Genomic DNA, 56262 nt, shown 5'->3' with positions numbered 1-56262 from the left:
CGATGAACCCCTGTAGGAGTGAGCCTGCTCGCGATAGCGGTGAGTCAGTCGCCGCTATGTCGGATATGACAACGCTATCGCGAGCAGGCTCACTCCTACAGGGGAAACGCGGTGTGTCAGATCGGGTTGGGGCAATCGATGAAGATGTGTTCGAGGGCGAAACGTTTCGCCAGATAATCGCCCAGCGCCTGCACACCGTAACGTTCGGTGGCGTGGTGGCCGGCGGCGATGAAGCTGATGTCGTTTTCGCGGGCACTGTGAAAAGTCTGTTCGGAGGCCTCACCGCTGATGAACAGATCGACACCCGCGGCAACGCCCTGATCGATGTAACCCTGGCCGCCACCGGTGCACCAGCCGACCCGGCGAATCATCCCGCTGCCTTCGATCAACAGCGGCTCACGGCCCATCACCTCTTGAACCCTGCGGGCGAAATCCCGCGCCGTCATCGGTTCATTCAGCGAACCGACCAGACCGACGACTTTCGGATTGCTCGGGTCCAGCGGCCCCTCGACGGTGATGTCGAGCTGACGCGCCAATTGCACGTTGTTGCCGACGTCCGGGTGCAGATCCAGCGGCAAGTGATAGGCGAGCAAACTGATGTCGTGCTTGAGCAGGGTTTTCAATCGACGTTGTTTCATCCCGGTGACGCAGGGGTTTTCGCCCTTCCAGAAATAACCATGATGCACCAGGATCAGATCCGCCTCGGCCTCGACGGCGGCATCGAGCAACGCCTGGCTGGCGGTGACGCCGCTGACGATGCGCATCACTTGCGGACGACCTTCGACCTGCAAACCGTTAGGGCAATAATCGGCGATTTTCGCACTGGCCAGGTAACGGTCGGCTTCTTCGACGAGGGTGCTGAGGGCAACGGCCATGAAAGACTCCTAAATATCCCGTTCAGAGGCACGCGCGGCCTCGTATAATGCGCGACATTATGGGCGGTCTGACCCCGCCTGCAACTTTTCCAGGACGTGCTTAATGCTCAAGGCGCTGCGTTTTTTTGGCTGGCCGCTGCTGGCCGGTGTGCTTATCGCTCTGCTGATTATTCAGCGTTACCCCGAGTGGGTCGGGCTGCCGAGCCTCGACGTCAACCTGCAACAGGCGCCGCAGACCACCAGCGTGCAGCAGGGGCCGGTGTCCTACGCCAATGCGGTTTCCATTGCCGCACCGTCGGTGGTCAATCTGTACACCACCAAGGTCATCAACAAACCGGCGCATCCGCTGTTCGAGGATCCGCAGTTCCGGCGCTTCTTCGGTGACAACTCGCCGAAACAGAAACGCATGGAATCGAGCCTCGGTTCCGGGGTGATCATGAGCCCGGAAGGCTACATCCTGACCAACAACCACGTCACCAGCGGCGCCGACCAGATTGTCGTGGCGCTCAAGGACGGCCGCGAAACCCTCGCTCGCGTGATCGGCAGCGACCCGGAAACCGATCTCGCGGTATTGAAGATCGACCTGAAAAACCTGCCGGCGATCACCGTCGGCCGCTCCGACAACATCCGCATCGGTGACGTCGCGCTGGCCATCGGCAACCCGTTCGGCGTCGGCCAGACCGTGACCATGGGCATCATCAGCGCCACCGGGCGTAACCAGTTGGGCCTGAACAACTACGAAGACTTCATCCAGACCGATGCGGCGATCAATCCGGGCAATTCCGGCGGCGCACTGGTGGATGCCAACGGCAACCTCACTGGCATCAACACCGCGATCTTTTCCAAATCCGGCGGCTCGCAGGGCATCGGTTTTGCGATCCCGGTGAAGCTGGCGATGGAAGTGATGAAGTCGATCATCGAGCACGGCCAGGTCATTCGTGGCTGGCTGGGCATCGAAGTGCAGCCGCTGACTCAGGAACTGGCCGAATCGTTTGGTTTGTCCGGGCGCCCGGGCATTGTGGTAGCGGGGATTTTCCGTGACGGTCCAGCGCAGAAAGCAGGCCTGCAACTGGGCGATGTGATTCTGAGTATCGATGGCGAGCCGGCCGGTGATGGCCGCCGCTCGATGAATCAGGTGGCGCGGATCAAGCCGACTGACAAGGTCACGATTCAGGTGATGCGCAACGGCAAAGAGTTGAAGCTCACCGCTGAAATCGGCCTGCGTCCGCCACCGGCTCCGGTGAAAGAAAAAGAAGAATAGAACTTTATTCGCGCCAATGGCGCGAATAACAGACATTCTCAAAAGGCATGTTATATTGTTTCAATTCTAGCAATTGGAACAATATAACATGCCGTCTCGCAAAAAGGCCTCGCTGCTCGGCCTGACCCTTGGCTTGCTCTGCGATCCCGCTTTCGCCGATGAACCGCAGTCCCTTGAGCTGGAAGCGATCAGCGTCGTTTCCGACTTTGAATCGCCTACCGGCCCCGTCAAAGGCTACCGCGCTACCCGCTCCTCCAGCGCAACCAAAACCGACAGCGCGATCCGCGATATCCCGCAAGCCATCAGCGTCGTACCGGCCAGTGTGCTCAAGGATCTGGGCAGCAGCAGCGTCGAGCGGGCGCTGGATTTTGCCGGCGGCGTGTCGAAGCAGAACAACTTTGGCGGCCTGACGCTCTACGAATACAGCGTGCGCGGCTTCACCACGTCGGAGTTCTACAAGGACGGCTTCAGCGCCAATCGCGGCTACCCGAGCACACCGGACGCCGCCAATATCGAGCGTATCGAAGTGCTCAAAGGCCCCGCCGCCAGCCTGTATGGCCGGGGCGATCCGGGCGGCACGGTGAACATCGTTACGAAAAAGCCGCAGCCCGAAGCGTTTACCACCCTGCAGACCAGCGCCGGTAGCTGGGATCGCTATCGCACCGCGCTGGACGTCAACACCCCACTCGATGCGCAGGGCGATGTACTGTCGCGAATCAACCTCGCGGTCGAAGACAACCAAAGCTTCCGCGACCACGTCGACAGCAAGCGCGTGTTTGTTGCGCCCTCGATCAGTTGGCAATTGAGCCCGGACACCTCGCTGCTCGTAGAGAGCGAGATCGTCCGGCACAGCTCGACCTTCGATCGCGGCATCGTCGCGCCGAACAACAAATGGAGCGGTGTCTCGCGCTCGACTTTCCTCGGAGAACCTAACGACGGCAACATCGACAACCACAACAATCTGCTGCAGGCGACCCTTGAGCATCACCTGAACGACAACTGGAAACTGCGCCTGGCCAGTCATTACAAGGAAGGCGAACTCTGGGGCGACGCCTCGGAACAACGGGCGCTGAACGCCGACGGCCACACCGTCAACCGCCGCTATCGCGAGCGCGACACCCACTGGCACGACAGCATCACCCAACTGGAATTGCGCGGCCTGTTCGACCTCGGTCCCTGGCAACACGAATTGCTGATCGGTACCGAGTATGAAAACTTCCGCAAGAACGAACGCGTCACCACCCTCGCTGGCGGCCCCTACGCCATCGACATCTATAACCCGGTCTACGGCCAGCCAAAACCCAACGGCGCCCGCTCGGGCACTGACTTCTTCGAACACGTCGAAAGCCATGCACTGAATGTGCAGGACCAGATCATTTTCACCGACAAGCTGCGCGGAATGATCGGCGCGCGCTTCGAACATTTCGATCAGCACATCGACGACCACAGCCGCAACGCGACCAGCAGCCAGCGTCACGACGCCCTCACCCGACGCGCGGGCCTGCTCTATCAACTGACGCCGAACACCGGCCTGTTCGCCAACGCCTCGACCTCGTTCAAACCGAACAACGGCCTTGACGCCGCCGGCAAATCATTCGACACGGAAGAAGGCGTCGGCTACGAGATCGGTATCAAGAACGAATTGTTCGACGACCGCCTGAGCAGCACCCTCGCCTTCTTTCACATCGACAAGGAAAACGTTCTCGCGCTCGACCCGGCCACCGACACCAGTCGCGCCATGGGCAAAGCGCGCAGTCAGGGCTTCGACTGGCAGGTGACCGGGCAGGTGACCGATGCGGTGCGGGTCATCGGCGCGTTCGCCTACATCGATGCCGAAGTGACCAAGGGCGACGCGACGATTCCCACCGGTAGCCGCATCCTCGGCGTCGCCAAACGCAGTGGCAGCCTGCTCGGCGTGTATGAATTTCAGGATGGCCATCTGCGCGGCTCGGACCTTGGCGCAGCGTTCACGTATGTCGGCGACCGCTCGGGCGAATCCGGCAGCGACTTCGAATTGCCGGCCTATCACACCGTCGACCTGCTGGCCCATTACAAGGCCAGCGACAACGTCACGGTCGGCCTGAACCTGAACAACCTCTTCGACGAAAAGTATTACGAGCGCTCCTACAGCAACTACTGGGTCAACCCCGGCGAGCCGCGCAACTTCACCGTCAGCCTGACACTCAACCTGTAAAAGGACGTCACCATGCAACACGGCAAAACCCTCGTACTGATCGCAGCCCTGTTCGCCGGGCACGTTTCGGCCCATGGTCTGTGGACAGAAGAACGGCGCGGCAACATCGAAGTGGTCTACGGTCACGGCGCCGAAGACAATGCTTTCAAAGCGCAAAAGATCAGCGGTGCCTGGGCCTATGACGCGGGCGGCAAGATGATTCCGGTCAGCGTCGAGCGCCTGGCGGACCACGCCCGCTTGAAACCGTTGAAGTCGCCGGCGGTGATGGTCGTCGCCTTGAACAATGGCATGTGGTCGCAAACTGCGGACAAGAAGTGGGTCAACCAAGGACGCAGCAAAGTACCGGGCGCAATCGAAGCGACTGAGACGTTCAAGTACAGCCTGGCGATTTACCAGCCCGGCGCGAAGCTGCCGAAGCTCGACCAGATCAAACTGTTGATCCTGCCGGAAGTGGATCCGCTGACCGTCGGGCCGGGTAATTCACTGCCGGTGCGGGTATTGCTCGATGGCAAACCGGCGGCCGGGGTCAAGTTGGTTGGCGACTATCGCAGCGCGCCGAACACGCTGAGCACCGAGACCGACAAGGACGGCCGCGCGCAGGTGCTGGTGAGGAATGAAGGGTTGAATGTGATTGCGGCGCAGGTTGAGGTGCCGGTGACGGACAGCGCGGATGTGAACAGCCGCGGGTTATTCAGTTCGCTGACATTTCTTGGCGAACCGCATCACGAATAACACCACACCCTCACCCCAGCCCTCTCCCCGAGGGAGAGGGAGCCGACCGAGGTGTCTGGCGTCATACATCGACCTGAAAAACCGAGTCGATTATGGATTCGGTAAAGCCAGATCAGGCACGGTGCAATTCAACAGCATCCCCCAATCAGTCCCCTCTCCCACTGGGAGAGGGCTAGGGTGAGGGGCTCTTGCTTTTAGAGGTCGCCGAGGCCTTCGATCAACGCCTGATTCTGCTCCGGCGTCCCAATCGAGATCCGCAGGAACTGCGCAATCCGCTCCTGCTTGAAGTGCCGCACGATCACGCCCTGCTCACGCAGCTTGGCCGCCAGCCCCGCCGCGTCGTGCTGCGGGTGCCGGGCGAAGATGAAGTTTGCCGCTGATGGCAGCACTTCAAAGCCCTTGGCCTGCAACTGCGCAACCACCCAGTCGCGGTGCTCGATGACCAGCCGACAGGTCTTGTCGAAATACTCGCGATCTTCAAACGCCGCCGCCGCGCCGACATTCGCCAGACGATCCAGCGGATAGGAGTTGAAGCTGTTCTTGATCCGCTCCAGCGCCTCGATCAGATCGGGATGCCCGACCGCCAGCCCGACGCGCAGACCGGCCAGCGAACGCGACTTGGACAGGGTTTGCGTGACGAGCAGGTTTGGATAGCGATCCACCAGACTGATCGCTGTCTCACCGCCGAAGTCGATGTACGCCTCATCAACCACCACCACCGAATCCGGGCTGGCCTTGAGGATTTGCTCGACCGCCTCCAGTGCCAGCAGGCAACCAGTCGGCGCGTTCGGGTTGGGGAAAATGATCCCGCCGTTCGGCCTGGCGTAGTCGCCCGGGTTGATCTGGAACTGCGCGTCCAGCGGCACTGCGTCGAACTGGATGCCGTACAGACCGCAATAGACCGGATAGAAGCTGTAGCTGATGTCCGGAAACAACAACGGTTGCTCATGCTGGAACAGACCGTGGAAGATGTGCGCCAGCACTTCGTCCGAACCGTTGCCGAGGAACACCTGATTGCTTTGTACGCCGTAGTAACCGGCCACGGCATTTTTCAGCAGATCGCTGTTCGGGTCCGGGTACAGGCGCAGGTTGTCATTGAGTTCAGCCTGCATCGCCGCCAGGGCTTTTGGCGACGGGCCGTACGGGTTTTCGTTGGTGTTGAGCTTGACCAGTCGGGTCAGCTTCGGCTGTTCGCCCGGCACATACGGCACCAGGTCCTTGACGAACGGGCTCCAGAATCTACTCATGCTCATTCCCCCTGCCCTTTCAGAAAGTCCTGGTCTTTGATGCGGTATTCGGCGCTGCGCGCGTGGGCGCTGAGCGATTCGCCACGGGCCAGCACCGAGGCGGTTTTGCCCAGCTCAGAGGCGCCGGCTTCGGAGCAGAAGATGATCGATGAGCGCTTCTGGAAGTCATACACGCCCAGCGGCGACGAGAACCGCGCGGTGCCGGAGGTCGGCAACACGTGGTTCGGACCGGCGCAGTAGTCACCCAGCGCTTCGGAGGTGTGACGGCCCATGAAAATCGCGCCGGCGTGGCGGATCTGCGGCAGCCAGGCTTGCGGGTCAGCAACCGACAACTCCAGGTGTTCCGGGGCGATGCGGTTGGCGACTTCGATGGCCTGGGCCATGTCGTTGACCTGAATCAGCGCCCCGCGGCCATTGATCGAGGTCTCGATGATGGTCGCGCGGTCCATGGTCGGCAGCAGTTTATCGATGCTGGCGGCGACCTTGTCGAGGAACTCGGCGTCCGGGCTGACCAGGATCGCTTGCGCGTCTTCGTCGTGCTCGGCCTGGGAGAACAGGTCCATGGCGATCCAGTCCGGGTCGGTCTGGCCGTCGCAGACCACGAGGATTTCCGAAGGCCCGGCGATCATGTCGATGCCGACCTGACCAAATACGTGGCGTTTGGCGGTGGCGACATAAATGTTGCCCGGCCCCACCACCTTGTCGACTTGCGGCACGCTTTCGGTGCCATACGCCAGAGCGGCAACGGCTTGTGCGCCGCCGATGGTGAACACACGGTCGACGCCGGCGATGCACGCGGCGGCCAGCACCAGTTCATTGATTTCACCGCGCGGCGTCGGCACGACCATCACCACTTCGGTGACGCCAGCGACTTTCGCCGGAATCGCGTTCATCAGCACCGACGACGGGTACGAGGCCTTGCCGCCCGGCACATAAAGGCCGGCGCGATCCAGCGGCGTAACCTTCTGGCCCAGCACAGTGCCGTCGGCCTCGGTGTAGCTCCAGGAATCCTGCTTCTGTTTTTCGTGGTAGCTGCGCACCCGTGCAGCGGCCTTTTCCAACGCTTCGCGCTGCGCCACGGTGATGCGGGTCAGGGCCAGTTCCAGGCGCTCGCGCGGCAGGATCAGGTCAGCCATCGAAGCGACCTCAAGGCCATCGAACTTCTGGGTGAACTCGACCAGCGCTGCGTCACCGCGCTCGCGCACGGCCTTGATGATGTCCAGCACGCGCTGATTGACCGAGTCGTCAGACACACTTTCCCAGCTCAGCAGATGATCCAGATGGCGCGCGAAATCCGGGTCAGCAGCGTTGAGTCGGCGAATTGCAGTCGGTGCGGTCATAGCGAGAGCCTCATAGGAATTGGCAAAAACTCAGGCGCCCGAAACTATCATTCGATCCGCTTGGGCACCTGAGAATTCTGGCTATGAGGCGGATAGACGGCGCGGCCTCGGGCCGCGCAGGTAGATCAGCCGCGGTGTCGCGATTCCACTGCGTTGCGCAGGGTGTCGATCAACGCCTGGATTCGGGCGTGTTGCATTTTCATCGAAGCCTTGTTGACGACCAGACGCGAGCTGATCGTGGCGATCAGTTCCTGGGGTTCCAGGCCATTGGCGCGCAAGGTGTTGCCGGTATCGACCACGTCGATGATCTTGTCGGCAAGACCGATCAGCGGCGCCAGCTCCATCGAGCCGTACAGCTTGATGATGTCGACCTGACGGCCCTGCTCGGCGTAATAACGCTTGGCGACATTGACGAACTTGGTCGCCACGCGCAGACGGCCCTTGGGCTCGGCGGCGCCGATCTTGCCGGCGGTCATCAGTTTGCATTGGGCAATCTGCAGATCCAGCGGTTCGTACAGGCCCTGGCCGGTGTATTCCATCAACACGTCTTTACCTGCGACGCCGAGGTCGGCCGCGCCATGCTCGACATAGGTCGGCACGTCGGTGGCCCGCACGATCAGCAGACGCACGTCGTCCTGGGTCGTGGGGATAATCAGCTTGCGGCTCTTGTCCGGATTCTCGGTCGGCACGATGCCCGCTTCAGCGAGAAGCGGCAGGGTGTCGTCAAGGATGCGGCCCTTGGACAGTGCGATGGTCAACATGGGAAACGTCAGTCCTTATCAAGGTACTCATGCCCGGTCGCAATCGGCGCCGGACACACATCGAGGGTGCGCACACCCTCGACTCGAAACGAATTCAGTGGACACGTCCGTGTGTCCCGATGCGGCAATCAGCCCGGAACGCGACGGATCTTGGCGCCCAGCATCTGCAGTTTTTCTTCGATGCACTCGTAACCACGGTCGATGTGGTAGATGCGGTCGATCAGTGTGTCGCCTTCGGCAACCAGCGCCGAGATCACCAGACTGGCCGAAGCACGCAGGTCGGTCGCCATCACTGGCGCGCCCTTGAGTTTTTCGGTACCGGTCACGATGGCGGTGTTGCCTTCAACCTGGATTTTGGCGCCCATGCGGTGCAATTCGTACACATGCATGAAACGGTTTTCGAAGATCGTCTCGATCACCGCACCGGTGCCTTCGGCAATGGCGTTGAGCGAGATGAACTGTGCCTGCATGTCGGTCGGGAAAGCCGGGTACGGCGCGGTGCGCACGTTGACCGCTTTCGGACGCTTGCCGTGCATGTTCAGCTCGATCCAGTCTTCACCGCAGGTGATTTCTGCGCCGGCTTCACGGAGTTTTTCCAGCACCGCTTCAAGAATGGTCGGATCGGTGTCCTTGACCTTGACGCGGCCACCGGTGACGGCAGCGGCGACCAGGTAGGTGCCGGTTTCGATACGGTCAGGCATGACCTTGTAGAAAGCCGAACCCAGACGCTCGACGCCATCGATGGTGATGGTGTCGGTGCCGGCACCGGAGACCTTCGCGCCCATGGCGTTGAGGAAGTTCGCCAGGTCGACCACTTCAGGTTCGCGGGCGGCGTTCTGCAGCACGCTACGGCCCTTGGCCAGAGCAGCGGCCATCATGATGTTCTCGGTACCGGTCACGCTGACGGTGTCGAAGAAGAAGTGCGCACCGCGCAGGCCACCTTCAGGCGCCTTGGCCTTGATGTAGCCGCCTTCGACGTCGATCACCGCGCCCATGGCTTCGAGGCCACGGATGTGCAGGTCGACCGGACGCGAACCGATGGCGCAACCGCCAGGCAGGGCAACTTCGGCCTCACCAAAACGGGCAACCATCGGGCCCAGTACCAGAATCGACGCACGCATGGTTTTCACCAGCTCGTACGGGGCGATCAGGGTCTTGATGGTGCGCGGGTCGATTTCGACGCTGAGTTTTTCGTCGATCACAGGCTCGATGCCCATGCGACCGAACAGCTCGATCATGGTGGTGATGTCGTGCAGGTGCGGCAGGTTGCCAACGGTCACCGGGCCATCGCACAGCAGGGTGGCGGCCAGGATTGGCAGAGCGGAGTTCTTCGCGCCGGAAATGCGGATCTCGCCATCAAGACGCGCGCCACCGGTAATAATCAATTTATCCATTAGTATCTCGACGCCCTAGGGCTCAGGTGCGCTCGGCCCAGGCCGCGCGGCTGAAAAATTTCATGGTGACCGCGTGGATGCTGCCATCGGCGATCCATGGGTTCAAATGGGCATAGATGCTTTGCTGACGCTTGACCGGGCTCAACGCCGCCAGTTCATCGCTAATCACGTTCAGCTGGAAGTTGCAGCCTTCGCCTTCAACTTCTACCTGAATTCCTGGCAGCTTCCCTTCAAGGAAGTTTTTCACTTCTACGGCCTGCATGCTCAACCTCAATCGGCGCCCTGTGCGCACGGGTCGGACATCATACAAAAAAGCCCCGCGACTGCGAACCCCGCAATGCAGGACTCTGACGGGGGGCTTTTGTTGCCGATGCGGAATCAGTGTGCCGCGAACAGCTCGGTCAATTCGCTGACCTCGGCAATTTCGCGCATGTCTTCCGGCATGGCGCGGATGCTGACGGCCTTGCCGGCCGCCTGCGCATCGCGCATGAAGCACAGCAGCAACGACAGACCGACGCTGCTGGACTTCTTCACCGCCGAGCAATCGATGACCAACGAGCTTGCCTTGCTCGACTTGATCAGCGCCTGGCCTTCCCTTCTCAGGTCCGGCCCGGTGCGATAGTCCAGCACGCCACTGAGCAGAAGCTCATCGACATCACTCATACGCACTGCCGCCTCACTCATTGCGCTGGCTTCGCAGCAGCTTTGTCGGTTTCCTGCTTGGCCTTGGCCACTTCACCGGCCCAACCATCGATGGTCTTGTCCAGATCGTTGCCATTGCGCTGCATCGCGTCAGCGAACTGATCACGGAACAGCTTGCCGATGTTGATGCCGTTGATGATCACGTTGCGCAGTTTCCACTCGCCGCCGATCTTCTCAAGCGTGTACTGCACTGGATAGATCGCGCCATTGCTGCCCTTGACGGTCATGTTGACGCTGGTGCGGTCGCCCGATTCGTCTTTGGCCGGGTCAACAGTGATGCCCTGGTTGTTGTATTCCAGCAGAGCGTTGCCATAGAACTGGAACAGGCCGCGCTTGAAGTTTTCCTGAAAGCGCTGCATCTGCGCAGGCGTAGCCTTGCGCGAATACTTGACGGTCATGATGCTCTTGGAGATGCCCTCGGCATCCACCACCGGGCCGACAATGTTGTTCAGCGCCGCATAGAAATCCTGCGGATCCTGCTTGTACTTCTCTTTGTTGGCCTGCAGGTCGGCAAGCATCCGGTTGGTGGTGTCCTGAATCAGATCGTGTGCGGACTGCCCAGGTGCCGCGTTAGCCAGCAGTGGCAGTGCCGCGAGCAACACCAACAGGCCACGTCGCAAGGTAGAGATCATTCAAAAGCTCCTCATTTGGCGTCTTTGCTAACGGTATTGAGCAGGAATTTACCGATCAGGTCTTCCAGTACCAGAGACGACTGCGTGTCGTGGATGGTTCCGCCATCCTTCAACTGGGTGTCTTCGCCGCCGACGCTGATACCGATGTATTTCTCGCCCAGCAGACCCGCGGTAAGGATAGACGCTGTGGAATCGACAGGCAGGTTGTCGACCTTCTTGTCCACTTGCAGCGTGACCCGACCGGTGAAGCTGTCGCGATCCAGATCGATGGCCGTGACCTTGCCGATGGTCACACCGGCCATGGTCACTTTGGCTCTGACCGTCAAACCGGCGATATTGTCGAAATACGCATAAAGTTTGTAAGTGTCGGTGGACGAAGTCGGAGACAGGCCACTGACCCGCAAGGCGAGCAGCAGCAAAGCCAGGATCCCTGCCAGCAGGAACAGGCCGACACCGATTTCCAGGGTGCGGTTTTGCATCAGAAATCTCCAAACATCAAAGCGGTCAGAATAAAGTCCAGACCCAGCACTGCCAGCGAGGCAAACACTACGGTCTTGGTGGTGGCACGACTGATCCCCTCGGAAGTGGGCTCACAGTCATAGCCTTGGAATACGGCGATCCAGGTGACGACAAAGGCGAAAACGATGCTTTTGATGATGCCGTTGAGCACATCACTGGTGAAGGTCACGCTGTTCTGCATGTTCGCCCAATACGAGCCTTCATACACACCCAGCCAGTCGACGGCCACCCACGAACCGCCCCAGATGCCCACCACGCTGAAAATCATCGCCAGCACCGGCAGGGAAATGAAACCGGCCCACAGCCGCGGGGCAATGATGTACTTGAGCGGGTCGACGCCGATCATTTCCAGGCTCGACAGTTGCTCGGTCGACTTCATGTTGCCGATCTCGGCGGTCAATGCCGAACCGGCACGCCCGGCGAACAACAGTGCAGTCACCACCGGGCCCAGTTCACGCAACAGGGTCAAGGCAACCATCTGCCCGACTGCCTGCTCCGAACCGTAGCTCGACAGGATGCTGAAGCCCTGCAACGCCAGGACCATGCCGATGAAAATCCCCGAAACGACGATGATCACCAGCGACATGACGCCGACTGAATGCAGTTGTTTGACCAGCAGGCTGAAACCGCCGCTGATGCCGCCGCGTCCCAGCAGGGCATGAAACAGGAAAAGCGTGGCGCGCCCGAACACCGCAACGGCGTCGATCGCCGTTTCGCCGAATCGGCGCACGCGCTCTATCAATGAAATTCTGCGCATCAGCGCTTCCCCAGAAGATCTGCGCGGTAATCCGTCGCTGGAAAATGGTACGGCACCGGGCCATCGGGATCGCCGGTCATGAACTGCCGGATCCGTGGTTCGTCCGTGTTCATCAACTCGTCCGGAGTCCCCTGCCCCAAGACCTGGCCGTCACCGACTATATAAAGGTAGTCGGCGATGCTCGCGGTCTCGGCCAGATCGTGCGACACCACGATACTGGTGATGCCCAGCGCATCGTTGAGCAGACGGATCAGGCGGACCAGCACGCCCATGGCAATCGGGTCCTGGCCGACGAACGGTTCGTCGTACATGAGGATCTGCGGATCCAGGGCAATCGCCCGGGCCAGCGCGACGCGACGCTTCATGCCGCCCGACAGCTCGTCCGGCATCAGCTCGATGGCTCCGCGCAGACCGACCGCCTGCAATTTCAGCAGGACGATGTCGCGGATCATCTCTTCCGGCAATTCGGTATGCACGCGCAGGGGGAAAGCCACGTTCTCGAACACATCGAGATCGGTGAACAGCGCGCCGCTCTGAAACAGCACGCCCATGTGCTTTCGCGCATCGAACAGATCACTGCGCGACAGCGTCGGCAGGTTCTGGCCGTTGACCCAGACTTCGCCGCTGGCGGGGCGCAACTGGGCGCCCATCAACCGCAGCAGCGTGGTCTTGCCACACCCGGAAGGCCCCATGATGCCGGTGACCTTGCCGCGCGGGATGCGGATATCGACGTTATTGAAAATGCTGCGCGCACCGCGCTTGAAGGAGACTCCCTTCAGCTCGACCGCGTAGGCGTTATCGGCACTCATCTAAACTCCTTGCGATGCAGCCTCTCACTCGGACGCCTGTCTTTGGTTAAAAAGTACATACATCCCGGGCAGGCCGAACTGGCGGCGAACTATATCACTGCAACGGCCGCGCGCCCAAGGCTTGTGCCAGCCCGTATTCAGCGATGTGACAGGTCTGCAGCGGCTTTTTCCGGCTTTTGGTAACGAGGAATGACAAAGCACGACGAACTTGCGTGAGGCTTTGCAACATAACCGCTATAATCGCCGCCTTTTCATCGGGCTATACGATTTCTGACATGAGCCAATCCAGCGACCTGATTCAATCGGCACAACGCACCATCCGCCTCGAAATGGAAGCCGTACAAGGCTTGCTGCCCCATATCGACGCCGATTTCGTACGCGCTTGCGAGATGATTCTGGCCAGTAAAGGCCGTGTAGTCGTGGTCGGCATGGGCAAGTCCGGGCACGTTGGCAACAAGATCGCCGCGACCCTGGCCAGCACCGGCACCCCGGCTTTTTTTGTCCACCCGGCCGAAGCCAGTCACGGCGACATGGGCATGATCACCCGCGATGACGTGATTCTGGCCCTTTCGAACTCCGGATCGACCAACGAAATCGTCACCCTGCTGCCGTTGATCAAACGCCTGGGCATCCAGCTGATCAGCGTCACCGGCAACCCGCAATCGCCATTGGCCAAGGCAGCCGAGGTCAATCTCAACGTGCACGTCGAGCATGAAGCTTGCCCGCTGAACCTGGCACCGACCTCTTCGACCACCGCGGCACTGGTCATGGGCGATGCCCTCGCCGTGGCGCTGCTGGAAGCCCGCGGCTTCACCGCCGAAGATTTCGCCTTTTCTCATCCGGGCGGCGCCCTCGGCCGTCGCTTGCTGCTGAAAGTCGAAAACGTCATGCACGCCGGCCAGGAGCTGCCTCAGGTGCAACGCGGCACGCTGCTCAAGGACGCGCTGATGGAAATGACCCGCAAGGGTCTGGGCATGACCGTCATTCTGGAAGCCGACGGCAAACTCGCCGGCATCTTTACTGACGGCGATTTGCGCCGCACCCTGGATCGCGCCATCGACATTCGCAGCGCCACCATCGACCAGGTCATGACCGCGCACGGCAAAACCGCGCGCCCGGAAATGCTGGCTGCCGAAGCCCTGAAAATCATGGAAGACCATCGAATCAACGCACTGGTGGTCGTCGATGAGGAGGACCGCCCGGTCGGCGCCTTCAACCTCTCCGATCTGCTGCGCGCAGGAGTCATGTAATGAGCAACGAACTGCTGCAACGCGGCAAAGCAATCAAACTGGCGGTTTTCGATGTCGACGGCGTCCTCACCGACGGGCGCCTGTACTTCCTGGAAGACGGCAGCGAATTCAAGACTTTCAACACCCTCGACGGCCAGGGCATCAAGATGCTGATGAACGCCGGCGTAGAAACTGCCATCATCAGCGGTCGCAAGACTCCGGTGGTTGAGCGTCGAGCGAAAAACCTCGGCATCCCGCACCTGTTTCAGGGCCGCGAAGACAAACTGGTGGTGCTCGACGGTCTGCTTGAGCAACTGGGCCTAAGCTATGAACAGGTTGCCTACCTCGGTGACGACCTGCCTGACCTGCCGGTGATCCGCCGCGTCGGTCTGGGCATGGCCGTGGCCAACGCCGCTGACTTCGTCCGCGAACACGCCCACGGCGTGACCCGCGCCCGTGGCGGCGAAGGTGCCGCCCGCGAATTCTGCGAATTGATCCTGCGCGCCCAGGGCCGCCTCGATGCGGCCAATGCCGCGTACCTGTGAGCCAAGCCATGTTCAGTAAAAAATTTCGCACCCTCCTGCTGTTCGGCTGCATCGCGGCGATTTTCGCCGCGGTCGGCTACTGGAACATCAGCCCGGAACGCTTTCTCGACAAGCCGCCGGTCTCGACCGCCGAGAATCCGATCGACTGGTACGCGACCAATACGCATACCATTCAGTACCTGCCCGACGGCAAGGTGCAATACGAGATGACCTCGGACAAGGCCGAACACGTCAAGGCCACCGACATCACGCTGGTGACCAAACCCGACCTGAACATGTATCGCGGCACGGACTTTCCGTGGCACGTGACCAGTGAGCGCGGCGAAGTGAATTCCGGCGGCACCGAAGTGGAACTGATCGACTCTGTGCGCGTGAAGCGCACCGACGAAAAGAAACGCGACACCCTGATCACCAGCACCCGCATGACCGTGTTCCCGCAGCAGGAATATGCGCAGACCGCGCAACCCGTTAGAATCGAGGGCGCTGGCGGTGTGTCGACTGGCGTCGGAATGAAAGCGTACCTGAAGGACAGCAGGATACACCTGCAATCGAACGTAAGAGGACAGTATGAGGCTCGTTAAAACCCTCCCTATTTTGCTCAGTCTGGGCGCAGCACTGGGAAGCGTGAGCGCCTGGGCTCTGCCGAACGATCAGCAGCAACCTATCCGCATTCAGGCCGACGACGCCCAACTGGACGACAAGAACGGCATCGCGACCTACAAAGGTGATGTGATCATCACTCAGGGCTCGATGATCGTTAAAGGCAACACGGTGACCATCACCCGCACTCAGGCCGGTGACATCGATGTGGTGACTTCGGTCGGCAACCTGGCCTACTTCGAACAGCTGCAGACCGCCGGCGACACCAAGCCTGTACAAGGCTGGGGCGTGACGATCCAGTACCACGCCGCGCAGAATCGCGTCGTCCTGATCGACAAAGCCAAAGTGGTCGACAAGGACAACAACACGACGCAAGGCGAGAAAATCGTCTATGACACCGTGAAGAAACTCGCCAGCGCCGGTCGCGCTACCGGCAGCAAGGTCACCGAGGCGCGTCCGCGCATCGACATGGTGATCCAGCCGAAGAAGAAAACCGACGAGAAAACCCAGTAATGGCAACTCTGAAAGCTCAGCACCTGGCCAAGGCCTACAAAAGCCGCCAGGTCGTGCGGGACGTCAGTCTGTCGATCGACAGCGGCCAGATCGTCGGCCTGCTCGGCCCGAACGGCGCCGGCAAGACGACCTGCTTCTACATGATCGTCGGTCTGGTGCAGGCCGATCAGGGTCGCGTGCTGATCGACGATCTGGACGTCAGCCACCAGCCAATGCACGGCCGCGCCAAAGCCGGCATCGGCTATCTGCCGCAAGAAGCGTCGATCTTCCGCAAACTGTCGGTGGCCGACAACATCATGGCCATCCTCGAGACCCGTCAGGAACTCGACAAGGCCGGTCGCCGCAAAGAGCTGGAGAGCCTGCTGCAGGAATTCCACATCAGCCACATTCGCGACAACCTCGGCATGAGCCTGTCGGGTGGTGAGCGCCGCCGGGTGGAAATCGCCCGCGCCCTGGCCACCGCACCGAAATTCATCCTGCTCGACGAGCCGTTCGCCGGTGTCGACCCGATCTCGGTTGGCGACATCAAGCAGATCATTCACCATCTCAAAGCCAAAGGCATCGGTGTGCTGATCACCGACCACAACGTGCGCGAGACGCTGGATATCTGCGAAACCGCATACATTGTCAACGACGGTCAATTGATCGCCGAAGGTGACGCCGAGACTATCCTGGCCAACGATCTGGTGAAGGAAGTGTATCTGGGTCACGAGTTCCGCCTGTAAGCGCGAGCTGTTCGACAAGCTGCGCGGGTGCTGTATCGATCAAGCCGTTTTTTATAGCGCTTAATTGTTACAGCGCTCTAGGCAAACACTTCAGTTTCAGGCATATAATTTGCTTAAGTTTGGCGCTTCGGCGCCCTGTAGTGGATGGCGCATAGCGCCGGCGAATAAGGTGTTAAGCCCCTGCCATGAAACCATCGCTAGTCTTGAGAATGGGCCAGCAGCTGACGATGACACCGCAGCTGCAACAGGCCATCCGCCTGCTCCAATTGTCGACCCTGGATCTGCAACAGGAAATCCAGGAGGCTCTGGAATCCAACCCGATGCTCGAACGCCAGGAAGAAGGCGACGACTTCGACAATTCCGATCCGCTGGCCGACAACGTCGAGCAAAAGCCCAACACCGACATTCAGGAACCTTCTTACCAGGAAGCCGCGCCGACGGTAGACAATCTCGACGATGGCGAATGGAGCGAGCGCATCCCCAACGAGCTTCCGGTAGACACGGCCTGGGAGGATGTTTACCAGACCAGCGCCAGCAGTCTGCCGAGCAGCGATGATGACGAGTGGGATTTCACCACCCGCACTTCCGTCGGCGAAAGCCTGCAGAGCCATTTGCTCTGGCAGTTGAACCTCGCACCGATGTCCGACACCGATCGCCTGATCGCCGTGACCCTGATCGATTGCATCAACAATCAGGGCTACCTGGACGAAACCCTCGAAGAAATCCTCGACGCCTTCGACCCGGAACTGGACATTGAACTGGACGAAATCGAAGCCGTCCTGCACCGCATCCAGCAGTTCGAGCCCGCGGGCATCGGCGCACGCAACCTCAGCGAATGCCTGCTGTTGCAACTGCGCCAGTTGTCGGCAAAAACGCCATGGCTGGCAGAGGCCAAACGCCTGGTCAGCGACTATATCGACCTGCTTGGCGGCCGCGACTACAGTCAGCTGATGCGGCGCATGAAACTCAAGGAAGACGAGCTGCGCCAGGTCATCGAACTGGTGCAGAGCCTCAATCCGCGACCGGGTTCGCAGATCGAGTCCACCGAAGCCGAATACGTCATACCTGACGTCATCGTGCGCAAGGACAACGAGCGCTGGCTGGTCGAGCTGAACCAGGAATCGGTACCGCGTCTACGCGTCAACGCTCAGTACGCCGGTTTCGTAAAACGCGCCGACACCAGCGCCGACAACACCTTCATGCGCAATCAGCTTCAGGAAGCTCGCTGGTTCATCAAAAGCCTGCAGAGCCGCAACGAAACGCTGATGAAAGTCGCCACGCAGATCGTCGAGCATCAGCGCGGCTTCCTGGAGTACGGCGACGAAGCCATGAAACCGCTGGTCCTGCATGACATCGCCGAGGCGGTGGGCATGCACGAATCGACGATTTCCCGAGTGACCACACAAAAATTCATGCATACCCCGCGCGGTATTTATGAGCTGAAATACTTTTTCTCCAGCCACGTGAGTACCTCCGAAGGCGGCGAATGCTCGTCCACGGCGATCCGCGCGATCATCAAGAAACTGGTTGCCGCGGAAAATCAGAAAAAGCCGTTGAGTGACAGCAAGATCGCTGGTTTACTGGAGGCACAAGGCATTCAGGTGGCTCGCCGCACCGTCGCCAAGTACCGCGAATCCCTCGGAATCGCGCCTTCGAGCGAACGCAAGCGGTTGATGTAAGCCACGTTACAGCGTTCCAGTGGCAGGCTTTTCGGCCTGCCGCTTTATGCACTGGCAACGAAGGAGAAGCTGTATGCAAGTCAACATCAGTGGACACCAACTGGAAGTGACCGAACCTCTGCGCACCTACATCGGCGAGAAACTCGACCGGCTGGAGCGGCATTTCGACAAGATCACCAACGTGCAAGTCATATTGAATGTCGAGAAGCTCAAGCAGAAAATCGAAGCCACGTTGCATATTCCCGGCGGAGAAGTAGTCGCCAATGCCGAGCACGACGACATGTATGCCGCCATTGACCTGCTGACCGACAAGCTGGATCGCCAACTCAAAAAGCATAAGGAAAAGACCCAGAGCCTCCTCCAGGGCGCGACCGGTCGTTAACACCCTCATCCATGATCCGACTTGAAACCATCCTGACCCCCGGCCGTTCCCAAGTGAACGCGCCGGGCGGCAGCAAGAAAAAAGCCCTCGAACAGATTGCCAACCTGATCCACCGCGAAGTGCCGGATCTGGCGATGCAGGATGTCTTCGAGGCGTTGGTCGCCCGTGAAAAACTCGGTTCCACCGGTTTTGGCAACGGCATCGCCATCCCCCACTGCCGCCTCAAGGGTTGCGACGCCCCGATCAGTGCGCTGATGCACCTTGAAGCCCCGATCGATTTCGACGCGATCGATGGCGCCCCGGTAGACCTGCTGTTCGTGCTGCTGGTCCCGGAAGCTGCTACCGATGCACACCTGGAACTGCTGCGCCAGATCGCCAGCATGCTCGATCGCAAGGAAGTGCGTGAAAGACTGCGCAGCGCACCGAGCAACGAAGCCTTGTACCAGGTTGTACTGGACGAGCAGAACGGGCATTAATCATGCGCTTGATCATCGTCAGTGGCCGCTCGGGCTCGGGCAAGAGTACCGCGCTGAATGTCCTTGAGGACAACGGCTACTACTGCATCGACAACCTCCCGGCCGGTTTGCTGCCGGAACTGGCCGAACGTGCGCTGATCCACACCGAACTGGCGCAGCCGCTCGTCGCGGTGTCGATCGATGCACGCAATCTGCCGAGTCATCTGTCGCGTTTCCCCGAATTGCTCGAAGTGGTGCGTGCCAAGCATATCCAGTGCGATGTGCTGTACCTGGACGCCGACGAAGAGACCCTGCTCAAGCGTTTTTCCGAGACGCGCCGTCGCCATCCGTTGAGCAACGCCAATCGTTCACTGGCCGAGGCGATTCACGATGAAACCGCCCTGCTCGGCCCGATCGCCGACCTGGCTGACTTGAAGATCAACACCACCCATCTCAACCTGTACCAGCTGCGCGACACTTTGAAGTTGCGCCTGCTGAATCAGCCTGAGCCGGGTACGGCGTTTCTGGTCGAATCATTCGGTTTCAAGCGCGGCATGCCGGTGGATGCGGATCTGGTCTTCGACGTTCGCTGCCTGCCCAATCCGTACTGGAAGCCGGAGTTGCGCGAGCAGTCCGGTCTCGACGCACCGGTTGCCGAGTATCTGGCGCAACAGCCGGATGTCGAGGAAATGTACCAGGACATCTACGCCTACCTGCACAAGTGGCTGCCGCGCTTTGCTGCCAGTAATCGCGCCTATGTGACCGTTGCCATTGGCTGTACCGGCGGGCATCACCGCTCCGTCTACCTGACCGAACGTCTGGGTCAGGCCCTGCAGAAAACCTTGAAAAACGTCCAGGTCCGCCACCGCGACCTCACCTAAAGGATCCACACCGCGATGCCTGCTCGTGAAATCGAAATCATCAACAAACTCGGTTTGCATGCCCGAGCGTCTGCCAAGTTTGTCGGCGTGGCGGGCAAGTTTCCGGAGACTACGATCAGAGTAGGCCGTACACCCGAGACCACGGTCGATGGTAAAAGCATCATGGCGATGATGATGCTCGCGGCAGGCAAGGGCACCAAAATTCATTTGAGCACCGAAGGCGAACAAGCCGAGGAAGCCATGGACGCCTTGGTGGCGCTGATCAACAACTACTTCGATGAGGGTGAATAAGCCTTTTGCGACGGAGCATTCCTCGTCGCGACAACTCAACCCAACGCGGTATCCATCACCATCATCAGACAAAACCCGATCAGCAAACCCAGACTCGCGAGTTTGTCATGACCATGGCGTCGCGACTCCGGGATCACTTCGTGGGTCACCACCAGCAACATCGCCCCGGCCGCCAGCGCCAGCCCCAATGGCAGCAACATCTGCGCGAGGCTGACCAGCCACGCGCAAAGCAGTGCAAACACCGGTTCGACGAGACCTGACGCCGCGCCGATCAGAAACGCCCTCACCCGTGACATCCCCGCCCCGACCAATACCAGTGCGATCACCAGACCTTCCGGCACATCCTGCAAAGCGATGCCCATGGCCAGGCTGTCGGCATCCGGCATGCCGCCGCCGGCGGACACGCCGACGGCCATGCCTTCCGGAATGTTGTGAGCAATGATGGCAAAAACGAACAGCCAGATCCGCGGCGGGATCACCGGGCGCTCGAGGGTGCCAACGAGCATTTCAGGAGAAGCGCCGGAAACCTTGCGATCGACCAGATACAGGCCAAACGCGCCGAGCAGGATGCCGAAGCAGATCAGGCCACTGGCGCCCCAAGGGGTCAGACCGAGACCTTCGGCGGCCGCGATGCCCGGCACGATCAGCGAAAACGCGGTTGCCGCCAGCATCACCCCGGAGCCAAACCCCAGCAAGGTGTCGCTGAGCGCCTGCGGCATCCGCCGGATGACCAGCACCGGCACCGCGCCAAGCGCCGTGCCGAGCGCGCACAGAGCACCGCCCTGCAATGCACGCAGCAGGCGCGGTTCCAGATTCAGCCATTGCAGCCCGTGAGCGACCAGCAAGGTCATGCCCGCCAACAGCAACAGCGATCCCACTGCGTAACGAAACATTCGCCCACTGCCAGTCGCCAGTGTCTCCGTGCCCATAATCTGCCCTGGATGTTTTTTATAGAAGGCTTAAACCAGTGCGGCCTGATAGCGCGCCGCGACTTCGGGCCAATTGATCACGTTGTAAAATGCATTGATGTATTCCGGGCGGCGGTTCTGGTAGCGCAGGTAGTAGGCGTGCTCCCAGACATCGAGACCGAGAATCGGCGTGTTGCCGTTCATCAGCGGGCTGTCCTGATTGCCGCTGCTTTCGACGATCAGTTTCTTCTCCGGGGTGACGCTGAGCCAGGCCCAGCCACTCCCGAAACGGGTCAGCGCCGCTTTGGTGAACGCTTCCTTGAAACTGTCGAGCCCACCCAATTGCTCATCGATAGCCTTGGCCAGCGCGCCATCCGGTTTGCCGCCACCGCCTGGCACCATGACTTCCCAGAACAGCGAGTGGTTGGCGTGACCGCCGCCCTGGTTGATCACCGCCGCCCGCAGTTTTTCCGGGAGTTGCTGGACGCTGGCGACCAGTTTCTCCACCGGCCACTCGGCATATTCCGTACCTTCTACGGCAGCGTTGAGGTTGTTGATGTACGTCTGGTGATGCTTGGTGTAGTGGATTTCCATGGTCTGCGCATCGATATGCGGTTCCAGGGCATCGTAGGCATAAGGCAAGACAGGCAAGGTAAAAGCCATTTCAGTGGACTCCATAGTGGTGTGAAGCAGGCGCGCGGCGTGCATTGCCGGTATCCGGGTGCAGCAGGCGTTGGGTGCGCGGGTATTCGCCGTGCTCGCTGATGAAATTCAGCAGCTCGACGTAGGTCTTGCTGCTTTGACGCAATGCTGCTTCCCGCAGGGCCGGGCGCAGCCGTTCGTCCTGCATGGTCTGCAGCAGCCGCTGATGGATGGCGCACATATATTCGGCGCTCTCCTCGGGCTGATTCAGACGCAGGTGCAGATCCGCGAGGTTGTGGTGGGAGATGACGCAAGCCGCCACCGCTTCGTCGGCGTCCGCCCAGCGCTCGAACAACACTTGCGCCAGGGCCAGCGCTTGCAGGTAAGCCTCACGGGCGTCGATCAATTCGCCGAGCATGAAGCAGCGATTGGCCCGTTCGATCGTGCGTTTCCAGTGCTCCATGGTGAGCCTCCAAAGCGGTTGCGGGGTTTACACGCCGCCGGCGGTGAGCTTGCAAGGGTTGAGTAGCTCTTCCAACGACCAGATGGGATTGATTATTAAATGATAATAAGACGCAACACAAGCGTGTCAGCTATGGAGATGCTCGCTCCCACAACGGGTCTGTGGCGAGAGCAATAAAAAAGGCGCGTCATCCAGTGCGGATGACGCGCCTTTTCGCTTAGCGGACCGGGGTTTAGCTACCCGCGACGGTCATCCGTTCGATCAACACCGAACCGGTGCGGATGTTGCTGCGCAGCTCCAGATCATTACCGACGGCAACGATCTGCTTGAACATGTCGCGCATGTTGCCGGCGATGGTCACTTCCTGCACGGCGAACTGAATCTCGCCGTTCTCGACCCAGAAACCTGCCGCACCGCGCGAATAGTCGCCGGTGACCATGTTCAGACCATGGCCCATCAGCTCGGTGACCAGTAGTCCACGGCCCATGCGCTTCAACAGCGCCGCCTGGTTTTCATCGCCATGGGTGACGAACAGGTTGTGCACGCCACCCGCGTTGGCGGTGCTCGGCATACCGAGTTTACGGCCGGAATAAGTACCGAGAATGTAGGAGACCAATTCGCCGTTCTCGACGAACGGTTTGGCGTACGTCGCCAGACCGTCACCGTCATACGAAGCGCTGCCCATGGCGCGCATCAGATGCGGACGCTCATCGATGGTCATCCACTCCGGGAACAGCTTCTGGCCCAGCGTGCCTTCGAGGAACGAAGATTTGCGATACAGACTGCCGCCTGACACCGCCGAGAGAAAGCTGCCGAACAGACCACCCGCCAGCTCGGCGGAAAACAGCACCGGAACCTCGCAAGTCGGCACCGGACGCGCGCCAAGACGGCTCGCCGCCCGTTGTGCGGCTTTTTGGCCGATGCTCACCGGATCGGCCAGCAGCGTGCCCTGACGATTGACGTCATACCAGTAATCACGCTGCATCTGCCCGTCAGCCTCGGCAATCATCACGCAACTCAGGCTATGCCGGGTCGAAGCGTAACCGCCGATGAAGCCGTGGCTGTTGCCGTACACGCGGCAGCCCTGATGGGTGCTGAGGGTGGTGCCGTCGGCGTTCTTGATGCGCGCGTCGGCATCGAATGCTGCCGCTTCACACAGCAAGGCCTTCTCGATCGCCTGCTCCGGAGTGATATCCCACTCATGGAACAGATCGAAATCGTGCTGCTCCCTGGCCATCAGCGCCGCATCGGCAAGGCCCGAGGCTTCGTCTTCGGAGGTGTGTCTGGCGATGGCCAGCGCGGCGGCGACAGTCTCGCGAATGGCGTCCGGGCCGGTCGCCGAGGTGCTGGCCGAGCCCTTGCGCTGGCCGACGTACAAGGTGATGCCAAAGCCCTGATCACGGTTGAACTCGACCGTTTCGACTTCGCGCTGGCGCACCGACGTCGACAAACCCTGTTCCAGCGACACCGCCACTTCGCAGGCACTGGCGCCCTGACGCTTGGCTTCGGCGATGATCTGCTCGACCTGTTCCTGCAGTGCCGGCAATGCCTGCGGGCCGACGCTTTGAACTGCACTCATGCTCATCTCCACTCAAATTCTGCTTTCGGCTGGGGCCATCGAGCGACCGGGCCGGACAAGCGGCCCCCGACTGGTTATCATGGCGGCGTTTCTTTGCGGACTGCCACCATGGTTGATTCTTACGACGACTCCCTCGATACGGGAGAAAAAAGCAAATCTCAGGTCAAACGCGAGCTGCATGCTCTGGTTGACCTCGGCGAGCGCCTGACCACACTCAAGCCTGACTTGATCGCAAAACTGCCATTGACCGACGCCCTGCGCCGGGCGCTGGCCGATGCGCCCAAGCACACCGCGAACATCGCGCGTAAACGGCACCTGCAGTTCATCGGCAAGCTGATGCGCGATCAGGACACTGACGCGATTCTGACCTTGCTCGATCAACTCGATGCCTCGACCCGCCAGTACAACGAGCGTTTCCACAATCTCGAACGCTGGCGCGACCGCCTGATCGGCGGCGATGACGCCGTGCTGGAGAAATTCGTCGTCGAGTACCCGGACGCCGATCGCCAGCAATTGCGTTCCCTGATCCGTCAGGCTCAGCACGAGGTTGCGCAAAACAAACCTCCTGCTTCCAGCCGCAAGATCTTCAAGTACATCCGTGAGCTGGACGAAACTCAACGCGGCCTGCGCTGATCTTCGCCACCGGGTGGCCGCCCTGCGCGCCACCCGAGGCTCCATCACTTCTTATGCGCCCGTGCCACCCACGGTGATCGCATCGATTTTCAGCGTCGGCTGGCCAACACCTACCGGCACCGATTGCCCATCCTTGCCGCACGTGCCGACACCGCTGTCCAGCGCCAGATCATTACCGACCATCGACACCCGGCTCATCGCCTCGGGACCGTTGCCGATCAACGTCGCGCCTTTGACCGGCGCAGTGATCTTGCCGTCCTCGATCAGGTACGCCTCGCTGGTGGAGAACACGAACTTGCCGCTGGTGATGTCAACCTGACCGCCACCGAGATTGGCGCAATAGATGCCTTTTTTCACCGAGGCAATGATTTCCGCCGGATCGCTTTCGCCGCCGAGCATGTAAGTGTTGGTCATGCGTGGCATCGGCAGATGCGCGTAGGACTCGCGACGACCGTTACCGGTGCGGGCCACGCCCATCAGACGCGCGTTGAGCTTGTCCTGCATGTAACCCTTGAGCACGCCGTTCTCGATCAGCGTGGTGCACTCGGTCGGTGTGCCTTCGTCGTCGACACTCAGCGATCCGCGGCGGCCACTCAAAGTACCGTCGTCGACGATGGTGCACAGCTTCGACGCAACCATTTCGCCCATGCGCCCACTGTAGGCCGAACTGCCCTTGCGGTTGAAATCGCCTTCCAGGCCATGACCGACCGCCTCGTGCAGCAGCACGCCGGACCAGCCTGAACCCAGCACCACCGGCAGGGTGCCGGCCGGTGCCGGAATCGCTTCCAGATTGACCAGCGCCTGACGCAGCGCCTCACGGGCGTAGCCCATGGCGCGGTCTTCGGCGAGGAAATAGCGGTAGTCGGTACGCCCGCCACCACCATGCCCGCCGCGCTCGCGACGGCCATTCTGCTCAACGATGACGCTGACGTTGAAGCGCACCAGCGGCCGCACATCAGCGGCCAGGCCACCGTCAGTGGACGCCACCAGAATCCGCTCCCAGACCCCCGCCATGCTCACGCTGACCTGCTGGATACGCGGATCGAGCGCGCGCGTAGCCACGTCGATACGCTTGAGCAGCTCGACCTTCTCGGCGCGACTGAGCACTTCCAGCGGATTGTCCGGAGCGTACAGTTGCGCGACATCCTGAGTGCTGAACGCCTGCACCGTGCCGTTCTGCCCGGCGCGGGAGATCGAGCGCGCCGCACGGGCAGCGGCGCCAAGGGCTTCGAGGGTGATCGCGTTGCTGTAGGCGAAACCGGTTTTCTCACCGGACTGCGCACGTACGCCGACCCCCTGGTCGAGGTTGAAGCTGCCTTCCTTGACGATGCCGTCTTCCAGCGCCCAGGACTCGGAAATCTGGCCCTGGAAATACAGATCGGCGGCATCGATGCCGGGGCCGGCCAGATCGCCAAGCACGCCTTGCAGGCTCTCGATCGTCACGCCGCCGGGCGCCAACAGGTGATCACTGACTGAGGACAACAACTCGCTCATGGGTTTACGCCTTAAATTCGTGTTCTGAAGCAGGCCGCTGAGCGCCCTGCGAGAAAAACCGCCGATGATTCGTCACCGGCATGCGCGCCCGGATGGACGCTTGTTCATTAATGTCGCGTTCGGCCAACAACACCGCTTCGCCTTGATCCTGGCTGGCCAGCACACGTCCCCATGGGTCAACGATCGCTGCATGGCCGAAGGTTTCTCGCGGCCCCGGGTGAGTCCCACCCTGCGCCGCAGCCAACAGATAACACTGCGTCTCGATGGCCCGCGCGCGAATCAACACTTCCCAATGCGCCGCACCGGTCACCGCAGTGAACGCCGACGGTGCGCTGATCAGTTCGGCACCGGCCGCACGCAATTCGCTGTACAGCTCGGGGAAACGCAAGTCGTAACATACCGTCAGACCAAGCCGTCCTACCGGCGTGTCGGCCACCACTATATTGCCGCCATAAGCATAGTCATCGGATTCGCGGTAACGTCCGCGATTGTCGGCGACATCCACATCAAACAGGTGCAGCTTGTCGTAGCGGGCAACGATTTCGCCCTGATCATTGATCAGCAGCGAGCAGGCATGCGCCCTGGCCGTCGGCTGATTCGCCGGCGGCAACGGCAACGTGCCGGCCACTATCCATAAGGTGAGGTCGCGGGCGGTCTGTTTCAACCATGGCAGGATCGGCCCTTCGCCCAGCGCTTCGGCGCGACCGATATCAGCGACATCGCGACGGCCCATCGCCGCGAAGTTCTCCGGCAGCACCGCCAGCTTCGCGCCGCCGGCCGCGGCCTGTTCGAGCAGGCGCCGGGCCTGAGCCAGATTGGCCAGCACGTCACTCTGGCTGACCATTTGAATCACCGCTAAAGACATGGCGAACTCCCAACGAGGTATTTGGCCATGCTACTCCATCGCTTCAAGGCCGGGCCGTTCAAAAAGGCTTGTCGAAAGTGATTTTCGGCTCTTTCCATGGGCCTTTGACCGTGTATTTGACACTGGCGAAGCGCGCTACACGGTCGCCGATCAGTTTGTCGATCAGGAACAAAGCACCGCCGACTGCCGGTGCGCCGACGATCAACGCGGCAATTGGCAGGTTGTTGGTCACCGGCAAGGTCACCAGCAATTTCGCATCGACCTTGTCGTCAACCAGATCGAGGGTACCGTCCAGTTCGAGGTTGCTCGACGGGCCGGTCAGGCGAATCGGCTCACGCGTCACATATACGCCATTGTTTGCCACCAGCAGGCCTTTGACCCGGTCATAACTCAAGCCTTTGCCGAACAGGTCGGAAAAGTCCAGGCGCAGACGGCGGCCGATCGAATTGAAGTTGAGCAGACCGAACACCCGCAGGGCCTGTGCGCCGCCTTCGACTTCGACAAACTGGCCCTTGTTCAGCGAGGCATCCAGCGTCCCGGAGAAACGCTTGGTCGCCAGCCAGGCCGGCGAACCCGGCCAGCGGCCGTCGACGTCCATGTGGAACTCTTCGCTGGTCACGCTCGGCGCAAAACCCCAGCCCTTTAGCACGTCGGCGAGATTCTTGCCGCCGATACGCCCCTTGTACCAACTGCTGGTCGAACCCGGCGCGCCTTCCCAGCCACCGTTGCCTTGCAACAGAATGCCCTTGAGGCCCATGTCGAGATTGTTCAGGGCGATGCCCTTGGCGGTCGGGCGAATTTTCAGCGACCAGCCACCGACCAGATCGGGGCCGAGGAACAGCTGGTTGAGAGTGATATCCAGCGCCGGAATTTTCGTCGGATCGACCGAAGCCAGTGGATCAGGCGCATTTTCGTCAGCCTGTACCGCCGGGTCCGGCGCCGGCAGTTTCACGTATTGCAGATTGACCGCGATCGGCACGCCTTTGGCGTCCGGCAGGCTCGCCGTGCCTTTGGCCTGCTGACTGTCGAGGGCCAGATTCCATGCCGCAGACTTGCGATTGAGCTGAACCGATGCCTGATCCAGAGTTGTGCCCATTGCCGTGAGCTTGCCGACCTTGAAGTCAGCGCTGTTGAGCAATTGCTTGGCGCTGCCGCCCGGATCCTGCCCGGCGTACCGGTTGACCAGATCCTGCCAGGGCGCGACGTCGAGTTCCGACAGCACGCCACGAACGCGCAAGCCTTTGGCGCCCGGCAGCACGGCTTCGCCGGCACCGAGGAACAACTCGCCACGGCCCTCGGCAAAATTGCTCGGCGGCGCTGCAAAGGTGAAGTTGGCCAGTTGATCGTAATTGACCCAATAACGACGCTCCTGCCCCTGCAAGGTCATGCGAAATACAGTGTCGCGCCCGACATCCGCCGCCATGCCGAACGGCGCCGGCAGATCCACCGCCACGCCTTTGAGATTCGAGCTGACCATCAACTGACTGTCGACGCCGTCCAGATTCAACTGCAACTGATAGGGAATCGTCCCGGACACTGGCAACGGCTGGGTCACGCCCAGCCAGTCAGTGAGTTTCCTGACTTCGACCTGCCCCGTCGCAGCGACCCGGGTCTTGAGCTTGCCGGGGCTGCCATCGGCGAATATCTGCGCGGTGACGGGTTTGTCGAACGCCCGCGCAGCGATGTTCTGCCCGCTCAGGCCTTTGGCGCTGTCGAAGCGGAAATCGCCTTTGAGTTGCGTCAGCTCCAGTTTCGGCTCGGCCAGTTTCAGGCGGGCGTTGGCGGTCTTGAAGTCGACAAGGATCTTCGGTTGCTCGCCCTTGGCCAGCGGCACGTCGAGTTTGAGCTTGCCGGTAAGGTTACCCGCGCCTTCCCAACCGGCAAACGTGTCGGCCGTGCCGATCGGCGCTTCCTGCAGGATTTTCAGCCCGTCGCCCAGACCACCGGCAAATGCGCCATCGAGCAACAGGTGGGTGTTTTGCCCCGCCGGCACATGGGGAATATTGACGAAGACATCGCTGACCTGAGTGTCCAGCAACTGGCCTTTGTCGGCCCAGATCCGCACGCCGCTGTCCTCGATGAACACATCGCCACTGACCTTGCTCACATGTGGCCAGCCCGGCTGAAAGGCCAGTTCGGCATCGTGCACCTTGAAAAACAGACTGATGCTGCGATCGGCTTCCCCGGCATTCTTGCTCAGCGAGCCCTGATACTGGAAAAAGCCCTGATCGACCGCGCCTTTGAGAATCGCCGTGCGCAACCATTCGTCGAGCGCCGGGCTGAGCACTGCCGGCAGATATTTAGCGGTGTAACGACCGTCGCCCTCGACCAGGCCGACACGCAGGTCCATGTAGTCTTCCTGGCTGTGGTCGAAGTGCAGGCGAATCAGGAAGTCACCGGCGATCTTGCCCTCCTCGCCCAGCACCTTCAGGTACGGCGCAATCAGGGTGAAACCGTCCTTGTCGAGTTTCCAGGTCAACCGCGCGTTGGCTTGCAGGTATTGCCAGGGCTTGGTGAAGATCGGGTCCAGATGCAGGACAAAGTCCTTGCTGTCCAGACGCAACTCGCCGCCGTCGAGATTGCCGCTCAGGCTGCCGCTGACATTTCGCGCCGCCGGTGCGCCGTGATAGGCATCGAAACCGACGTTATCCAGATTGGCAGCAAAGCCGAATTTGGTGCCGTCGGTGGCGTTCGGGCGGAAGTCCAGCAGAACATTGCGCAAGCCGCCAGTCACCTTGAGCCGCTCGACGACCGTGGCGAAACCCTGCGGCAACGGCCCCAGCGCGTTCAGCAACGGGGTGAGCGGCGTCAGGTCGAGGCGATCGGCCTGCAAATGCCAGAGCTCTTCGACCTTGTCGGTCGCGCGGGTCTGCTGCACCTGCACGCGCGATTCCCAACGGGTTTCGCCGAAGCTCATCGCCAGCGAATCGAGGATCACGCTCGCGCCCTCGGCGCTGTTGCGGTAGTAGGCGTTGAGCGCCAGATTGTTGATCTGGATCGGCTTGCGCTCGGCGTAGGCGCCGGTGATTTGCGGGGCATTCAGGCGCAACGCCGCGCTTTGCAGGGTGCCCTCGGCCCAGTTCACCCAGAGCTCGCCTCCGGCCTTGATCTCGGAAAAATTCCATTGTTGGGTCAGGCGCTCGGGCAGCCACTTCGACCAGTCACTCTGCGGCAGACTGGCGTAACCGTCGACCGTGCTGTTCTGCCATTGATCGGGCCGCAGCCGCGCACGCAGGTTCAGCGCCACAGGCTGGCCGTCCGGCAAGGTCAGGCGCGCATCGAGACGCTGGCGACTGGCGCCGGTCTTCAGATTGAACCCGACATAGGTCAGGGTCATCGGCGGGTGATCGAGCGGTTGCAGGGTGACTTGACTGTCGAGTATCGACAGCTGCTGAATCATCTGCGAACGCTGGAACAGTTGCGCGGCATCGAACGGCTGATCGTTGTGCACCGGCAGGCCTTCCAGCGACCACTGGCCGTCTTCGCCTTCCTTGAGGCTGATCTTCAGGCCATTGAATTCAAGATGCGCGATGCGTACTTCGCGGGCGAGCAGACTGGCCCACAGATCCGGCACCGCGCGGACCCGGTCCAGACGCAGCGCATTGGCGCCGCTGCCGACCATCACGTCATGCGCCAGCAGGATCGGCGCAAAACCGCTCCAGTTGCCCTCCAGCTCACCGATCTGCAACGGCATGCCGAGGGCAGCGCTGGCCTTGTCTTCGATATCGGTACGGTATTCGGCCACAAGGGGGGTCAGTTCGCGGCCGAGACTGACATACAACGCCATCAACACCAGAACCAACGCGCACAGGCCCAGCCCCCAACGGGTGAGTGCGGCCAGAATGCGTGTCAGACGCTCCATGTCAGGTGGCTCCCATGGCAAAAATACTGCGAAAAGCTGAGGCCAGCCGCGTTGGATTAAGGGTGATGCAGGGGTTCAGAGCAGCACCACGTCATATTGTTCCTGGGAATACATGGTTTCCACCTGGAAGCGTATGGTGCGGCCAATGAACCCTTCAAGCTCGGCGACGTTACCGGATTCTTCGTCGAGCAGGCGATCAACCACTTTCTGGTTGGCCAGCACCCGATAGCCCTCGGCCTGATAGGCACGCGCTTCGCGCAGGATCTCGCGGAAGATCTCGTAACAGATGGTTTCCGCGGTTTTCAGTTTGCCCCGGCCCTGACAACTGCTGCACGGCTCGCAGAGCACTTGCTCGAGGCTTTCGCGGGTGCGCTTGCGAGTCATCTGCACAAGGCCCAGCTCGGTGATGCCGATGATGTTGGTCTTGGCGTGGTCGCGCTCCAGCTGCTTTTCCAGCGTACGCAATACCTGACGCTGGTGCTCTTCATCTTCCATGTCGATGAAATCGATGATGATGATCCCGCCCAGATTGCGCAGGCGCAGTTGCCGGGCAATCGCGGTCGCCGCTTCGAGGTTGGTCTTGAAAATGGTTTCTTCGAGATTACGATGGCCGACGAACGCCCCGGTATTGACGTCGATGGTGGTCATGGCTTCCGCCGGATCGACCACCAGATAGCCGCCGGATTTCAGCGGCACCTTGCGCTCGAGGGCTTTCTGGATTTCGTCTTCAACGCCGTACAGATCGAAAATCGGCCGCTCGCCCGGATAGTGCTCCAGGCGATCGGCGATTTCCGGCATGAGTTCAGCGACGAACTGTGTGGTTTTCTGGAAGGTTTCCCGGGAATCGATGCGGATCTTTTCTATCTTCGGATTGACCAGATCGCGCAGGGTCCGTAACGCGAGGCCGAGGTCTTCGTAGATCACGCTCGGCGCGGAGATGGTTTTGATCTGTTCGTTGATCTGGTCCCACAGGCGTCGCAGGTAGCGGATGTCCATAAGGATTTCATCAGCGCCGGCACCTTCGGCCGCGGTACGCAGAATGAAGCCGCCTGCTTCCTTGATGCCTTCTTTGGCCACGCAGTCGCTGACCACCTGCTTGAGGCGTTCGCGCTCGGCTTCGTCTTCGATTTTCAGCGAGATGCCCACATGGGCCGTGCGTGGCATGTACACCAGATAGCGCGACGGGATCGACAGTTGCGTGGTCAGGCGCGCACCTTTGGAACCGATCGGGTCTTTGGTCACCTGCACCACCAGGCTCTGGCCTTCGTGCACCAGCGAACTGATGCTCTCGACCGCCGGGCCTTCGCGCAGGGAAATTTCCGCAGCGTGAATGAATGCCGCACGGTCCAGCCCGATATCGACGAATGCGGCCTGCATGCCCGGCAGTACGCGCACGATCTTGCCTTTATAGATGTTGCCGACGATCCCGCGTTTTTGCGTGCGCTCAACGTGGACTTCTTGCAGCACACCGTTTTCGACCACCGCCACGCGCGATTCCATCGGCGTGATGTTGATCAGAATCTCTTCACTCATGGCAGGATCTCGTTCAGGCATGTTCACGATAATGGCCGCATCTGGATGGGTACGACGCTTATGACGCGCTCAGGTTTTGCCAACAGGGTATGCCGAAATGGCCCAACACCTCGCAGGTTTCGCAAACGGGCAGACCGACCACGGCCGAGTAGCTGCCATTGAGGCCGGCGACGAACACCCCGCCGAGGCCTTGAATGCCATAACCGCCGGCCTTGTCTCGCGGTTCGCCGCTGGCCCAGTAGGCGGCGGCTTCCTCGCGGCTGATCGGGCGAAAGCGCACCAGACTGCGCACCACCCGCGACTCGCAGCGTTCGCCTTCGAGCACGGCGATGGCGGTCAGCACTTCATGCTCTCTGCCGGACAACATCATCAGCATGGCGCATGCGTCGGCTTCGTCCACCGGTTTGCCAAGAATTTTGCCGTCGAGCACCACAGCGGTGTCGGCACCCAACACGCAAAAGCTCTGAGCGGACACGACGCTGCGGCGCCCGGCTTCAGCCTTGCCGCGTGCGAGGCGTTCGACATAGGCCGAGGGCGATTCTTCGGCTAAAGGGGTTTCGTCGATGTCCGCGCTGATGGCGGTGAACGCCACGCCGATCTGCGTGAGCAATTCACGCCGGCGCGGCGATCCGGAGGCGAGGTAAAGCGGCTTCATCAAAACATCTCCCTGTTCAGTGCCCTGCTTCACCGGCTCAGTAAATTCTGTAGCGTCGGCACAATCCGCGTAGGGCGAAACTGACCCACGGCCAGAGCAAGGCACTGACCAACGCCGGCAAGACCAGGGCGAGGGTTGGCTGGCGGTTGCCGGTCAGGGCGCTGAGCCACAATTGGGCCAATTGCGCGAGACCGAAAATCACCAGGATCACCAGGCACTGCTGCCACATCGGAAACATGCGCAGACGCTGCTGCAACGACAGCACCAGGAAAGTAATGAGTGTGAGGATCAACGCGTTCTGCCCGAGCAGATCGCCTTGCAGCACGTCTTCGGCCAGACCCAGACAGAACGCCGTGACCATGCCGACCGTGTGCGGCATGTACAACGCCCAGAACGTCACCAGCAAGGCCAGCCAGAGCGGGCGCAGGATTTCCATGAAAATCGGCAACGGCGACACACTGAGCAGGATGCCGATGACGAACGTCAGCCAGATCATCCAGCCATTCCCCGAAGCTTTGGCCCCGACCATTATTCTCGTCCCCCGGTGGTGGCTGGCGGTTTCGCCGGTGGCTTTGTCGCGGCCGGTGGTTTGGCGGCGGCGGGCGGTTTGCTCGCCGCAGGCTTGGCAGGTGTGGCGGCAGGCGCGGCTGCGGGCGCCGCCGCTTCGCTGGCTGGCGCAGCAGCCGGGGCCGCCGGTGTGGCCATGATCAAGGGCTTGGGTATGTTGACCGGCAACATCGGACCGCCACCGTGGGCATCGAGCTGTTCCTGAGCCTGGGCGGCTTCGTTGGCGCGCTCTTCGGCGGTGCGGCTGTCGCTGAACACCAGCAGCAGGTAGCGGCTGCGATTCAACGCGGCGGTCGGCACGGCACGGACAATCGCGAACGGTTGGCCGGAATCGTGGATGACTTCCTTCACCGTGGCCACTGGGTAACCGGCCGGGAATCGCTGACCGAGGCCAGAGCTGACCAGCAAATCGCCTTCCTTGATATCCGCAGTGTCGGCGACATGGCGCAACTCCAGACGTTCCGGGTTGCCGGTGCCGCTGGCAATCGCTCGCAGACCGTTGCGGTTGACCTGTACGGGAATACTGTGGGTGGTGTCGGTCAACAGCAATACACGCGAGGTGTAGGGCATCAACTCAACCACCTGGCCCATCAGCCCGCGCGCATCGAGCACCGGCTGACCGAGGACCACGCCATCGCGCTCACCTTTATTGATGATGATGCGATGGGTGAAGGGGTTGGGGTCCATGCCGATCAGCTCGGCCACTTCGACCTTTTCATTGACCAGCGCAGAGGAATTGAGCAACTCGCGCAGCCGAACGTTCTGCTCGGTCAGGGCGGCAAGCTTTTGCATGCGCCCCTGCAGCAGCAGGTTTTCGGTCTTGAGTTTTTCGTTTTCGGCGACGAGCTCGGTGCGGCTGCCGAACTGACTGGCGACCCCTTCCCACAATCTGCCGGGCAGATCGGTGATCCAGTAGGCATCCATGAGCACCAGCGACGCTTGTTTACGCGCGGGCTTGAGCAGGTCGAAACGTGCATCGACCACCATCAGCGCGACCGACAGCACGGCCAGCACCAACAGGCGCACGCCCAACGAAGGGCCTTTGGTGAAAAGCGGTTTAATAAGCCGCTCCTCCCAGGCAAATGTTCTGTTTATTCATACGGCATCAAACCGGCCTGGATGAAGACTGACAGAAGATAAACGCCAACAGGCAGCACTGCAAAGTGCTGCCTGTGCGTTCACCCACGTATTGCGATCGGCAACTTACTCGCTCGAAAGCAGATCCATGGTGTGCTTATCCATCATTTCCAGCGCACGGCCACCGCCGCGAGCAACGCAAGTCAGCGGATCTTCGGCAACGATCACCGGCAGACCCGTCTCCTGCGCCAGCAGCTTGTCGAGGTCACGCAGCAGCGCGCCACCACCGGTCAGCACCAGGCCACGCTCGGCGATGTCGGACGCGAGTTCCGGCGGCGACTGCTCCAGCGCGCTTTTCACGGCCTGAACGATGGTTGCCAGCGACTCTTGCAGAGCTTCCAGCACTTCATTGGAGTTCAGGGTGAATGCGCGAGGAACGCCTTCGGCCAGGTTGCGACCGCGAACGTCGACTTCGCGAACTTCGCCGCCCGGGTAGGCCGTGCCGATTTCCTGCTTGATGCGCTCAGCGGTGGATTCACCGATCAGGCTGCCGTAGTTGCGACGCACGTAGGTGATGATCGCTTCGTCGAAACGGTCGCCGCCCACACGTACGGATTCGGCATAAACCACGCCGTTCAGGGAGATCAATGCGATTTCAGTGGTACCGCCACCGATATCGACCACCATCGAACCGCGTGCTTCTTCCACCGGCAGGCCGGCACCGATGGCAGCGGCCATCGGCTCTTCGATCAGGAATACTTCCCGGGCACCGGCACCGAGGGCCGATTCACGGATGGCGCGACGCTCAACCTGAGTGGATTTGCATGGAACGCAGATCAGCACACGAGGGCTGGGCTGCAGAAAACTGTTTTCGTGAACCTTGTTGATAAAGTATTGCAGCATCTTTTCGCAGACGCTGAAGTCGGCGATCACGCCGTCCTTCATCGGACGAATGGCAGCAATGTTGCCCGGCGTACGGCCGAGCATGCGCTTGGCTTCGGTGCCGACAGCGACGACACTTTTCTGGTTACCGTGTGTCCGAATGGCCACAACCGATGGCTCATTCAGGACGATACCGCGCTCGCGCACGTAAATAAGGGTGTTGGCAGTGCCCAGGTCAATGGAAAGATCGCTGGAAAACATGCCACGCAGTTTCTTGAACATGGGAAAGGGACCCTAGGCAACGCGTGGGTAAAAAAGTGCGGCAAACTCTAACAACGACAGGGATTTTGGGCAAGGCGCCAATATGTTAAATTGGCCGCTTTTCTGTGCACCAAGCCCCACAATCGCGGCCTTATGACCGTAGAAGTGCGGTAGTGTTCCGACAATCTAACACACGGACGCCGTCCGTTCTGTTTTCCACAGGAGAATCCCGATGGCGCTAGAACGCTCCGACGTGGAAAAAATCGCTCATCTGGCCTGCCTTGGCCTCAATGATGCCGATCTTCCACACATTACTTCCGCCCTCAACAGCATTCTCGGTCTGGTCGACGAAATGCAGGCTGTTAATACCGACGGAATCGAGCCTCTGGCCCACCCGCTGGAAGCCAGTCAGCGCCTGCGCGCCGACGTTGTGACCGAGACCAATAACCGCGAGGCCTACCAGTCCATCGCACCAGCGGTCGAAAACGGCCTGTATCTGGTTCCGAAAGTCATCGACTAAAGGGAAAGAGCCTGCAATGCATCAAATGACTCTGGCCGAGATCGCCCGCGGTCTCGCCGATAAAAAGTTTTCCTCCGAAGAGCTGACCAAGGTCCTGCTGGCGCGTATCACCCAGCTCGATCCACAGCTCAACAGTTTCATCAGCCTCACCGAAGAGCTGGCCCTGGAGCAGGCGAAAGCTGCCGACGCACGCCGCGCCAACGGTGAGAGCGGCGCCCTGCTCGGCGCGCCGATCGCCCACAAAGACCTGTTCTGCACCCAGGGCATTCGCACCAGCTGCGGCTCGAAGATGCTCGACAACTTCAAGGCGCCGTACGACGCCACCGTGGTGGCGAAGCTGGCTGCTGCCGGCGCTGTCACCCTGGGCAAGACCAACATGGACGAATTCGCCATGGGTTCGGCCAACGAGTCGAGCTGGTACGGCGCAGTGAAAAACCCGTGGAATCTGGAACACGTACCGGGCGGTTCGTCCGGTGGTTCGGCCGCCGCTGTCGCTGCTCGCCTGTTGCCTGCCGCGACTGCTACCGATACTGGCGGCTCGATCCGTCAGCCGGCGGCATTCACCAACCTGACCGGCCTGAAACCGACCTACGGTCGCGTTTCGCGCTGGGGCATGATCGCCTACGCGTCCAGCCTCGATCAGGGTGGCCCGCTCGCGCGTACCGCTGAAGACTGCGCGATCCTGCTGCAAGGCATGGCCGGTTTCGATCAAAACGACTCGACCAGCATCGATGAGCCGGTGCCGGACTACTCCGCCAGCCTCGGCGATTCCCTGCAAGGCCTGCGCATCGGCGTGCCGAAGGAATACTTCAGCGCCGGTCTCGACCCGCGCATCGCCGAACTGATCCAGAACAGCATCCAGCAGTTGCAGAAGCTCGGCGCGGTGATCAAGGAAATCAGCCTGCCGAACATGCAGCACGCGATTCCGGCTTACTACGTGATCGCGCCGGCGGAGGCCTCTTCGAACCTGTCGCGTTTCGACGGCGTGCGTTTCGGCCATCGCTGCGAGAACCCGGAAAACCTGATCGACCTGTACAAGCGCTCCCGTGGCGAAGGTTTCGGGCCTGAAGTGCAGCGCCGGATCATGGTCGGTGCCTACGCGCTGTCCGCCGGTTACTACGACGCCTACTACCTGAAAGCGCAGAAGATCCGTCGTCTGGTGAAAAACGATTTCATGACGGCGTTCAATGAAGTCGACATCATCCTCGGCCCGACCACGCCGAACCCGGCCTGGAAGCTCGGCGCGAAGAACAGCGACCCGGTCGCGGCCTATCTGGAAGACGTCTACACCATCACCGCCAACCTCGCCGGCCTGCCGGGCCTGTCGATGCCGGCCGGTTTTGTCGACGGTCTGCCGGTGGGCGTGCAACTGCTTGCGCCGTATTTCCAGGAAGGTCGCCTGCTTAATGTGGCGCACCAGTACCAGCTCAACACCGACTGGCACACCCGCACCCCAACCGGCTTCTGAGGAGACACACATGCAATGGGAAGTCGTGATCGGGCTGGAGATTCACACTCAGCTCACCACCCGGTCGAAAATCTTTTCCGGTAGTTCCACCACATTCGGCTCCGAACCGAATACCCAGGCCAGCCTCGTAGACCTGGGCATGCCCGGCGTGCTGCCGGTGCTCAACCAGGAAGCGGTGCGCATGGCAGTGATGTTCGGTCTGGCGATTGACGCCGAGATCGGTCAGCACAACGTCTTCGCGCGCAAGAACTACTTCTACCCGGACCTGCCGAAGGGCTACCAGATCAGCCAGATGGAATTGCCGATCGTCGGTAAAGGCCACCTGGACATCGCACTGGAAGACGGCACGGTCAAACGCGTCGGCATCACCCGCGCGCACCTGGAAGAAGACGCCGGCAAGAGCCTGCACGAAGAATTCAACGGCGCCACCGGCATCGACCTGAACCGTGCCGGCACGCCGCTGCTGGAAATCGTTTCCGAGCCGGACATGCGCAGCGCCAAGGAAGCCGTGGCTTACGTCAAGGCGATCCATGCGCTGGTGCGTTATCTGGGCATCTGCGACGGCAACATGGCCGAAGGCTCGCTGCGTTGCGACTGCAACGTGTCGGTCCGTCCGAAAGGCCAGGTCGAGTTCGGTACGCGCTGCGAGATCAAGAACGTCAACTCGTTCCGCTTCATCGAGAAGGCGATCAACTCCGAGATCCAGCGTCAGATCGAGCTGATCGAAGACGGCGGCAAAGTGATCCAGCAGACCCGCCTGTACGATCCAAACAAGGACGAGACCCGTCCGATGCGTTCGAAAGAGGAAGCCAACGACTACCGTTACTTCCCCGATCCAGACCTGCTGCCCGTGGTCATCGAAGAGTCGTTCCTCGGCGAGGTGCGCGCCACCCTGCCGGAATTGCCACCGCAGAAACGCGAGCGCTTCCAGAGCCAGTTCGGTCTGTCGGCCTACGACGCCAACGTGCTGGCCACCAGCCGTGAGCAAGCGGATTACTTCGAGAAAGTCGCCGCTATCGGCGGCGACGCGAAACTGGCGGCGAACTGGGTGATGGTCGAGTTGGGCAGCCTGCTCAACAAGCAAGGCGTGGACATCGACGAATCGCCGGTTTCCGCCGAACAATTGGGCGGCATGCTGCAGCGCATCAAGGACAACACCATCTCCGGCAAGATCGCCAAAGTGGTGTTCGAAGCAATGGCCAACGGCGAAGGCAGCGCGGACGAGATCATCGAAAAGCGTGGCCTGAAGCAAGTCACCGACACCGGCGCGATTTCGGCCGTGCTCGATGAAATGCTCGCGGCCAACGCGGAGCAGGTCGAACAGTATCGTGCGGCGGATGAAGCCAAACGCGGCAAGATGTTCGGCTTCTTCGTCGGCCAGGCCATGAAAGCCTCCAAAGGCAAGGCCAACCCGCAGCAAGTGAACGAACTGCTGAAAAGCAAGCTCGAAGGCTGACCACAAATGGAGCCAGATCCAAAGCCTGGCTCCATCCCCTGTAGGAGTGAGCCTGCTCGCGATCGCGAAATGTCAGACACTGAAAAGTTGACTGTCGGACCGCTATCGCGAGCAGGCTCACTCCTGCATTTGATTCGGGATACCTTTGAATGAAGCGTCTGTTCCTGAGCAGCGCCCTGCTCTCCTTGTTGGCCGGTTGCGCCAGCACCGACACCATCGACCCGCACGGTTACGACCAAAGCGGCGTCGCCTCCTATTACGGAGCCAGACACCACGGTAAACGCACCGCCAGCGGCGAAGCGTTCAACCAGCATTCCCTGACTGCCGCCCACCGCCAATTGCCCTTCGGCACGCGGGTGAAAGTCACCAATTTGAAAAACGATGAATCGGTGGTGGTCCGCATCAATGACCGCGGCCCGCACACCCGTGGCCGGCTGATCGATCTGTCGCGCGAGGCCGCCGAAGAAATCGGTATGCTGCGCAGCGGCACCGCGCGGGTTCGCGTACAGGCCCTCGATTAATGGAGCGCCGACCATTTTCGGATTAGCCGACCTACCCCTGATCAGCCTGATCGAACTGCTCGCCGGCCTGTGCCTGCTGATCTTCGGTGCCGAACTGATGGTGCGCGCGGCGGTGCGTCTGGCGGCACGTCTGCATGTACGCCCGCTGATCATCGGCCTGACCATCGTCGCCCTCGGCAGCAGCGCACCGCAAATGGCCGTCAGCCTGCAGGCAGCGCTGGCGCACAACCCGGACATCGCCGTCGGCAGCGTGGTCGGCAGCAGCATCTTCAATATCCTCGTCACGCTCGGACTGTCGGCGCTGATCATTCCGCTGCGCGTTTCGCGGCAACTGGTGCGACTTGATATTCCGCTGATGATCGGCGCCAGCCTGCTGGTGTTTCTGTTGGCCTGGAACAAAGAGATCGGCCGCTTCGACGGCATCTTGTTGCTTGCCGCTTTGGCGCTCTACCTCGGTCTGCTGTTGCGTCAGTCACGTCACTCGACACGGCCGCATTCCGAGCAACCTGACGTCGCCCAGGCGTCGTGGTTCGGCAGTTTGCTGATGATCAGCGTCGGGCTGGCGATGCTGGTGTTTGCCGGGCATCTGTTGCTGGGCGCCGCGGTTGTGGTCGCTACCGATCTGGGTTTCTCCGAACGGGTGATCGGCCTGACTGTGGTCGCGGTCGGTACTTCGTTGCCGGAACTGGCCACCTCATTGATCGCCGCATTGCGCGGGCAACGCGACATCGCCGTCGGCAACGTGATTGGCGCCAACCTGTTCAACCTGCTCGGGGTGCTGGGCCTCACCGCGCTGATCGCACCGACACCACTGTCGGTTTCGCCGAACGCGCTGGATTTCGACCTGCCGGTGATGCTCGGGGTTGCGGCGCTGTGCCTGCCGGTGTTCTATTCCGGCTACCGCGTAACCCGCGCCGAAGGTTTGCTGTTGCTCGGTTTGTACCTGGTCTACGGGCTGCATGTGGTGTCGTTCACCACCGGCATGCCGTTGGCCGGCCGGCTCGAGCGACTGATGCTGTTTTACGTCTTGCCGCCGCTGTTGATGTTTCTGTTGTTCACGTCGATACGCGCCTGGCGCCGCCAACATCACAAGAAGGATATGCCATGACCGAATCGAAGCAGTCCGGAGTTGAAATCCGCCGTCAGGTAATGGGCGACGCGTTCGTTGATCGCGCACTGGGCAACGCCACCGAGTTCACCCAGCCGTTGCAGGATTTCGTCAATGAACATGCCTGGGGCGGGGTGTGGAATCGCGAAGGCCTGCCGCTGAAAACCCGCAGCCTGATCACCCTCGCCGCGCTGACCGCACTCAAGTGTCCGCAAGAGCTGAAGGGCCATGTGCGCGGCGCGCTGAACAATGGCTGCACGGTGGAGGAGATTCGTGAAGCGCTGCTGCATTGTGCGGTGTACGCCGGAGTGCCGGCGGCGATCGACGCGTTTCGCGCGGCGCAGGAAGTGATTGATACCTACCAGAAGCCTGAGTGACGGCGCGGGCCTCATCGCGGGCAAGCCCGCTCCCACAGGTTTTTCGGTTGTTAATCAAATTTCGTCAACAACGAGATCCCTGTGGGAGCGGGCTTGCCCGCGATGAGGCCGGAAAAATCACCGAAAATCTTTCGCTTAGATCCACCCACCCCACTGCAACACAAATATCCCGACATTGGTGGTAATCGCTGCCATCAACGTGGTCAGCACAATAATCGCCGCCGCCAGTTCATGATTGCCTTGCGCCGCCCGCGCCATGACGAAACTCGCTGCTGCCGTCGGGCTGCCAAAGTACAGAAACAGAATCCCCAGCTCCGCCCCGCGAAAGCCCCATAGCCACGCGCCCAGCGTCGCCAGCACGGGCAAGCCGACCATTTTCACCAGACTGGAACTGAGCGCCATCTTGCCGCTCTTGCGCAACGCCGCCAGCGACAGCGTGCCACCGATGCAGATCAGCGCCAGCGGTAATGTGGTCTGCGCCAGATACTGACCCGACGTCTCCAGCCAGCCCGGCAAACCGATCTTGAAATAGGCAAACGGCGCCGCGGCAATCACGCTGATGATCAGCGGGTTGCTGAACACGCTTTTGCAGATGCTCCACGGGTCAGACTTGATCACCGGGCTGTAGACCGCCAGGACGATGGTCGACAGGGTGTTGTAGAACAGAATCACCAGCGCCGCGAGAATCGCCCCGAGGGAAATCCCGTAATCGCCGTACATGCTCGCTGCGAGGGCCAGCCCGATCACGCCGTTGTTGCCGCGAAACGCGCCTTGGGTGTAGATGCCGCGATCTTCCCGCGGACAACGGAAAATCGCCCAGCCCCAGGCCACGGCAAAGCTCACCAGGGTGGCGAGGGAGAAGTAGATCAGCAGAGACGGTTGCAGCGCGGCGTGCAGGTCCGCATGCAGGATGCCGAGAAACAGCAGCGCCGGCATGGTCACGTTGAACACCAGCGAGGAGGCGGTGTGAATGAAGTTGTCGTTGATCCAGTCGATGCGCTTGAGCAGCACACCGAGAAACAGCATGGCAAATACCGGCGCGGTGATGTTCAGGGTTTCGAGGAAGATTGCCAGCATGCCGGGGGTGCCTTGGGTGAGCGTCGATTAGGGGGCAATGATAAGCCAAAAGCTATAAAAGCCCCTCACCCTAACCCTCTCCCGGAGGGAGAGGGGACTGACCGACGTGTCGTGCTGCATAACATCGACCTGCAAAATCGAGTCGATGATGGATTCAACACAGCTCTTGCAGGTCGGTGCACTTCTGAGATATCCCCGGATCGGCCCCCTCTCCCCCCGGGAGAGGGCTGGGGTGAGGGCAGCTGTTATGCCCCCTCCCCCAAACCGTCAGGTAATCGGCGCCGGGTTGAACAACGTAATATCGTTATGCAGCTTGTGCTTCTCCGCCCAGGTCTGTTGCTTGCCGCTCGCCACATCCAGATAGTAGTGAAACAGCTCCCAACCCAACTCCTCGATGGTCGCGCGCCCGGTAGCAATGCGTCCGGCATCGATGTCGATCAGATCCGGCCAGCGCTGCGCCAGTTCGGTTCGCGTCGAGACCTTGACCACTGGCGCCATCGCCAGCCCGTAAGGCGTGCCACGCCCGGTGGTGAACACATGCAGGTTCATCCCCGCCGCCAGTTGCAAGGTGCCGCAGACAAAATCGCTGGCCGGTGTCGCACAGAAAATCAAACCCTTCTGCTTGAAGCGCTCCCCCGGGCCAAGCACGCCGTTGATCGCGCTGCTGCCGGACTTGACGATCGAACCCAGCGACTTCTCGACAATGTTCGACAAGCCGCCCTTCTTGTTGCCCGGCGTGGTGTTGGCACTGCGATCGGCCTCGCCCTTGGCCAGGTAACGGTCGTACCAGTCCATTTCGCGCACCAGCTCTTCAGCCACGGCTTGCGTTTGTGCGCGAGAGGTCAGCAGGTAGATCGCGTCGCGCACTTCGGTGACTTCGGAAAACATCACCGTCGCCCCGGCACGCAGCAGCAGATCCGAGGCAAAACCCAGCGCCGGGTTAGCGGTGATGCCGGAGAAGGCATCGCTGCCGCCGCACTGCATGCCCAGAATCAGCTCGGACGCCGGCACGGTTTCACGGCGGCGCTGGTCGAGCTTCTTTAAACGGACCTCGGCCAGTTCCATGATCTGCTCGATCATTTCAGTGAAGCCGTGGCTGGAGTCCTGCAAGCGATACAACCACGGGTCGCTGAGATCGACCGACGCATCGTCCTCGTGCATCACCTGTCCGGCCTGCAATTTCTCGCAGCCCAGGCTGATCACCAGTGCCTCGCCGCCCAGGTTCGGGTTGCGCGCCAGATTGCGCACGGTGCGGATCGGAATGTAGGCGTCGGTGGCGGTGATCGCCACGCCGCAGCCGTAGCTGTGGGTCAGTGCCACCACGTCATCGACGTGAGGGTACTTGGGCAGCAGCTCTTCCTTGATCCTTTTCACCGCATGATCGAGCACGCCGGTGACGCACTGCACGGTCGTAGTGATGCCGAGAATGTTGCGCGTGCCGACGGTGCCGTCGGCGTTGCGATAACCCTCGAAGGTGAAGCCTTCCAGCGGAGCCTGCGCGTCCGGCACGTCGGTGGACAGCGGCAGGCTGTCCAGCGGAGGTGCGGTCGGCATGCGCAGTTGATCTTCCTTGACCCAACTGCCGCGACGGATCGGCTGCAAGGCATAACCGATGATCTGCCCGTAACGAATCACCGCGCCGCCCTCGGGAATGTCTTCCAGGGTGACCTTGTGGCTCTGCGGAACGAAATCCACCGTCACCAGACCATCGGCAAATTCAGTGCCGGCCGGTACGCCCTGGTCGTTGACCACCACTACAACATTGTCCCGCTCGTGCAGGCGGATGTAGCGCGGCGAGTCGGAATGTTCAATCAACTGCATGACGCCGCTCCTCAGGAATGCGCTTGAGACAAATTGCCGGTGGCTTCATTACCGCCCTTGGCAGGCGGCTCTTTGAGGACCACGCGCTTGATCGGGCCGACGATCACCAGATAACTGAACACCGCGACCAGTGCGTTGGCACCCACAAACACCAGCGCCCATTTGAACGAACCGGTAGAGCTGATGATGTAGCCAATCACGATCGGGGTGGTGATCGAAGCGATGTTGCCAAAGGTGTTGAACAGGCCGCCACTCAAACCGGCGATCTGCTTCGGCGAGGTGTCGGATACCACCGCCCAGCCCAGTGCGCCCACGCCTTTGCCGAAGAATGCCAGGGCCATGAAGCCAACGACCATCCATTCCACTTCGACATAGTTGCACGCCACGATGCTGCTCGACACCAGCAGACCGGCAATGATCGGTGCCTTGCGGGCGAAGGTCAGCGAGTGGCCTTTGCGCAGCAGGTAATCGGAGATTACCCCGCCGAGCACACCACCGATGAAGCCGCAGATCGCCGGCAACGAAGCGATGAAACCAGCCTTGAGAATGGTCATGCCACGCTCTTGCACCAGATACACCGGGAACCAGGTCAGGAAGAAATACGTGATGCCGTTGATGCAGTACTGGCCCAGATACACGCCGAGCATCATGCGGTTGGTCAGCAACTGACGGATGTAATCCCACTTCGGACCGTCGGCCTTCTTGCCCTTCTGGTCCATGTCGACCATGCCGCCGTTGTCGGCGATGTGCTTGAACTCGGCGTCATTGATGCGTGGATGCTCGCGCGGGCTGTAGATCACTTTCAGCCAGACCAGCGAGAACACGATACCGAGGATCCCCATGACGATGAACACGTGCTCCCAGCCGAAGCTGTAGACGATCCAGCCCATCAGCGGCGCGAACAACACGGTGGCGAAGTACTGCGCCGAGTTGAAGATCGCCGAGGCGGTGCCGCGTTCAGCGGTCGGGAACCACGCGGCAACAATGCGCGCATTGCCAGGGAACGATGGCGCTTCGGCCAGGCCCACAAGGAAACGCAGCATGAACAGCGCAACCACCGCAGTGGACATGCCGAATTCACCGACAAAGCCTTGCAGCACGGTGAACAGCGACCAGGTGAAAATGCTCAGCGCATAGACTTTTTTCGAGCCGAAGCGATCGAGCAGCCAGCCACCGGGGATTTGCCCGGCCACGTAGGCCCAACCGAATGCGGAGAAGATGTAGCCGAGGGTAACGGCGTCGATGCCCAGATCCTTTTGCAGGCTGGAGCCGGCAATGGCGATCGTGGCACGGTCGGCGTAGTTGATCGTGGTCACCAGAAACAGCATGAGCAGGATCAAATAGCGGACGTGAGTCGGCTTGGACGATTGCATGTAGATGTACTCCCACTGATTATTTTTATGCGGGGTGAAGCTTCTTTGGTCTTGCTTTGGTGGGAGCCGGCTTGCCAGCGATGCGGGTGACTCGGTAAATCAGTCATTGCGCAGTGACGCTATCGCTGGCAAGCCAGCTCCCACAGGTATTGCGTGTATCAGGAGCCGATGTAACTGGTCTTCACGACCGTGTAGAACTCTTGCGCATAGCGGCCCTGCTCACGCGAGCCGTAGGACGAACCTTTACGGCCACCGAACGGTACGTGGTAATCGACACCGGCGGTCGGCAGGTTGACCATTACCATCCCGGCCTGGGAGTGGCGCTTGAAGTGGTTGGCGTACTTCAATGAAGTGGTGGCGATGCCGGCGGACAGACCGAATTCGGTGTCGTTGGCCATCGCCAATGCCGCTTCGTAGTCCGCCACGCGCACGACGTTGGCGACCGGGCCGAAGATCTCTTCACGGCTGATGCGCATCGACGCTTCACTGTCGGCGAACAAAGTCGGCGCGAGGAAGTAGCCTTCGGTGTCGCAGGTCACCACACCACCGCCGCTGACCAGACGCGCACCTTCGGACTGGCCGATGTCGATGTACTTCATGTCCTGTTCGAGCTGCGCCTGGGACACCACCGGACCAATGTCGGTGCCGGCTTTGAGGGCGTGGCCGACCTTGATCGACTTCATGCGTTCGGCCATGGCCTCGACGAATTTGTCGTGGATGCCGGCGGTCACGATCAGACGGCTCGACGCCGTGCAGCGCTGACCGGTGGAGTAGAACGCACTCTGCACCGACAGCTCGACGGCTTGCTTGAGGTCGGCGTCGTCGAGAATGATCTGCGGGTTCTTGCCGCCCATTTCCAGCTGCACCTTGGCCTGGCGCGAAACGCAGTTGACTGCGATCTGCCGGCCAACGCCTACCGAACCGGTGAAGCTGATGCCGTCGACTTTCGGGCTGTTGACCAACGCCTCGCCAACCACGCGACCGCTGCCCATTACCAGGTTGAACGCACCGGCCGGGAAGCCCGCGCGGGAGATGATTTCCGCCAGGGCCCAGGCGCAGCCCGGCACCAGATCGGCAGGCTTGAGCACCACGCAGTTGCCGTAGGCCAGGGCCGGGGCGATTTTCCAGGCAGGAATGGCGATCGGGAAGTTCCACGGGGTGATCAGGCCGACCACGCCCAGCGCTTCGCGAGTGACTTCAACGTTGACGCCCGGGCGTACCGACGGCACGTAGTCACCGGACAGGCGCAGGCATTCGCCGGCAAAAAACTTGAAGATGTTGCCGGCGCGGGTCACTTCGCCGATGGCTTCCGGCAGGGTCTTGCCTTCTTCGCGAGCCAGCAGCGTGCCAAGTTCTTCGCGACGGGCGAGGATTTCGGTGCCGACCTTGTCCAGCGAATCGTGACGGGCCTGAATGCCCGAAGTGGAATACGCCGGGAATGCCGCGCGGGCGGCGTCGATGGCAGCGTTGACCTGATTCAGGTCAGCCTTGGCGTAGTCGCCGATGTTGTCGCTCAATTCGGACGGGTTGATGTTGGCCGAGTAATCGGCACCGGCGACCCACTCGCCGTTGATGTAGTTGTCGTAGCGTTTTGCAGTTGTCACAGGGCAGCCCTCAACTCTAAAAGCCTTTACGCAAAAAGCCGCTGATTGCTCAGCGGCCTCGCTCTACTCAGGTGTTACTGCGCGCCCTGCTTGTCGATCAGCGCGGCGAGCATGTCGTACTCTTCGCCGGTCAGGTCGGTCAGCGGCGCACGCACCGGACCTGCGTCATAGCCGGCGATTTTCGCACCTGCCTTGACGATGCTCACGGCGTAACCGGCCTTGCGGTTACGGATGTCGAGGTACGGCAGGAAGAAGTCGTCGATGATCTTGCCGACGGTGGCGTGATCTTCACGGGCGATCGCGTGGTAGAAGTCCATCGCGGTTTTCGGGATGAAGTTGAATACCGCCGAGGAGTAGACCGGCACGCCCAGCGCCTTGTAGGCCGCGGCGTAGACTTCAGCGGTCGGCAGGCCGCCCAGGTAGCTGAAGCGATCACCGAGGCGGCGACGGATCGACACCATCAACTCGATATCGCCCAGGCCGTCCTTGTAGCCGATCAGGTTCGGGCAGCGCTCGGCCAGACGTTCCAGCAGCGGCGCGTTGAGGCGGCAAACGTTGCGGTTGTAGACGACCACGCCGATTTTCACCGATTTACACACGGCTTCAACGTGAGCGGCAACGCCGTCCTGGCTCGCTTCGGTCAGGTAGTGCGGCAGCAGCAGCAGGCCTTTGGCGCCCAGACGCTCGGCTTCCTGAGCGTATTCGATGGCCTGACGGGTCGAACCGCCCACGCCGGCGAGGATTGGCACGCTGGTCGCGCAGGTGTCGACGGCAGTCTTGATGATTTCCGAGTATTCGCTGGCGGCCAGGGAGAAGAACTCACCGGTGCCGCCCGCTGCGAACAGGGCCGAAGCGCCATACGGAGCCAGCCATTCCAGGCGTTTGATATAGCCCGCGCGGTTGAAATCGCCTTGCGCGTTGAAATCGGTCACCGGGAACGACAGCAGGCCGGCAGAGAGGATGGACTTCAGTTCTTGTGGATTCATTATTCGAACACCCTGGTAGCAACGTTTTATTGTGAGTGGACCGTTCAGCCTTGGCTGAAGTTGTAGGTCATCGTACAACTTAAAAGATAACCGTCAACTGCATTTCATCGTTGTCGGCACTTTTTTGTCTGACAAGATTGGCTCTGGCCCTGGCAAAAATCGCTGCGAGGCCCGTCTTTACGGCGTCCGTTCACGGAAATATCTGGTCTGGATTCGTTTAAGTCATTGAGGGCGAGCGGCTCGTAAAGTGGGACGACTGCCACGAAGGATCGTGGCGGACCACTCAAAGGAAGCCGTTATGTCGATGCATTTTTCCGCCCCCATCGTCACCGATGTTGCCCCTGCGCAGGACAACCGCATAATTCTTCAGCTTTCTCGATTGCCAGACATCCTCACCGTGCAAGTGCCGGACTCCAGCGATTTCGCGGCGAACTGGACCGTTTACGCGATCCTTGGCATCGATGGCGAAGAACCCGAATGGGAGGGAGACGAAGTCGATACCGGCGCCTGGGACGATGCCGAGGATGAAATGGAAAAGCTGTTCGACATCGAGGTGCAGTTGCCGAAGGAAGCACTGCAACCGTACCTGGGCCGCGAGGTGGAGCTGCGCTACAAATTTCGTGATGAGTCGAGTATGGAGCCGTATTCGCAGGCGTTGAAGCTGCGGGTTGAGATATGAACTCCTCAAATCGTCCATGATTCGACGTGCCTCTGAGCTTACCGACCGTTCGTCGAAACTGATATTTCTTACAGGTGCCAGCCAAGCCTCGCTTGCGCATTAATGAGTGAGGCGCTAAAGAACCGGCACCGCAGACACCGCACGTTGAATCGTGCTCTCAATGGTTCAGAACGAAAGAAGGAACTATGCGATGGCTGATCCAATTGGAATGACCGAACCACAATTGACTGACGCAAAGCAGGAAAACGGCCAATGGGTGCTTTCCCTCGCGGAATTGAAGGAGTTTGCCGAAGGTACATTAACGCCCCATTCGAACATTGTGCCGGGAGACGATATAACAATCGAAGCTCGTTTCAGCGGCGGGAATATCTGGTCTAATAAAGTCTTGTTACAAGTACCGCTGAACGGACCTCAAAGTTTCAAAATTCCCAAGACGGAATTTGGCGAAGCTGGGGAAGAGTTGCGCCTTTTATATAGGGTCAAAACTTTAACCACCACCAAACCGTCCCCAACACGAAAAATAATGCTTGAGTAACAGGATTAACGTTAATTCTACCCCTGCGCCTGCGCCTCTTCATGAGCCTGGCGCAGCCTCTCACGGCTGTTGGTCAAATGCAGACGCATCGCGGCGCGGGCTGCATCTGAATCCTGACGGGCGATCGCATCGTAGATTTCTTCGTGCTCACGGCTCAGACGGCCCATGTAATGTTGCTGATCATCATGGGCCAGGCGCGCCGAGTTCAGCCGCGTCCGCGGAATGATGCTGGTGCCCAGGTGGGTCATGATGTCGGTGAAATAGCGGTTGCCGGTGGACAGGGCAATTTCGAGGTGGAAGGCAAAGTCTGACGACACCGCGTCGCTGGCATGCGAGGCGCTTTCGTTCAACGCATCAAGGGCGGCGCGCATGGTCGCCAGTTGCTCGGGAGTGCGACGTTGCGCGGCGAGGCCGGCGGATTCGACTTCGAGGCTGATGCGCAATTCGAGGATTGCCAGGACGTCACGCAGGGTGACGACAGTCGCCGGGTCGATACGGAAACCACTCGGGCTCGGCGTGTCGAGGACGAAGGTGCCGATGCCATGGCGGGTTTCCACCTGACCTGCAGCCTGCAGACGGGAAATCGCCTCACGCACCACGGTGCGGCTGACGCCATGGGCTTCCATGATCGCCGACTCGGTGGGCAACTTGTCACCACGTTTGAGCAGACCATCGCGGATCTGCTCGCTCAGCACCGTCACCAGTTCCTGAGCCAGACTGCGGCGCTTGCGCGGTAGGCGCGGGGTGTCCATCAGCTTTTCCATGATCTGCATCTTGTCTCGAAAGTTCGGCTTGCGGCCATCATAGCTCAAGCGGGTTGTACGATCACCGCCCAGATCACAATGCCCTTTGTAGGAGTGAGCCTGCTCGCGATGGCGTCAGTTCAGTCGGCATCCTCTTTGACTGTCATACCGCTATCGCGAGCAGGCTCACTCCTACAGGGGAATGCGTGGTGTCAGGCCGTCACGGGTTGCTCTATCAAGTGCCCGCTATCGATCCGCACATGCCGTGGATGGAAACGTTTCAGACTGCTGCGATGGCCGACGCTGACGATACTCAACCCCGGGATCTGATCGATCAGCGCCTGATACAGCGTCGCTTCGTCTTCCTCGTCCATCGCCGAGGTCGCTTCGTCCATGTACAGCCATTGCGGTGCATAAAGCAGCGCGCGGGCGAAGGCCAGGCGCTGCTGTTCGCCCGGCGACAGCATGCGCTGCCAGTGATTGGCTTCGTCCAGCCGTGCAACCAGATGCGGCAGGCGACAGGTTTCCAGTACCTGGGCATAACGCTCTATTGCGTAAGTGTCGCCCGGTTGTGGATAACTCAGCGCTTCGCGCAAGGTACCGATCGGCAGATACGGTTTCTGCGGCAGGAACAGATAACGCGCCGCTGGCAGGCGAATATTGCCATGCCCCGCCGGCCACAAGTGCCCCATCGCCCGCAGCAACGTCGACTTGCCGCTGCCGGAACGCCCGCTGAGCATCACTCGCTCACCCGGTTCCACGGTCATGTCGGCGTTGGTCAACAGATGACGGCCGTCGGCCAGATCCAGCCCGAGGTTATGCACCTGCAATTCGCTGCCCTGGTTCTGCACATCAATGGCTGGAGCCCGCTCTTCATTGTCGCTCATGGCCTGACGGAAGCTCAGCAGACGATCACAGGTCGCACGCCACGCGGCCAGATCCGCGTAGGCAGTGATGAACCAGCTGAAGTTCTCCTGCACGTTGCCGAACGCCGAGTTGATTTGCATCAGCTCGCCCAGTTCGATCTTGCCGGACAGGTAGCGCGGCGCCGCGACGATAAACGGGAAAATAATTGCGATCTGGCCGTAGCCGGAGGTGAAGAACGTCAGACGCTTGGACACGCGCATGATGTCCCAGAAGTTGTGCCAGACCAGGCCGAAGCGGCTGCTCAAACGCCGATTTTCATTCGGCTCGCCGTTGTACAGCGCAATACTTTCGGCGTTTTCCCGCACCCGCACCATGGAGAAACGCAGGTCGGCCTCGAAGCGTTGCTGCTGGTTGTTCAAACCGATCAAGCGGCGACCGATCAGGTGCGTCAGCCAACTGCCGACGGCCGCATAGAGCAGCGCACACCAGAACATGTAGCCGGGAATCTCTATACCAAAGACCTCGATGCTGCCCGAAACGCCCCACAAAATGATCGAGAACGACACCAGGCTGACAATCGTGCGCAGCAGCCCGAGGCCCAGGCTCAGGGTGTTGGCAGTGTAGGTGTTGAGGTCTTCGGAAATTCGCTGATCGGGGTTATCGGTGTAACCGCCCTGCTCCAGCTGGTAATAGTTCTTGTGGTCGAGCCAGCGCTTGAAGTGCTTTTCGGTCAGCCACGCCCGCCAGCGGATAGTCAGCATCTGCGTCAGGTACAGGCGATACACCGCGCCAAGAATCGCCACCGCCGCGATGCCGCAGAAATACAGGATCAACTGCCAGAACGCCGCCTCGTCCTTTTTCTGCAAGGCGTTGTAGAAGTCCTTGTACCAGCTGTTGATCCACACCGAGATGGCCACGCTGAACAATGTCAATGCAATCACTGCAATCAGCAACGTCCAGGCCTTGCCCTTCTCTTCACTGCGCCAATAAGGCGTGGTCATCGCCCAGACTTTGCGAAAAAACTGCCCGCGCACAGCATCGTTGACCGCGGAATATTCAGCGTTCTGATTCATGGATAAGGCTCGATAAAGATAAGAACAGACACGCACCGATCATAGATGATCGGTGCGTTTCATCGCGAGGGCTGGCGATAGTCGTTCAGCGCAGGTTCAGCGACGAACCGGGCGCTTCTGCAGTTTGCGCTGCAGGGTGCGGCGATGCATGCCCAAGGCGCGGGCAGTGGCGGAGATGTTGCCTTCGTGCTCGGTGAGCACACGCTGGATGTGCTCCCACTGCAGGCGGTCGACCGACATCGGGTTTTCCGGCACCAGACTGTCGAGGTCGGCGTGCTCGGACAGCAACGCGGCCAGCACGTCGTCGGCGTCGGCCGGTTTGCACAGGTAGTTGCAGGCACCGCGCTTGATCGCCTCGACCGCAGTGGCAATGCTCGAATAACCGGTGAGGATCACCACGCGCATTTCCGGGTCCAGCTCCAGCAGCTTGGGCAGCAGCACCAGACCGGAGTCACCGTCCATTTTCAGGTCGAGCGCGGCGTAATCCGGCAGATCGGCCTGAGCGATGGTCAGGCCTTCTTCGGCGGAACCGGCGGTGCTGACGCGAAAGCCACGGCGGGCCATGGCGCGCGCCATCACGCGGGTGAAGGTCGCGTCGTCATCGACCAGCAGCAAATGCGGCAGTTCTTCGCCTTCGACTTGGATTTCGTCACTCATGTTAGGTCTCCTCGGGCGCCGTGGGGCAGGCGCAGCTCGGTGAGCGTGCCGCCTTCCTCATGACTATAGAGTTTCACTGAGCCGCCGGCGCGTGTCACGCTGGCCTTGCTCAAAAACAGGCCCAGGCCGAAACCTTTGCCCTTGGTGGTAAAAAACGGTTTGCCGATCTGCTCGGCAATGGCCAGCGGCACACCGGCGCCGTGGTCGCGGATGCTGATGGTCAGCGTCTCGGCGTCCCAATCGAGGGTGACCTGGAGGTTTTCCGGGCAGGCGTCGGCGGCATTGTTCAGCAGATTGAGCAGCGCCTGGGTCAGATCCGGCGGCGGAGCCATGCGCGGCACGCTGCCCTGGCCGAGACGCTGGAAGCGATAACTGGCCTCCGGGCGCATCAGATGCCAGCGGTTCAGCGCTTCGTCGAGCCAGTCGGTGACGTCCTGCATTTCTACCGCCAGACGCCGGTTGGCCTCGGCGGCACGGACCAGTTGCTGCAAGGTTTCCTTGCACAGCTTGACCTGATCCTGCAGCACCTTGAGGTCGTCCTGCAGCATAGGGTCGTGATGGTCCTGCTGCATTTCCTTGAGCAACACGCTCATGGTCGCCAGCGGCGTGCCAAGTTCATGGGCAGCGCCTGCGGCCTGAGTGGCGACGGCGAGCAACTGCTGATCGCGCAAACCTTCCTCACGGCGAATCGCCCGCAACTCTTCCTGACGGCGCAACTCTTCGGCCATGCGCGCAGCGAAAAAGGTAATCACCGCCGCCGCCAATGCAAAGCTCAGCCACATGCCGTAGATCTGCAGATTCTCGCGGGCCACCGGCAAGGTCTCCAGCGGATAGAAACGCGTCAGCATCACCGTGTACAGCGCCAGCGCGATGCCCGACAGGATCACCGAATAGCGCCACGGCAGCGTCACCGCGGCGATGGTCAGCGGCACCAGATAATAGGAAACGAACGGGTTGGTAGAACCGCCGGAGAAATACAGCAGCGCACTGTGGATCACCAGGTCGCAGGCCAGTTGCAGTGCATATTCCAGCTCGGTAACCGGCCACGAAGTGCGCAGACGCACGGCGGTGAATACACAGAGCAAGGTCGAACAGCCGAGGGTCATCGCCAGTTGCACCCACGGCAACGGCAACAATTGCAGCCAATACGCCAGCCCCACAGAACCGGCCTGCGCGGCGAGCACGAGGGTGCGAATGAATGTCAGCCGCCAGAGGTTCTGGCGAGTGGCGGAAGTCAGTTGTACGGGGGCGAGCATGAGCTCTCCTGATGAGCGCTCCAGGCGGATCGCAGGGAGTATAACCAAGGCGCGGGCGTGAGAGGCGAAAGTGCGGCAAACGACCACAGGAAGGCAGCTGCAAGTTGCAAGCTTCAAGCGGCAAGCAAGATCAAAAGCGACGCAGTTCTTGCTCTTGCTTTTACTTGCAGCTTGAAGCTTGCAACTTGCAGCTGCTTTCTGGAGTCTGATGGTTCACGCAGGCTCGAACCAACACCTGCGCCCCCTCAAGGAGCTTTCATGCACACAGTTCGCCGCAGCGCCGCCCTTCTCGCCCTGACCGTCGGCAGCATCGCAAGCCTTCCGGCCCTGGCCGCCGATGAGCTGCACTACAACCAGATTTCCCTGCGCGCCGAAGTCAGCCAGGAAGTGGCCCGCGATCAGATGATCGTGACGCTCTACACCGAAGACCAGAACACCGACCCAGCCAAACTCGCCGCCGCCATCAGCACCACGATGAACAAGGCAACGGCCCAGGCCAAGCAAGTCAAGGACATCACCCTGCGCACGGGCAGCCGCAACAGCTACCCGATCTACGACACCAAAGGCCAGAAAATCACCGGCTGGCGCGAACGCGCCGAACTGCGCCTGGAAAGCACCGACTTCGCCGCCCTGTCGAAACTCACCGGCGAGCTGCTGACCGACCTGAAAATGGGCGGCATGGACTTCGCCATCGCCGACCCGACCCGCAAGGCCAGCGAAGACCAGTTGCTCAAAGAAGCCGTCAGCGCTTTCAAGGCCCGCGCACAACTGGCCACCGACGCCCTGGGCGGCAAAGGCTACAAAATCGTCAACCTGAACCTCAACAGCAACGGTTATCCACAACCGTACCTGCGCGCCCCGATGATGATGAAAGCCGCCGCCATGGATTCAGCACCGGTAACACCAGAAGTCGAAGCCGGCACCAGCCAGGTCAGCATGACCGCCGATGGCTCGATTGAAGTGTTGATGCAGTGAATTAGCTTGGCTGAATGAAGAACCGCCGATCGGTGAATGATCGGCGGTTTTTTTATGCCGGGGATTTGTGGTGAATGTTCCACCGCTTTCGCGAGCAGGCTCGCACACAGTTTGAAATGCATTCCCCTGTAGGAGTGAGCCTGCTCGCGAAGAACGCTGACTCGGTGCTTCGACGAATCAGCTACGTGGATCAACCCGATCCAGCGCCCGATTCACCGCCAGCTCCGCCAGCATGATGATCTGCTGAATCGCCAGCGCCGTATTGCGCTCGGGCCGGCCCAGTTGATCGGCAAAGTTTCCGGCAAGGGTATTCGCCGAAGCCAGGGATTCGCAGGCGTGAGCCTCAGCAGGCTCTCAGTGTCGATGTCGGACTGGATCAAAAACATCGTGCTCGGTGGATGCGGTTTGCTGGGTGGAGGGCAGAGATAGAAATCGAGGGCACGCTTTAAGGCTTCGCGGTTCTTGATTTGATCGTCGGCGCGAACGGCGTCTTCGAGAGGGGTTGTGGGTTCAAGGGGTGGGTCGGGGACAATTTTATCTTTCATACAAATCTGCTCGTAATTCGAGCCGCCCTTAGCCATTTCTCACGTGACGAAGGGTGGCAGCTATGTGCGGAGTGAGAAACCGGTGAGCAGAAAACCGGCCAGACCGAAGTCTGCCCGCACACAGCCGCCATAAGGCATCGCGACAGCTGATAAGCCGGCCGCAATTATGGTCTTACTGGTGCCAGTTTCAAGCTCAGCGGGTTCTCACACCCGATCACTGAACATTCAGCGACACCCAGAGCCTAGAGAGCGAGCGTCCGACGGACAACCTGAAAACCTTGTGGGAAGGTTCTGGTTATCTGACACAGCTTTAAACAGCCAAAAGCCATCCCTCACCCTAGCCCTCTCCCGGAGGGAGAGGGGACTGACCGCGGTGGATGCGAAAGCCACTCCGACCTGAAATACCGAGTCGAACTCAGGTTTTGAACGGCCCCCGAATCGGCTCCCTCTCCTGGGGGAGAGGGCTGGGGTGAGGGGCGAATCCACCGGAAATCCCAAGCCATGCGTCGCTTCTCACCACTCAATAGGCCGAGTGTCAGCTCGCCTGCTTTTGATCTTGCGTCACCGGCGACGTCGGAAGGCTGAGTGGAGGGATCGATCCGGGCGTGGGAGCGCAGCGACCGTCTGGCGCAGCCAGACACAGCGGAAGTAGGTGCAGCGAAGCAAACCGTAGCCGC

55 protein-coding genes and 1 pseudogene are annotated in these 56262 nt (G+C 60.7%); 23 read left to right on the top strand and 33 right to left on the bottom strand.

The features are described from left to right. Positions 1 to 116: 116 nt before the first annotated feature. A complete protein-coding gene (locus ACYYKW_RS16155; protein WP_336354890.1) occupies positions 117 to 875 on the bottom strand; it encodes a Nif3-like dinuclear metal center hexameric protein in 759 nt (252 codons plus the stop codon). Positions 876 to 978: 103 nt separating this feature from the next. Here ACYYKW_RS16155 and algW point away from each other — a divergent pair, with 103 nt between their 5' ends. The 3 genes from algW (at position 979) to ACYYKW_RS16140 (ending at position 5062) form a co-directional block, all read left to right on the top strand. Then, on the top strand, positions 979 to 2136 hold the full coding sequence (gene algW, locus ACYYKW_RS16150; protein ID WP_090281796.1) for a Do family serine endopeptidase AlgW: 1158 nt from the start codon (positions 979 to 981) through the stop codon (positions 2134 to 2136). A gap of 88 nt (positions 2137 to 2224) precedes the next feature. Next, positions 2225 to 4330, top strand: a complete 2106-nt coding sequence (locus ACYYKW_RS16145) for a TonB-dependent siderophore receptor (RefSeq protein ID WP_464990540.1) — start codon at positions 2225 to 2227, stop codon at positions 4328 to 4330. A 12-nt stretch (positions 4331 to 4342) separates the two neighbouring features. Beyond that, complete coding sequence (locus ACYYKW_RS16140; RefSeq protein ID WP_464990539.1) at positions 4343 to 5062, top strand: DUF4198 domain-containing protein; 720 nt, start codon at positions 4343 to 4345, stop codon at positions 5060 to 5062. Between the two features lie 194 nt (positions 5063 to 5256). On the opposite strand, the gene hisC is transcribed toward ACYYKW_RS16140, so the two are convergent. The 10 genes from hisC to ACYYKW_RS16090 form a co-directional block, all read right to left on the bottom strand. Continuing rightward, entirely contained in the window at positions 5257 to 6309 is a 1053-nt protein-coding gene (hisC, locus tag ACYYKW_RS16135) for a histidinol-phosphate transaminase (RefSeq protein ID WP_464990538.1), read from the bottom strand. Positions 6310 to 6311: 2 nt separating this feature from the next. Then, the gene (hisD, locus tag ACYYKW_RS16130) at positions 6312 to 7649 is read right to left on the bottom strand and encodes a histidinol dehydrogenase (RefSeq protein WP_464990537.1); all 1338 of its coding nucleotides are present in this window, start codon (positions 7647 to 7649) and stop codon (positions 6312 to 6314) included. 125 nt (positions 7650 to 7774) lie between these two features. Next, positions 7775 to 8410: an ATP phosphoribosyltransferase gene (gene hisG, locus ACYYKW_RS16125; RefSeq protein ID WP_007967226.1), complete on the bottom strand. Its 636-nt coding sequence runs from the start codon at positions 8408 to 8410 to the stop codon at positions 7775 to 7777. A 128-nt stretch (positions 8411 to 8538) separates the two neighbouring features. Then, positions 8539 to 9804, bottom strand: a complete 1266-nt coding sequence (gene murA, locus ACYYKW_RS16120) for a UDP-N-acetylglucosamine 1-carboxyvinyltransferase (RefSeq protein WP_090281792.1) — start codon at positions 9802 to 9804, stop codon at positions 8539 to 8541. 22 nt (positions 9805 to 9826) lie between these two features. Beyond that, positions 9827 to 10066 carry a BolA family protein gene (locus ACYYKW_RS16115; RefSeq protein WP_093104663.1) on the bottom strand — a complete coding sequence of 80 codons (240 nt, stop codon included), beginning with the start codon at positions 10064 to 10066 and terminating at the stop codon, positions 9827 to 9829. Between the two features lie 116 nt (positions 10067 to 10182). Further along, complete coding sequence (locus ACYYKW_RS16110) at positions 10183 to 10488, bottom strand: STAS domain-containing protein (RefSeq protein WP_093104669.1); 306 nt, start codon at positions 10486 to 10488, stop codon at positions 10183 to 10185. Continuing rightward, complete coding sequence (locus ACYYKW_RS16105; RefSeq protein WP_090281789.1) at positions 10485 to 11138, bottom strand: MlaC/ttg2D family ABC transporter substrate-binding protein; 654 nt, start codon at positions 11136 to 11138, stop codon at positions 10485 to 10487. The genes ACYYKW_RS16110 and ACYYKW_RS16105 overlap by 4 nt, the downstream gene beginning before the upstream one ends. 11 nt (positions 11139 to 11149) lie before the next feature. After that, on the bottom strand, positions 11150 to 11617 hold the full coding sequence (gene mlaD, locus ACYYKW_RS16100; RefSeq protein ID WP_016771673.1) for an outer membrane lipid asymmetry maintenance protein MlaD: 468 nt from the start codon (positions 11615 to 11617) through the stop codon (positions 11150 to 11152). Continuing rightward, positions 11617 to 12414: a lipid asymmetry maintenance ABC transporter permease subunit MlaE gene (gene mlaE, locus ACYYKW_RS16095; protein WP_090281787.1), complete on the bottom strand. Its 798-nt coding sequence runs from the start codon at positions 12412 to 12414 to the stop codon at positions 11617 to 11619. The genes mlaD and mlaE overlap by 1 nt, the downstream gene beginning before the upstream one ends. Then, positions 12414 to 13223, bottom strand: a complete 810-nt coding sequence (locus tag ACYYKW_RS16090; RefSeq protein ID WP_464990536.1) for an ATP-binding cassette domain-containing protein — start codon at positions 13221 to 13223, stop codon at positions 12414 to 12416. The genes mlaE and ACYYKW_RS16090 overlap by 1 nt, the downstream gene beginning before the upstream one ends. A gap of 275 nt (positions 13224 to 13498) precedes the next feature. On the opposite strand from ACYYKW_RS16090, the gene ACYYKW_RS16085 reads away from it, so the two are divergent. The 10 genes from ACYYKW_RS16085 (at position 13499) to ACYYKW_RS16040 (ending at position 20523) form a co-directional block, all read left to right on the top strand. Continuing rightward, a complete protein-coding gene (locus tag ACYYKW_RS16085; RefSeq protein WP_090281785.1) occupies positions 13499 to 14473 on the top strand; it encodes a KpsF/GutQ family sugar-phosphate isomerase in 975 nt (324 codons plus the stop codon). Then, positions 14473 to 14997, top strand: a complete 525-nt coding sequence (locus ACYYKW_RS16080; RefSeq protein ID WP_090281784.1) for a KdsC family phosphatase — start codon at positions 14473 to 14475, stop codon at positions 14995 to 14997. Before ACYYKW_RS16085 ends, ACYYKW_RS16080 begins: the two co-directional genes overlap by 1 nt. Before the next feature lie 8 nt (positions 14998 to 15005). After that, positions 15006 to 15578: an LPS export ABC transporter periplasmic protein LptC gene (gene lptC, locus ACYYKW_RS16075; protein ID WP_464990535.1), complete on the top strand. Its 573-nt coding sequence runs from the start codon at positions 15006 to 15008 to the stop codon at positions 15576 to 15578. Further along, the gene (gene lptA / locus ACYYKW_RS16070; RefSeq protein ID WP_090281782.1) at positions 15565 to 16110 is read left to right on the top strand and encodes a lipopolysaccharide transport periplasmic protein LptA; all 546 of its coding nucleotides are present in this window, start codon (positions 15565 to 15567) and stop codon (positions 16108 to 16110) included. Before lptC ends, lptA begins: the two co-directional genes overlap by 14 nt. After that, entirely contained in the window at positions 16110 to 16835 is a 726-nt protein-coding gene (lptB, locus tag ACYYKW_RS16065) for an LPS export ABC transporter ATP-binding protein (protein ID WP_008085069.1), read from the top strand. Before lptA ends, lptB begins: the two co-directional genes overlap by 1 nt. Positions 16836 to 17020: 185 nt before the next feature. Next, entirely contained in the window at positions 17021 to 18514 is a 1494-nt protein-coding gene (locus ACYYKW_RS16060) for an RNA polymerase factor sigma-54 (protein WP_093104675.1), read from the top strand. 73 nt (positions 18515 to 18587) lie between these two features. Further along, positions 18588 to 18896 carry a ribosome hibernation-promoting factor, HPF/YfiA family gene (hpf, locus tag ACYYKW_RS16055; RefSeq protein WP_090281780.1) on the top strand — a complete coding sequence of 103 codons (309 nt, stop codon included), beginning with the start codon at positions 18588 to 18590 and terminating at the stop codon, positions 18894 to 18896. 11 nt (positions 18897 to 18907) lie between these two features. Further along, positions 18908 to 19372, top strand: a complete 465-nt coding sequence (gene ptsN, locus ACYYKW_RS16050) for a PTS IIA-like nitrogen regulatory protein PtsN (RefSeq protein WP_093104677.1) — start codon at positions 18908 to 18910, stop codon at positions 19370 to 19372. A 2-nt stretch (positions 19373 to 19374) separates the two neighbouring features. Further along, the gene (gene rapZ, locus ACYYKW_RS16045; RefSeq protein ID WP_090281778.1) at positions 19375 to 20232 is read left to right on the top strand and encodes an RNase adapter RapZ; all 858 of its coding nucleotides are present in this window, start codon (positions 19375 to 19377) and stop codon (positions 20230 to 20232) included. 15 nt (positions 20233 to 20247) lie between these two features. After that, complete coding sequence (locus tag ACYYKW_RS16040) at positions 20248 to 20523, top strand: HPr family phosphocarrier protein (RefSeq protein ID WP_090281777.1); 276 nt, start codon at positions 20248 to 20250, stop codon at positions 20521 to 20523. A gap of 35 nt (positions 20524 to 20558) precedes the next feature. On the opposite strand, the gene ACYYKW_RS16035 is transcribed toward ACYYKW_RS16040, so the two are convergent. The 4 genes from ACYYKW_RS16035 to pmbA form a co-directional block, all read right to left on the bottom strand. Then, positions 20559 to 21452 (bottom strand): ZIP family metal transporter, encoded by an 894-nt coding sequence (locus ACYYKW_RS16035; RefSeq protein ID WP_464990534.1) that lies wholly within the window; start codon positions 21450 to 21452, stop codon positions 20559 to 20561. A 30-nt stretch (positions 21453 to 21482) separates the two neighbouring features. Continuing rightward, positions 21483 to 22094 (bottom strand): superoxide dismutase, encoded by a 612-nt coding sequence (locus ACYYKW_RS16030; RefSeq protein ID WP_093104680.1) that lies wholly within the window; start codon positions 22092 to 22094, stop codon positions 21483 to 21485. A 1-nt stretch (position 22095) separates the two neighbouring features. Further along, on the bottom strand, positions 22096 to 22536 hold the full coding sequence (locus ACYYKW_RS16025; RefSeq protein WP_090281774.1) for a hypothetical protein: 441 nt from the start codon (positions 22534 to 22536) through the stop codon (positions 22096 to 22098). Positions 22537 to 22768: 232 nt separating this feature from the next. Continuing rightward, positions 22769 to 24121 (bottom strand): metalloprotease PmbA, encoded by a 1353-nt coding sequence (pmbA, locus tag ACYYKW_RS16020; RefSeq protein WP_464990533.1) that lies wholly within the window; start codon positions 24119 to 24121, stop codon positions 22769 to 22771. Positions 24122 to 24223: 102 nt separating this feature from the next. On the opposite strand from pmbA, the gene yjgA reads away from it, so the two are divergent. After that, positions 24224 to 24748 carry a ribosome biogenesis factor YjgA gene (yjgA, locus tag ACYYKW_RS16015; RefSeq protein WP_090281772.1) on the top strand — a complete coding sequence of 175 codons (525 nt, stop codon included), beginning with the start codon at positions 24224 to 24226 and terminating at the stop codon, positions 24746 to 24748. 51 nt (positions 24749 to 24799) lie between these two features. Here yjgA and tldD read toward each other — a convergent pair whose 3' ends face one another. From tldD to mreB, 8 genes are all read right to left on the bottom strand, one after another. Then, a complete protein-coding gene (gene tldD, locus ACYYKW_RS16010; RefSeq protein WP_093104683.1) occupies positions 24800 to 26242 on the bottom strand; it encodes a metalloprotease TldD in 1443 nt (480 codons plus the stop codon). A 4-nt stretch (positions 26243 to 26246) separates the two neighbouring features. Then, positions 26247 to 27107, bottom strand: a complete 861-nt coding sequence (locus ACYYKW_RS16005) for a carbon-nitrogen hydrolase family protein (protein WP_093104684.1) — start codon at positions 27105 to 27107, stop codon at positions 26247 to 26249. Positions 27108 to 27165: 58 nt separating this feature from the next. After that, the gene (locus ACYYKW_RS16000; RefSeq protein ID WP_464990532.1) at positions 27166 to 30969 is read right to left on the bottom strand and encodes a YhdP family protein; all 3804 of its coding nucleotides are present in this window, start codon (positions 30967 to 30969) and stop codon (positions 27166 to 27168) included. Positions 30970 to 31044: 75 nt separating this feature from the next. After that, positions 31045 to 32502, bottom strand: coding sequence for a ribonuclease G (gene rng, locus ACYYKW_RS15995; protein WP_090281768.1), 1458 nt, complete (start codon positions 32500 to 32502; stop codon positions 31045 to 31047). Between the two features lie 58 nt (positions 32503 to 32560). Next, a complete protein-coding gene (locus ACYYKW_RS15990; protein ID WP_090281767.1) occupies positions 32561 to 33157 on the bottom strand; it encodes a Maf family protein in 597 nt (198 codons plus the stop codon). A 37-nt stretch (positions 33158 to 33194) separates the two neighbouring features. Beyond that, entirely contained in the window at positions 33195 to 33686 is a 492-nt protein-coding gene (gene mreD / locus ACYYKW_RS15985) for a rod shape-determining protein MreD (RefSeq protein WP_090281766.1), read from the bottom strand. After that, positions 33686 to 34738: a rod shape-determining protein MreC gene (gene mreC / locus ACYYKW_RS15980; RefSeq protein ID WP_418951618.1), complete on the bottom strand. Its 1053-nt coding sequence runs from the start codon at positions 34736 to 34738 to the stop codon at positions 33686 to 33688. Before mreC ends, mreD begins: the two co-directional genes overlap by 1 nt. 189 nt (positions 34739 to 34927) lie before the next feature. Further along, positions 34928 to 35965 carry a rod shape-determining protein MreB gene (mreB, locus tag ACYYKW_RS15975; RefSeq protein ID WP_002555108.1) on the bottom strand — a complete coding sequence of 346 codons (1038 nt, stop codon included), beginning with the start codon at positions 35963 to 35965 and terminating at the stop codon, positions 34928 to 34930. 211 nt (positions 35966 to 36176) lie between these two features. Between mreB and gatC the strand changes: the two genes are divergently transcribed. From gatC to ACYYKW_RS15945, 6 genes are all read left to right on the top strand, one after another. Further along, on the top strand, positions 36177 to 36464 hold the full coding sequence (gatC, locus tag ACYYKW_RS15970) for an Asp-tRNA(Asn)/Glu-tRNA(Gln) amidotransferase subunit GatC (RefSeq protein ID WP_007976465.1): 288 nt from the start codon (positions 36177 to 36179) through the stop codon (positions 36462 to 36464). A gap of 16 nt (positions 36465 to 36480) precedes the next feature. Beyond that, positions 36481 to 37932, top strand: coding sequence for an Asp-tRNA(Asn)/Glu-tRNA(Gln) amidotransferase subunit GatA (gene gatA / locus ACYYKW_RS15965; protein WP_090281764.1), 1452 nt, complete (start codon positions 36481 to 36483; stop codon positions 37930 to 37932). A 10-nt stretch (positions 37933 to 37942) separates the two neighbouring features. Further along, a complete protein-coding gene (gatB, locus tag ACYYKW_RS15960; protein WP_090281763.1) occupies positions 37943 to 39388 on the top strand; it encodes an Asp-tRNA(Asn)/Glu-tRNA(Gln) amidotransferase subunit GatB in 1446 nt (481 codons plus the stop codon). A 149-nt stretch (positions 39389 to 39537) separates the two neighbouring features. Further along, on the top strand, positions 39538 to 39909 hold the full coding sequence (locus tag ACYYKW_RS15955; protein WP_090281762.1) for a septal ring lytic transglycosylase RlpA family protein: 372 nt from the start codon (positions 39538 to 39540) through the stop codon (positions 39907 to 39909). A gap of 46 nt (positions 39910 to 39955) precedes the next feature. Then, positions 39956 to 41017 carry a calcium/sodium antiporter gene (locus ACYYKW_RS15950; protein ID WP_090281761.1) on the top strand — a complete coding sequence of 354 codons (1062 nt, stop codon included), beginning with the start codon at positions 39956 to 39958 and terminating at the stop codon, positions 41015 to 41017. After that, positions 41014 to 41394: a carboxymuconolactone decarboxylase family protein gene (locus tag ACYYKW_RS15945; protein ID WP_090281760.1), complete on the top strand. Its 381-nt coding sequence runs from the start codon at positions 41014 to 41016 to the stop codon at positions 41392 to 41394. Before ACYYKW_RS15950 ends, ACYYKW_RS15945 begins: the two co-directional genes overlap by 4 nt. A 135-nt stretch (positions 41395 to 41529) precedes the next feature. Here ACYYKW_RS15945 and ACYYKW_RS15940 read toward each other — a convergent pair whose 3' ends face one another. The 5 genes from ACYYKW_RS15940 to kdgD form a co-directional block, all read right to left on the bottom strand. Continuing rightward, positions 41530 to 42471 carry an AEC family transporter gene (locus ACYYKW_RS15940; protein ID WP_208938745.1) on the bottom strand — a complete coding sequence of 314 codons (942 nt, stop codon included), beginning with the start codon at positions 42469 to 42471 and terminating at the stop codon, positions 41530 to 41532. A gap of 267 nt (positions 42472 to 42738) precedes the next feature. Further along, the gene (gene garD / locus ACYYKW_RS15935; protein WP_090281758.1) at positions 42739 to 44292 is read right to left on the bottom strand and encodes a galactarate dehydratase; all 1554 of its coding nucleotides are present in this window, start codon (positions 44290 to 44292) and stop codon (positions 42739 to 42741) included. A gap of 11 nt (positions 44293 to 44303) precedes the next feature. Continuing rightward, the gene (locus ACYYKW_RS15930) at positions 44304 to 45665 is read right to left on the bottom strand and encodes an MFS transporter (RefSeq protein ID WP_090281757.1); all 1362 of its coding nucleotides are present in this window, start codon (positions 45663 to 45665) and stop codon (positions 44304 to 44306) included. Between the two features lie 158 nt (positions 45666 to 45823). Continuing rightward, a complete protein-coding gene (locus ACYYKW_RS15925; protein WP_090281756.1) occupies positions 45824 to 47269 on the bottom strand; it encodes an aldehyde dehydrogenase family protein in 1446 nt (481 codons plus the stop codon). 74 nt (positions 47270 to 47343) lie between these two features. Continuing rightward, entirely contained in the window at positions 47344 to 48255 is a 912-nt protein-coding gene (kdgD, locus tag ACYYKW_RS15920) for a 5-dehydro-4-deoxyglucarate dehydratase (protein WP_093104692.1), read from the bottom strand. Between the two features lie 298 nt (positions 48256 to 48553). Here kdgD and ACYYKW_RS15915 point away from each other — a divergent pair, with 298 nt between their 5' ends. Both ACYYKW_RS15915 and ACYYKW_RS15910 read left to right on the top strand, forming a co-directional pair. Further along, positions 48554 to 48934, top strand: coding sequence for a hypothetical protein (locus ACYYKW_RS15915; protein ID WP_464990531.1), 381 nt, complete (start codon positions 48554 to 48556; stop codon positions 48932 to 48934). Positions 48935 to 49124: 190 nt separating this feature from the next. Then, on the top strand, positions 49125 to 49469 hold the full coding sequence (locus ACYYKW_RS15910; protein ID WP_464990530.1) for a hypothetical protein: 345 nt from the start codon (positions 49125 to 49127) through the stop codon (positions 49467 to 49469). Positions 49470 to 49486: 17 nt separating this feature from the next. On the opposite strand, the gene ACYYKW_RS15905 is transcribed toward ACYYKW_RS15910, so the two are convergent. The 4 genes from ACYYKW_RS15905 to ACYYKW_RS15890 all read right to left on the bottom strand — a co-directional run bounded on the left by ACYYKW_RS15905 (position 49487) and on the right by ACYYKW_RS15890 (position 54065). After that, positions 49487 to 50233, bottom strand: coding sequence for a FadR/GntR family transcriptional regulator (locus tag ACYYKW_RS15905; protein WP_186547286.1), 747 nt, complete (start codon positions 50231 to 50233; stop codon positions 49487 to 49489). A 191-nt stretch (positions 50234 to 50424) separates the two neighbouring features. Then, a complete protein-coding gene (locus tag ACYYKW_RS15900; protein WP_464990529.1) occupies positions 50425 to 52152 on the bottom strand; it encodes an ABC transporter ATP-binding protein/permease in 1728 nt (575 codons plus the stop codon). Between the two features lie 96 nt (positions 52153 to 52248). Then, on the bottom strand, positions 52249 to 52809 hold the full coding sequence (locus tag ACYYKW_RS15895) for a response regulator transcription factor (protein WP_003221630.1): 561 nt from the start codon (positions 52807 to 52809) through the stop codon (positions 52249 to 52251). Beyond that, entirely contained in the window at positions 52806 to 54065 is a 1260-nt protein-coding gene (locus tag ACYYKW_RS15890; protein WP_336354876.1) for an ATP-binding protein, read from the bottom strand. Before ACYYKW_RS15890 ends, ACYYKW_RS15895 begins: the two co-directional genes overlap by 4 nt. A gap of 258 nt (positions 54066 to 54323) precedes the next feature. On the opposite strand from ACYYKW_RS15890, the gene ACYYKW_RS15885 reads away from it, so the two are divergent. Continuing rightward, positions 54324 to 55040 (top strand): SIMPL domain-containing protein, encoded by a 717-nt coding sequence (locus tag ACYYKW_RS15885; RefSeq protein WP_090281751.1) that lies wholly within the window; start codon positions 54324 to 54326, stop codon positions 55038 to 55040. A gap of 177 nt (positions 55041 to 55217) precedes the next feature. Here the strand turns inward: ACYYKW_RS15885 and ACYYKW_RS15880 are convergent. Beyond that, a pseudogene (locus ACYYKW_RS15880) lies at positions 55218 to 55585 on the bottom strand (DUF6124 family protein). Between the last annotated feature and the right edge of the window lie 677 nt (positions 55586 to 56262).

It is taken from the genome of Pseudomonas sp. 15C, assembly GCF_055484735.1.
Note: the sequence above shows the minus strand (reverse complement) of the source record. Positions and strands in the feature narration are given on the sequence as shown.

Excerpts from the sequence above, each read along its gene's own strand:
- ACYYKW_RS16155 (WP_336354890.1), bottom strand. The coding sequence starts at position 875 with ATGGCCGTTGCCCTCAGCACCCTCGTCGAAGAAGCCGACCGTTACCTG.
- algW (WP_090281796.1), top strand. The coding sequence starts at position 979 with ATGCTCAAGGCGCTGCGTTTTTTTGGCTGGCCGCTGCTGGCCGGTGTG.
- ACYYKW_RS16145 (WP_464990540.1), top strand. The coding sequence starts at position 2,225 with ATGCCGTCTCGCAAAAAGGCCTCGCTGCTCGGCCTGACCCTTGGCTTG.
- ACYYKW_RS16140 (WP_464990539.1), top strand. The coding sequence starts at position 4,343 with ATGCAACACGGCAAAACCCTCGTACTGATCGCAGCCCTGTTCGCCGGG.
- hisC (WP_464990538.1), bottom strand. The coding sequence starts at position 6,309 with ATGAGTAGATTCTGGAGCCCGTTCGTCAAGGACCTGGTGCCGTATGTG.
- hisD (WP_464990537.1), bottom strand. The coding sequence starts at position 7,649 with ATGACCGCACCGACTGCAATTCGCCGACTCAACGCTGCTGACCCGGAT.
- hisG (WP_007967226.1), bottom strand. The coding sequence starts at position 8,410 with ATGTTGACCATCGCACTGTCCAAGGGCCGCATCCTTGACGACACCCTG.
- murA (WP_090281792.1), bottom strand. The coding sequence starts at position 9,804 with ATGGATAAATTGATTATTACCGGTGGCGCGCGTCTTGATGGCGAGATC.
- ACYYKW_RS16115 (WP_093104663.1), bottom strand. The coding sequence starts at position 10,066 with ATGCAGGCCGTAGAAGTGAAAAACTTCCTTGAAGGGAAGCTGCCAGGA.
- ACYYKW_RS16110 (WP_093104669.1), bottom strand. The coding sequence starts at position 10,488 with ATGAGTGAGGCGGCAGTGCGTATGAGTGATGTCGATGAGCTTCTGCTC.
- ACYYKW_RS16105 (WP_090281789.1), bottom strand. The coding sequence starts at position 11,138 with ATGATCTCTACCTTGCGACGTGGCCTGTTGGTGTTGCTCGCGGCACTG.
- mlaD (WP_016771673.1), bottom strand. The coding sequence starts at position 11,617 with ATGCAAAACCGCACCCTGGAAATCGGTGTCGGCCTGTTCCTGCTGGCA.
- mlaE (WP_090281787.1), bottom strand. The coding sequence starts at position 12,414 with ATGCGCAGAATTTCATTGATAGAGCGCGTGCGCCGATTCGGCGAAACG.
- ACYYKW_RS16090 (WP_464990536.1), bottom strand. The coding sequence starts at position 13,223 with ATGAGTGCCGATAACGCCTACGCGGTCGAGCTGAAGGGAGTCTCCTTC.
- ACYYKW_RS16085 (WP_090281785.1), top strand. The coding sequence starts at position 13,499 with ATGAGCCAATCCAGCGACCTGATTCAATCGGCACAACGCACCATCCGC.
- ACYYKW_RS16080 (WP_090281784.1), top strand. The coding sequence starts at position 14,473 with ATGAGCAACGAACTGCTGCAACGCGGCAAAGCAATCAAACTGGCGGTT.
- lptC (WP_464990535.1), top strand. The coding sequence starts at position 15,006 with ATGTTCAGTAAAAAATTTCGCACCCTCCTGCTGTTCGGCTGCATCGCG.
- lptA (WP_090281782.1), top strand. The coding sequence starts at position 15,565 with ATGAGGCTCGTTAAAACCCTCCCTATTTTGCTCAGTCTGGGCGCAGCA.
- lptB (WP_008085069.1), top strand. The coding sequence starts at position 16,110 with ATGGCAACTCTGAAAGCTCAGCACCTGGCCAAGGCCTACAAAAGCCGC.
- ACYYKW_RS16060 (WP_093104675.1), top strand. The coding sequence starts at position 17,021 with ATGAAACCATCGCTAGTCTTGAGAATGGGCCAGCAGCTGACGATGACA.
- hpf (WP_090281780.1), top strand. The coding sequence starts at position 18,588 with ATGCAAGTCAACATCAGTGGACACCAACTGGAAGTGACCGAACCTCTG.
- ptsN (WP_093104677.1), top strand. The coding sequence starts at position 18,908 with ATGATCCGACTTGAAACCATCCTGACCCCCGGCCGTTCCCAAGTGAAC.
- rapZ (WP_090281778.1), top strand. The coding sequence starts at position 19,375 with ATGCGCTTGATCATCGTCAGTGGCCGCTCGGGCTCGGGCAAGAGTACC.
- ACYYKW_RS16040 (WP_090281777.1), top strand. The coding sequence starts at position 20,248 with ATGCCTGCTCGTGAAATCGAAATCATCAACAAACTCGGTTTGCATGCC.
- ACYYKW_RS16035 (WP_464990534.1), bottom strand. The coding sequence starts at position 21,452 with ATGGGCACGGAGACACTGGCGACTGGCAGTGGGCGAATGTTTCGTTAC.
- ACYYKW_RS16030 (WP_093104680.1), bottom strand. The coding sequence starts at position 22,094 with ATGGCTTTTACCTTGCCTGTCTTGCCTTATGCCTACGATGCCCTGGAA.
- ACYYKW_RS16025 (WP_090281774.1), bottom strand. The coding sequence starts at position 22,536 with ATGGAGCACTGGAAACGCACGATCGAACGGGCCAATCGCTGCTTCATG.
- pmbA (WP_464990533.1), bottom strand. The coding sequence starts at position 24,121 with ATGAGCATGAGTGCAGTTCAAAGCGTCGGCCCGCAGGCATTGCCGGCA.
- yjgA (WP_090281772.1), top strand. The coding sequence starts at position 24,224 with ATGGTTGATTCTTACGACGACTCCCTCGATACGGGAGAAAAAAGCAAA.
- tldD (WP_093104683.1), bottom strand. The coding sequence starts at position 26,242 with ATGAGCGAGTTGTTGTCCTCAGTCAGTGATCACCTGTTGGCGCCCGGC.
- ACYYKW_RS16005 (WP_093104684.1), bottom strand. The coding sequence starts at position 27,107 with ATGTCTTTAGCGGTGATTCAAATGGTCAGCCAGAGTGACGTGCTGGCC.
- ACYYKW_RS16000 (WP_464990532.1), bottom strand. The coding sequence starts at position 30,969 with ATGGAGCGTCTGACACGCATTCTGGCCGCACTCACCCGTTGGGGGCTG.
- rng (WP_090281768.1), bottom strand. The coding sequence starts at position 32,502 with ATGAGTGAAGAGATTCTGATCAACATCACGCCGATGGAATCGCGCGTG.
- ACYYKW_RS15990 (WP_090281767.1), bottom strand. The coding sequence starts at position 33,157 with ATGAAGCCGCTTTACCTCGCCTCCGGATCGCCGCGCCGGCGTGAATTG.
- mreD (WP_090281766.1), bottom strand. The coding sequence starts at position 33,686 with ATGGTCGGGGCCAAAGCTTCGGGGAATGGCTGGATGATCTGGCTGACG.
- mreB (WP_002555108.1), bottom strand. The coding sequence starts at position 35,965 with ATGTTCAAGAAACTGCGTGGCATGTTTTCCAGCGATCTTTCCATTGAC.
- gatC (WP_007976465.1), top strand. The coding sequence starts at position 36,177 with ATGGCGCTAGAACGCTCCGACGTGGAAAAAATCGCTCATCTGGCCTGC.
- gatA (WP_090281764.1), top strand. The coding sequence starts at position 36,481 with ATGCATCAAATGACTCTGGCCGAGATCGCCCGCGGTCTCGCCGATAAA.
- gatB (WP_090281763.1), top strand. The coding sequence starts at position 37,943 with ATGCAATGGGAAGTCGTGATCGGGCTGGAGATTCACACTCAGCTCACC.
- ACYYKW_RS15955 (WP_090281762.1), top strand. The coding sequence starts at position 39,538 with ATGAAGCGTCTGTTCCTGAGCAGCGCCCTGCTCTCCTTGTTGGCCGGT.
- ACYYKW_RS15945 (WP_090281760.1), top strand. The coding sequence starts at position 41,014 with ATGACCGAATCGAAGCAGTCCGGAGTTGAAATCCGCCGTCAGGTAATG.
- ACYYKW_RS15940 (WP_208938745.1), bottom strand. The coding sequence starts at position 42,471 with ATGCTGGCAATCTTCCTCGAAACCCTGAACATCACCGCGCCGGTATTT.
- garD (WP_090281758.1), bottom strand. The coding sequence starts at position 44,292 with ATGCAGTTGATTGAACATTCCGACTCGCCGCGCTACATCCGCCTGCAC.
- ACYYKW_RS15930 (WP_090281757.1), bottom strand. The coding sequence starts at position 45,665 with ATGCAATCGTCCAAGCCGACTCACGTCCGCTATTTGATCCTGCTCATG.
- kdgD (WP_093104692.1), bottom strand. The coding sequence starts at position 48,255 with ATGAATCCACAAGAACTGAAGTCCATCCTCTCTGCCGGCCTGCTGTCG.
- ACYYKW_RS15915 (WP_464990531.1), top strand. The coding sequence starts at position 48,554 with ATGTCGATGCATTTTTCCGCCCCCATCGTCACCGATGTTGCCCCTGCG.
- ACYYKW_RS15910 (WP_464990530.1), top strand. The coding sequence starts at position 49,125 with ATGGCTGATCCAATTGGAATGACCGAACCACAATTGACTGACGCAAAG.
- ACYYKW_RS15905 (WP_186547286.1), bottom strand. The coding sequence starts at position 50,233 with ATGGAAAAGCTGATGGACACCCCGCGCCTACCGCGCAAGCGCCGCAGT.
- ACYYKW_RS15900 (WP_464990529.1), bottom strand. The coding sequence starts at position 52,152 with ATGAATCAGAACGCTGAATATTCCGCGGTCAACGATGCTGTGCGCGGG.
- ACYYKW_RS15895 (WP_003221630.1), bottom strand. The coding sequence starts at position 52,809 with ATGAGTGACGAAATCCAAGTCGAAGGCGAAGAACTGCCGCATTTGCTG.
- ACYYKW_RS15890 (WP_336354876.1), bottom strand. The coding sequence starts at position 54,065 with ATGCTCGCCCCCGTACAACTGACTTCCGCCACTCGCCAGAACCTCTGG.
- ACYYKW_RS15885 (WP_090281751.1), top strand. The coding sequence starts at position 54,324 with ATGCACACAGTTCGCCGCAGCGCCGCCCTTCTCGCCCTGACCGTCGGC.